This is a genomic window from Seonamhaeicola maritimus (assembly GCF_008056315.1).
Taxonomy (GTDB): domain Bacteria; phylum Bacteroidota; class Bacteroidia; order Flavobacteriales; family Flavobacteriaceae; genus Seonamhaeicola; species Seonamhaeicola maritimus.
Genome location: NZ_VRKQ01000010.1, coordinates 288,357 through 346,027, shown reverse-complemented (window position 1 = coordinate 346,027; position 57,671 = coordinate 288,357). Strand labels below are relative to the sequence as shown.

At 33.7% G+C, this 57,671-nt stretch carries 56 protein-coding genes (2 of these 56 cut by a window edge); 41 read left to right on the top strand and 15 right to left on the bottom strand.

Annotation, left to right across the window (positions count from 1 at the left end):
- The 10 genes from leuS to FUA22_RS09615 all read left to right on the top strand — a co-directional run.
- Window positions 1-2,754 carry the 3' portion of a leucine--tRNA ligase gene (leuS, locus tag FUA22_RS09660; RefSeq protein WP_147767759.1) on the top strand. It extends 60 nt beyond the left edge of the window, so 2,754 of the gene's 2,814 nt are visible here — the last part of the coding sequence; its start codon lies beyond the left edge, outside the window; the stop codon is at window positions 2,752-2,754.
- A 36-nt stretch (window positions 2,755-2,790) separates the two neighbouring features.
- Window positions 2,791-3,069 (top strand): SemiSWEET transporter, encoded by a 279-nt coding sequence (locus tag FUA22_RS09655; RefSeq protein ID WP_170309891.1) that lies wholly within the window; start codon window positions 2,791-2,793, stop codon window positions 3,067-3,069.
- A 217-nt stretch (window positions 3,070-3,286) separates the two neighbouring features.
- Window positions 3,287-4,387 carry an alanine dehydrogenase gene (gene ald, locus FUA22_RS09650; RefSeq protein WP_147767758.1) on the top strand — a complete coding sequence of 367 codons (1,101 nt, stop codon included), beginning with the start codon at window positions 3,287-3,289 and terminating at the stop codon, window positions 4,385-4,387.
- A gap of 139 nt (window positions 4,388-4,526) precedes the next feature.
- Window positions 4,527-5,219: a zinc metallopeptidase gene (locus tag FUA22_RS09645; RefSeq protein WP_147767757.1), complete on the top strand. Its 693-nt coding sequence runs from the start codon at window positions 4,527-4,529 to the stop codon at window positions 5,217-5,219.
- A gap of 77 nt (window positions 5,220-5,296) precedes the next feature.
- Window positions 5,297-7,066 (top strand): MutS-related protein, encoded by a 1,770-nt coding sequence (locus tag FUA22_RS09640; RefSeq protein WP_147767756.1) that lies wholly within the window; start codon window positions 5,297-5,299, stop codon window positions 7,064-7,066.
- A gap of 10 nt (window positions 7,067-7,076) precedes the next feature.
- Window positions 7,077-8,300 (top strand): L-2-hydroxyglutarate oxidase, encoded by a 1,224-nt coding sequence (lhgO, locus tag FUA22_RS09635; protein ID WP_147767755.1) that lies wholly within the window; start codon window positions 7,077-7,079, stop codon window positions 8,298-8,300.
- A 237-nt stretch (window positions 8,301-8,537) separates the two neighbouring features.
- Window positions 8,538-9,506 (top strand): sensor histidine kinase, encoded by a 969-nt coding sequence (locus FUA22_RS09630; RefSeq protein ID WP_241664803.1) that lies wholly within the window; start codon window positions 8,538-8,540, stop codon window positions 9,504-9,506.
- A 131-nt stretch (window positions 9,507-9,637) separates the two neighbouring features.
- Window positions 9,638-10,327 (top strand): LytR/AlgR family response regulator transcription factor, encoded by a 690-nt coding sequence (locus FUA22_RS09625; RefSeq protein ID WP_147767754.1) that lies wholly within the window; start codon window positions 9,638-9,640, stop codon window positions 10,325-10,327.
- Between the two features lie 30 nt (window positions 10,328-10,357).
- On the top strand, window positions 10,358-11,503 hold the full coding sequence (locus FUA22_RS09620; protein WP_147767753.1) for a methionine aminotransferase: 1,146 nt from the start codon (window positions 10,358-10,360) through the stop codon (window positions 11,501-11,503).
- A gap of 2 nt (window positions 11,504-11,505) precedes the next feature.
- Window positions 11,506-12,285 (top strand): amidohydrolase, encoded by a 780-nt coding sequence (locus tag FUA22_RS09615; RefSeq protein WP_147767752.1) that lies wholly within the window; start codon window positions 11,506-11,508, stop codon window positions 12,283-12,285.
- Here FUA22_RS09615 and FUA22_RS09610 read toward each other — a convergent pair.
- Window positions 12,272-13,891 carry an Ig-like domain-containing protein gene (locus FUA22_RS09610; RefSeq protein ID WP_147767751.1) on the bottom strand — a complete coding sequence of 540 codons (1,620 nt, stop codon included), beginning with the start codon at window positions 13,889-13,891 and terminating at the stop codon, window positions 12,272-12,274. The two genes, FUA22_RS09615 and FUA22_RS09610, sit on opposite strands and share 14 nt — an antisense overlap.
- A gap of 55 nt (window positions 13,892-13,946) precedes the next feature.
- Window positions 13,947-14,627 (bottom strand): ComF family protein, encoded by a 681-nt coding sequence (locus FUA22_RS09605; protein ID WP_147767750.1) that lies wholly within the window; start codon window positions 14,625-14,627, stop codon window positions 13,947-13,949.
- Between the two features lie 106 nt (window positions 14,628-14,733).
- Between FUA22_RS09605 and FUA22_RS09600 the strand changes: the two genes are divergently transcribed.
- Window positions 14,734-16,278 carry a glycine--tRNA ligase gene (locus FUA22_RS09600; protein ID WP_147767749.1) on the top strand — a complete coding sequence of 515 codons (1,545 nt, stop codon included), beginning with the start codon at window positions 14,734-14,736 and terminating at the stop codon, window positions 16,276-16,278.
- A gap of 96 nt (window positions 16,279-16,374) precedes the next feature.
- Here FUA22_RS09600 and FUA22_RS09595 read toward each other — a convergent pair whose 3' ends face one another.
- Window positions 16,375-17,100, bottom strand: a complete 726-nt coding sequence (locus tag FUA22_RS09595) for a 3-keto-disaccharide hydrolase (protein ID WP_147767748.1) — start codon at window positions 17,098-17,100, stop codon at window positions 16,375-16,377.
- A 23-nt stretch (window positions 17,101-17,123) separates the two neighbouring features.
- On the bottom strand, window positions 17,124-17,594 hold the full coding sequence (locus FUA22_RS09590; RefSeq protein ID WP_147767747.1) for an Lrp/AsnC family transcriptional regulator: 471 nt from the start codon (window positions 17,592-17,594) through the stop codon (window positions 17,124-17,126).
- Between the two features lie 178 nt (window positions 17,595-17,772).
- Between FUA22_RS09590 and FUA22_RS09585 the strand changes: the two genes are divergently transcribed.
- The 3 genes from FUA22_RS09585 (at window position 17,773) to FUA22_RS09575 (ending at window position 21,016) form a co-directional block, all read left to right on the top strand.
- Window positions 17,773-18,168, top strand: a complete 396-nt coding sequence (locus FUA22_RS09585; RefSeq protein ID WP_147767746.1) for a DUF423 domain-containing protein — start codon at window positions 17,773-17,775, stop codon at window positions 18,166-18,168.
- A gap of 63 nt (window positions 18,169-18,231) precedes the next feature.
- Window positions 18,232-19,848, top strand: coding sequence for a phosphoenolpyruvate carboxykinase (ATP) (gene pckA, locus FUA22_RS09580; protein ID WP_147767745.1), 1,617 nt, complete (start codon window positions 18,232-18,234; stop codon window positions 19,846-19,848).
- Window positions 19,849-19,936: 88 nt separating this feature from the next.
- Complete coding sequence (locus FUA22_RS09575) at window positions 19,937-21,016, top strand: L-rhamnose/proton symporter RhaT (protein WP_147767744.1); 1,080 nt, start codon at window positions 19,937-19,939, stop codon at window positions 21,014-21,016.
- A gap of 69 nt (window positions 21,017-21,085) precedes the next feature.
- Here FUA22_RS09575 and FUA22_RS09570 read toward each other — a convergent pair whose 3' ends face one another.
- Both FUA22_RS09570 and FUA22_RS09565 read right to left on the bottom strand, forming a co-directional pair.
- On the bottom strand, window positions 21,086-21,835 hold the full coding sequence (locus FUA22_RS09570; protein WP_147767743.1) for a uroporphyrinogen-III synthase: 750 nt from the start codon (window positions 21,833-21,835) through the stop codon (window positions 21,086-21,088).
- A gap of 25 nt (window positions 21,836-21,860) precedes the next feature.
- The gene (locus FUA22_RS09565; RefSeq protein ID WP_147767742.1) at window positions 21,861-22,505 is read right to left on the bottom strand and encodes a DUF4271 domain-containing protein; all 645 of its coding nucleotides are present in this window, start codon (window positions 22,503-22,505) and stop codon (window positions 21,861-21,863) included.
- Window positions 22,506-22,621: 116 nt separating this feature from the next.
- Here FUA22_RS09565 and FUA22_RS09560 point away from each other — a divergent pair, with 116 nt between their 5' ends.
- Genes FUA22_RS09560 through FUA22_RS09550 form a run of 3 tightly spaced genes read left to right on the top strand, consistent with a single transcriptional unit; the run spans window position 22,622 to window position 25,253 of the window.
- Entirely contained in the window at window positions 22,622-23,344 is a 723-nt protein-coding gene (locus tag FUA22_RS09560) for a polyprenol monophosphomannose synthase (protein WP_147767741.1), read from the top strand.
- A 35-nt stretch (window positions 23,345-23,379) separates the two neighbouring features.
- The gene (locus FUA22_RS09555) at window positions 23,380-24,720 is read left to right on the top strand and encodes a dihydroorotase (protein WP_147767740.1); all 1,341 of its coding nucleotides are present in this window, start codon (window positions 23,380-23,382) and stop codon (window positions 24,718-24,720) included.
- On the top strand, window positions 24,720-25,253 hold the full coding sequence (locus tag FUA22_RS09550) for a DUF4296 domain-containing protein (protein WP_147767739.1): 534 nt from the start codon (window positions 24,720-24,722) through the stop codon (window positions 25,251-25,253). Before FUA22_RS09555 ends, FUA22_RS09550 begins: the two co-directional genes overlap by 1 nt.
- On the opposite strand, the gene FUA22_RS09545 is transcribed toward FUA22_RS09550, so the two are convergent.
- A complete protein-coding gene (locus FUA22_RS09545; protein ID WP_147767738.1) occupies window positions 25,231-26,238 on the bottom strand; it encodes an NAD-dependent epimerase/dehydratase family protein in 1,008 nt (335 codons plus the stop codon). The two genes, FUA22_RS09550 and FUA22_RS09545, sit on opposite strands and share 23 nt — an antisense overlap.
- Before the next feature lie 87 nt (window positions 26,239-26,325).
- Here FUA22_RS09545 and tyrS point away from each other — a divergent pair, with 87 nt between their 5' ends.
- A complete protein-coding gene (gene tyrS / locus FUA22_RS09540; protein WP_147767737.1) occupies window positions 26,326-27,621 on the top strand; it encodes a tyrosine--tRNA ligase in 1,296 nt (431 codons plus the stop codon).
- Between the two features lie 151 nt (window positions 27,622-27,772).
- Here tyrS and FUA22_RS09535 read toward each other — a convergent pair whose 3' ends face one another.
- Window positions 27,773-28,753 (bottom strand): LuxE/PaaK family acyltransferase, encoded by a 981-nt coding sequence (locus FUA22_RS09535; RefSeq protein WP_147767736.1) that lies wholly within the window; start codon window positions 28,751-28,753, stop codon window positions 27,773-27,775.
- Between the two features lie 78 nt (window positions 28,754-28,831).
- A complete protein-coding gene (locus FUA22_RS09530) occupies window positions 28,832-29,176 on the bottom strand; it encodes a T9SS type A sorting domain-containing protein (protein WP_147767735.1) in 345 nt (114 codons plus the stop codon).
- 195 nt (window positions 29,177-29,371) lie between these two features.
- Between FUA22_RS09530 and FUA22_RS09525 the strand changes: the two genes are divergently transcribed.
- Both FUA22_RS09525 and FUA22_RS09520 read left to right on the top strand, forming a co-directional pair.
- A complete protein-coding gene (locus FUA22_RS09525) occupies window positions 29,372-30,052 on the top strand; it encodes a response regulator (RefSeq protein ID WP_147767734.1) in 681 nt (226 codons plus the stop codon).
- On the top strand, window positions 30,052-31,101 hold the full coding sequence (locus FUA22_RS09520) for a sensor histidine kinase (protein WP_147767733.1): 1,050 nt from the start codon (window positions 30,052-30,054) through the stop codon (window positions 31,099-31,101). The genes FUA22_RS09525 and FUA22_RS09520 overlap by 1 nt, the downstream gene beginning before the upstream one ends.
- On the opposite strand, the gene FUA22_RS09515 is transcribed toward FUA22_RS09520, so the two are convergent.
- The gene (locus tag FUA22_RS09515) at window positions 31,084-32,130 is read right to left on the bottom strand and encodes a glycosyltransferase (RefSeq protein ID WP_147767732.1); all 1,047 of its coding nucleotides are present in this window, start codon (window positions 32,128-32,130) and stop codon (window positions 31,084-31,086) included. The two genes, FUA22_RS09520 and FUA22_RS09515, sit on opposite strands and share 18 nt — an antisense overlap.
- Before the next feature lie 110 nt (window positions 32,131-32,240).
- Between FUA22_RS09515 and trmB the strand changes: the two genes are divergently transcribed.
- The 5 genes from trmB (at window position 32,241) to FUA22_RS09490 (ending at window position 35,375) form a co-directional block, all read left to right on the top strand.
- Window positions 32,241-32,915, top strand: coding sequence for a tRNA (guanosine(46)-N7)-methyltransferase TrmB (gene trmB, locus FUA22_RS09510; protein ID WP_147767731.1), 675 nt, complete (start codon window positions 32,241-32,243; stop codon window positions 32,913-32,915).
- A 3-nt stretch (window positions 32,916-32,918) separates the two neighbouring features.
- Window positions 32,919-33,548 (top strand): LysE family transporter, encoded by a 630-nt coding sequence (locus tag FUA22_RS09505; RefSeq protein ID WP_147767730.1) that lies wholly within the window; start codon window positions 32,919-32,921, stop codon window positions 33,546-33,548.
- A 3-nt stretch (window positions 33,549-33,551) separates the two neighbouring features.
- Window positions 33,552-33,881 (top strand): MGMT family protein, encoded by a 330-nt coding sequence (locus FUA22_RS09500; RefSeq protein WP_147767729.1) that lies wholly within the window; start codon window positions 33,552-33,554, stop codon window positions 33,879-33,881.
- Between the two features lie 109 nt (window positions 33,882-33,990).
- Window positions 33,991-35,127, top strand: a complete 1,137-nt coding sequence (locus FUA22_RS09495; protein WP_147767728.1) for an Mrp/NBP35 family ATP-binding protein — start codon at window positions 33,991-33,993, stop codon at window positions 35,125-35,127.
- 5 nt (window positions 35,128-35,132) lie between these two features.
- Entirely contained in the window at window positions 35,133-35,375 is a 243-nt protein-coding gene (locus tag FUA22_RS09490; protein ID WP_147767727.1) for a NifU family protein, read from the top strand.
- 27 nt (window positions 35,376-35,402) lie between these two features.
- Here the strand turns inward: FUA22_RS09490 and FUA22_RS09485 are convergent, their stop codons facing one another.
- From FUA22_RS09485 to FUA22_RS09475, 3 genes are all read right to left on the bottom strand, one after another.
- Window positions 35,403-35,777: a HEPN domain-containing protein gene (locus FUA22_RS09485; protein WP_147767726.1), complete on the bottom strand. Its 375-nt coding sequence runs from the start codon at window positions 35,775-35,777 to the stop codon at window positions 35,403-35,405.
- Between the two features lie 112 nt (window positions 35,778-35,889).
- Window positions 35,890-39,420, bottom strand: a complete 3,531-nt coding sequence (nifJ, locus tag FUA22_RS09480; protein WP_147767725.1) for a pyruvate:ferredoxin (flavodoxin) oxidoreductase — start codon at window positions 39,418-39,420, stop codon at window positions 35,890-35,892.
- A gap of 319 nt (window positions 39,421-39,739) precedes the next feature.
- A complete protein-coding gene (locus FUA22_RS09475; RefSeq protein ID WP_147767724.1) occupies window positions 39,740-40,090 on the bottom strand; it encodes a 4Fe-4S dicluster domain-containing protein in 351 nt (116 codons plus the stop codon).
- A 171-nt stretch (window positions 40,091-40,261) separates the two neighbouring features.
- Between FUA22_RS09475 and FUA22_RS09470 the strand changes: the two genes are divergently transcribed.
- The 16 genes from FUA22_RS09470 (at window position 40,262) to FUA22_RS09395 (ending at window position 54,359) form a co-directional block, all read left to right on the top strand.
- Window positions 40,262-42,118 (top strand): 2-oxoacid:acceptor oxidoreductase subunit alpha, encoded by a 1,857-nt coding sequence (locus FUA22_RS09470; RefSeq protein ID WP_147767723.1) that lies wholly within the window; start codon window positions 40,262-40,264, stop codon window positions 42,116-42,118.
- A gap of 1 nt (window position 42,119) precedes the next feature.
- Complete coding sequence (locus FUA22_RS09465) at window positions 42,120-43,133, top strand: 2-oxoacid:ferredoxin oxidoreductase subunit beta (RefSeq protein WP_147767722.1); 1,014 nt, start codon at window positions 42,120-42,122, stop codon at window positions 43,131-43,133.
- A gap of 12 nt (window positions 43,134-43,145) precedes the next feature.
- Window positions 43,146-43,496: an NADH-quinone oxidoreductase subunit A gene (locus tag FUA22_RS09460; RefSeq protein ID WP_147767721.1), complete on the top strand. Its 351-nt coding sequence runs from the start codon at window positions 43,146-43,148 to the stop codon at window positions 43,494-43,496.
- Complete coding sequence (locus FUA22_RS09455) at window positions 43,487-44,053, top strand: NADH-quinone oxidoreductase subunit B (RefSeq protein WP_241664802.1); 567 nt, start codon at window positions 43,487-43,489, stop codon at window positions 44,051-44,053. Before FUA22_RS09460 ends, FUA22_RS09455 begins: the two co-directional genes overlap by 10 nt.
- A gap of 97 nt (window positions 44,054-44,150) precedes the next feature.
- Window positions 44,151-44,699 (top strand): NADH-quinone oxidoreductase subunit C, encoded by a 549-nt coding sequence (locus FUA22_RS09450; RefSeq protein WP_147767719.1) that lies wholly within the window; start codon window positions 44,151-44,153, stop codon window positions 44,697-44,699.
- Between the two features lie 5 nt (window positions 44,700-44,704).
- Entirely contained in the window at window positions 44,705-45,829 is a 1,125-nt protein-coding gene (locus FUA22_RS09445; protein ID WP_147767718.1) for an NADH-quinone oxidoreductase subunit D, read from the top strand.
- 9 nt (window positions 45,830-45,838) lie between these two features.
- Window positions 45,839-46,903, top strand: a complete 1,065-nt coding sequence (gene nuoH / locus FUA22_RS09440) for an NADH-quinone oxidoreductase subunit NuoH (protein ID WP_147767717.1) — start codon at window positions 45,839-45,841, stop codon at window positions 46,901-46,903.
- Between the two features lie 5 nt (window positions 46,904-46,908).
- Window positions 46,909-47,385 carry a 4Fe-4S binding protein gene (locus FUA22_RS09435; RefSeq protein WP_147767716.1) on the top strand — a complete coding sequence of 159 codons (477 nt, stop codon included), beginning with the start codon at window positions 46,909-46,911 and terminating at the stop codon, window positions 47,383-47,385.
- Window positions 47,386-47,389: 4 nt separating this feature from the next.
- Complete coding sequence (locus tag FUA22_RS09430) at window positions 47,390-47,908, top strand: NADH-quinone oxidoreductase subunit J family protein (RefSeq protein WP_147767715.1); 519 nt, start codon at window positions 47,390-47,392, stop codon at window positions 47,906-47,908.
- Between the two features lie 2 nt (window positions 47,909-47,910).
- Window positions 47,911-48,228 (top strand): NADH-quinone oxidoreductase subunit NuoK, encoded by a 318-nt coding sequence (nuoK, locus tag FUA22_RS09425; protein ID WP_147767714.1) that lies wholly within the window; start codon window positions 47,911-47,913, stop codon window positions 48,226-48,228.
- 10 nt (window positions 48,229-48,238) lie between these two features.
- Window positions 48,239-50,158, top strand: coding sequence for an NADH-quinone oxidoreductase subunit L (nuoL, locus tag FUA22_RS09420; RefSeq protein WP_147767713.1), 1,920 nt, complete (start codon window positions 48,239-48,241; stop codon window positions 50,156-50,158).
- A 9-nt stretch (window positions 50,159-50,167) separates the two neighbouring features.
- Window positions 50,168-51,655, top strand: a complete 1,488-nt coding sequence (locus FUA22_RS09415) for a complex I subunit 4 family protein (RefSeq protein ID WP_147767712.1) — start codon at window positions 50,168-50,170, stop codon at window positions 51,653-51,655.
- Between the two features lie 19 nt (window positions 51,656-51,674).
- Entirely contained in the window at window positions 51,675-53,102 is a 1,428-nt protein-coding gene (locus FUA22_RS09410) for an NADH-quinone oxidoreductase subunit N (protein WP_147767711.1), read from the top strand.
- A gap of 6 nt (window positions 53,103-53,108) precedes the next feature.
- Entirely contained in the window at window positions 53,109-53,441 is a 333-nt protein-coding gene (locus tag FUA22_RS09405) for a hypothetical protein (protein WP_147767710.1), read from the top strand.
- 193 nt (window positions 53,442-53,634) lie between these two features.
- Window positions 53,635-53,964 carry a 2Fe-2S iron-sulfur cluster-binding family protein gene (locus FUA22_RS09400; protein WP_147767709.1) on the top strand — a complete coding sequence of 110 codons (330 nt, stop codon included), beginning with the start codon at window positions 53,635-53,637 and terminating at the stop codon, window positions 53,962-53,964.
- Between the two features lie 53 nt (window positions 53,965-54,017).
- Entirely contained in the window at window positions 54,018-54,359 is a 342-nt protein-coding gene (locus tag FUA22_RS09395) for a YegP family protein (RefSeq protein WP_147767708.1), read from the top strand.
- Window positions 54,360-54,650: 291 nt separating this feature from the next.
- Here FUA22_RS09395 and FUA22_RS09390 read toward each other — a convergent pair whose 3' ends face one another.
- Both FUA22_RS09390 and FUA22_RS09385 read right to left on the bottom strand, forming a co-directional pair.
- Window positions 54,651-56,726 (bottom strand): prolyl oligopeptidase family serine peptidase, encoded by a 2,076-nt coding sequence (locus FUA22_RS09390; RefSeq protein ID WP_147767707.1) that lies wholly within the window; start codon window positions 56,724-56,726, stop codon window positions 54,651-54,653.
- 184 nt (window positions 56,727-56,910) lie between these two features.
- Window positions 56,911-57,671 carry the 3' portion of a DUF1853 family protein gene (locus FUA22_RS09385; RefSeq protein WP_147767706.1) on the bottom strand. Its footprint extends 34 nt past the window's final position, so the window shows 761 of its 795 coding nt (coding positions 35-795); its start codon lies off the right edge, out of view; it ends in the stop codon at window positions 56,911-56,913.

Below are 57,671 nucleotides of genomic sequence, written 5' to 3'. Positions count from 1 at the left end.
ACGTTTAAAGCTGAAAATAACTCTGAGAAACCTAAATATTATGTTTTAGATATGTTTCCTTATCCAAGTGGTGCAGGACTGCATGTTGGACATCCATTAGGGTATATTGCTTCCGATATTTATGCACGTTACAAACGTCATAAAGGGTTTAATGTTTTACACCCACAAGGTTACGATTCTTTTGGTTTGCCTGCTGAACAATATGCTATTCAAACAGGACAACATCCTGCAATTACAACTAAGGAGAACATTGCAACATATCGTCGTCAGTTAGACCAAATTGGATTTTCTTTCGATTGGTCTCGTGAGGTTAGAACATCCGATCCGAAATATTACAAATGGACGCAATGGGTGTTTATTCAATTGTTTGAATCTTGGTTTAATTACGATACTACTAAAGCCGAAGCTATTTCGGAATTAGTAAAAGTTTTTGCTTCTGAAGGAAATGCGAATGTAAATGCCGCTTGCGATGATGATGTAGAAGCGTTTACTGCTGAAGCATGGAATGGTTTGTCTTTAGAAGAACAACAAGACATCCTATTACAATATAGATTAACATATTTAGCCGAAACCGAAGTTAACTGGTGTCCTGCTTTGGGAACGGTGTTGGCGAATGATGAAATAGTTAATGGTGTTTCTGAACGTGGAGGGCATCCGGTTATTAGAAAGAAAATGACACAATGGAGTATGCGTATTTCGGCTTATGCGGAAAGGTTACTTCAAGGTTTAGATACTATTGACTGGACAGATTCTTTAAAAGAAAGTCAACGAAACTGGATTGGAAAATCCGTTGGGGCGTCTGTTACATTTAATGTAAACAACCATGATACTGTTATTGACGTTTTTACAACCAGACCTGATACCATTTTTGGAGTAAGTTTTATGACTTTGGCTCCTGAACATGACTTAGTGTCTAAAATCACAACACCTGAACAAAAACCTGAAGTTGAAGCTTATATTCAAGCCACTGCAAAACGTAGTGAGCGTGATAGAATGGCAGATGTGAAAACCATTACTGGTGCATTTACAGGTGCCTATGCAGAACACCCTTTTACAAAAGAACCTATTCCAATCTGGATTGGTGATTATGTTTTGGCTGGTTACGGAACCGGTGCGGTAATGTCTGTGCCATGTGGAGACCAACGCGATTACGATTTTGCAAAACATTTTGGAATTGAAATTCCAAATATTTTTGATGGTGTTGATATTTCTGAAGAAGCATTTGCAGATAAAGATAAAACCATTATTGCCAATAGTGATTTCATTAATGGCATGAATTATAAAAAGGCCACCAAACGCGTTATTTACGAGTTGGAACAATTGGGTCAAGGCGAAGGAAAAACCAATTACCGTTTACGTGATGCAGTATTTAGTCGTCAACGTTATTGGGGAGAGCCATTTCCAGTGTATTATGTGAATGGTCTACCTCAAATGATTGACACGGAACATTTACCAATTGAATTACCAGAAGTTGAAAAATATTTACCAACCGAAACCGGAGAGCCACCATTGGGAAATGCAACGGTTTGGGCTTGGTGTACGGAAACTAATTCGGTAGTTGAGAATGAAAAGATAAATCACACTAGTGTATTCCCATTAGAGTTAAATACCATGCCTGGGTGGGCAGGAAGTTCGCAGTATTTTAATAGATACATGGACCCAAATAATGAAGATGCTATCTTCTCAAAAGAAGCTATTGATTATTGGCAGCAGGTAGATTTATACATAGGTGGTTCTGAACATGCAACAGGACACTTGTTGTACTCTCGTTTTTGGCAAAAGTTTATGTTTGATAAAGGCTATGTAAACCATGACGAGTATGCTAAAAAGCTGATAAATCAGGGAATGATTTTGGGGACGAGTGCTTTTGTTTATCGTGTTGAGGGTGAGAATAAATTCTTGTCTAAGGGATTGATTGGTGATTTAGAGGTGCAACCTATTCATGCTGATGTATCCTTCGTGAACTCTTCTGATGAACTAGATATTGAAGCCTTTAAAAACTGGCGTCCTGAATTTAAGGATGCCGAATTTATATTAGAGGATGGAGTTTATAAGGTTGGTAGAGACGTTGAAAAAATGTCCAAATCCAAATATAACGTAGTAAACCCAGACAATATTTGTGAACGATACGGAGCAGACAGTTTACGTCTTTACGAAATGTTCTTGGGGCCATTAGAGCAATACAAACCTTGGAATACAGCTGGTATTACAGGGGTTCATGGTTTCTTAAAGAAATTATGGAAATTGTATTTTGATGACAATGGACTTAAAGTAACTGATGCAGAACCAACAAAAGACAGCTTAAAAACGCTTCATAAAACCATCAAAAAGGTAGAAGAAGATATTGAGAATTTCTCATTCAATACTTCTGTGTCAACCTTCATGATTGCCGTTAATGAATTAACAGCACAAAAGTGTACATCAAAAGATATTCTAGAACCACTTTTAGTTTTAATATCACCTTATGCACCTCATGTTGCAGAAGAACTTTGGGATGCTTTAGGTAATGAAGGCTCAATTTCAACCGCATCATTTCCAGAGTTTGATGAAAGTCATTTGGTAGAAAGTACAAAGAATTACCCAATCTCATTTAATGGTAAAATGCGTTTTACTTTGGAGTTACCATTAGACATGAGTAAAGATGATATAGAGGCAGCAGTTTTAGATTTTGATAAAACAAAAGACCAACTTCAAGGACGCACACCTAAAAAGGTGATTGTTGTTCCCGGTAAGATTGTGAATATAGTGGGTTAACTAATTCCGTTATCAACGGGATTTTTATTTATTAACATGGAAGGTTTCAACATAGACTACATTGAAATCATTGGTTTAATAGCTGCTGTTTTGACTACATCGGCTTTTTTACCACAGGTGTTTAAAACCTGGAAAACTAAAGATGTGGAGTCATTTTCCTTACCCATGTTTCTTATCTTTTTTATTGGTATTCTATTCTGGCTTATTTACGGTATTTTGGTAAAAAGTATTGCCATGATTTTGGCAAATTCGGTTACTATCATTTCTTCTTTTTTATTGTTGTATTTCAAAGTAAAGTACAGTAAAAAATCATAAACTTTTCTTAAAAATTAGGGGTTTTATTTTGCACGAACGTCCTATTGAAGAATGCGTAAATAAACACTTGTAAATCGATATATTTTATATGATTCATAAATTAAAGTTAAATAAATTATGAATAAAATAAAAAAAATGGATTATATAAATAATATGTCAATCATTTATTTTAGTTTTGCGTGCATTTTTAATTAATAATTTTTAAAACATTTGCCTTATGAAAATTGGTGTTCCTATTGAAATTAAAAATAATGAGAACAGAGTTGGTATGACGCCTTCTGGAGTGTTCGAATTAACCAAAAGAAATCATACTGTTTTTGTGCAGAAAGATGCTGGTTTTGGTAGTGGTTTTTTTAATGAAGATTATGTGAAAGCAGGTGCTATTATTCTTGATACTATTGAGGATGTGTATGCTGCGGCAGAAATGATTGTAAAGGTTAAAGAACCTATTGAAAAAGAGTATGCTTTGATTAAATCTCATCATACGGTATTTACGTATTTCCACTTCGCATCAAGTGAAGCGCTTACAGATGCTATGATTGAAAGTAAAGCAGTTTGTATTGCTTATGAAACTGTTGAGGACGCTGATGGATCTTTACCATTGTTAATTCCAATGTCTGAAGTGGCAGGAAGAATGTCAATTCAACAAGGAGCCAAATATTTAGAAAAACCAATTAAAGGTCGTGGTATATTATTGGGTGGTATTCCTGGAGTGCCTCCTGCACATGTATTAGTTTTAGGCGGTGGTATTGTTGGTATTCAGGCAGCGAAAATGGCTGCAGGATTAGGTGCTAATGTTACAATCATGGATGTTAATATGAAGCAATTGCGTCATATTGCTAATATCATGCCTGAGAATGTACATACAGAGTTTTCAAGTGAATATAATATTAGAAGACATTTGCCACAAACAGATTTAATTATTGGCGGTGTATTACTTAAAGGAGCAAAAGCACCTAAGTTAATCACTAGAGACATGCTTAAAGAAATGCGGCCAGGAACAGTAATTGTTGATGTAGCTGTAGATCAAGGTGGTTGTTTTGAAACTACAAGACCAACCACACATGAAGAGCCTACCTATATTATTGATGACGTGGTACATTATTCGGTTGCTAATATGCCGGGGGCTGTACCTTATACATCAACAGTAGGTTTAACAAATGTTACATTGCCATACGTAATTAAGTTAGCAAACGAAGGATGGGAAAAAGCTTGTGAAAACAATGCGTCTTTGGCTAAAGGGTTAAACGTAGTACATGGTAAAATTGTATATAAAGAAATTGCTGAAGCCTTCGATTTAGAATTCGAAATGGCTTAGTGATAGTTAAGTTGTTAAAAGGTTAATTGACTCTAATAAACTATAATTAGTTTGTTAGAGTCTTTTTTATGACAAAGTTTCATGCCTTATAAAGTGGTGCAATTATTGTTATATTTACTATAAATTTAAAAAAGACATTATGTTTGGATATTATATATTAATAGGAGCTATTGCTTTAGTAAGTTGGGCAGTTAGTAATACTTTAAAACGAAAGTTTGATAAATATTCTAAAGTACAATTACGCAATGGTATGAGTGGTGCAGAAGTGGCTCAAAAAATGTTGGCAGACCATGGTATTTATGATGTTGAGGTTATTTCCACTCCAGGAAAATTGACAGATCATTATAATCCAAAAAATAAAACCGTTAATTTAAGTGAAGCTGTTTATCATCAACGTAATGCAGCTGCTGCGGCTGTTGCGGCTCATGAGTGTGGTCACGCTGTTCAGCATGCACAAGCTTATAGTTGGTTGCAAATGCGATCTACATTAGTGCCGGTGGTGAGTGTAAGTTCAGGAATGTCTCAATGGTTAGTCATTGGTGGACTTATTCTTGGTGGAGCTGCTGGTTTAGGATTAGGCTGGTGGGTTGCTGTGGCTGGATTGGTTATGATGGGATTCGCAACGGTGTTTAGTTTTATTACATTGCCTGTAGAGTATGATGCTAGTAACCGTGCATTAGCTTGGTTACAAAATAAGAACATTGTGTCACAAGAAGAATATAAAGGATCTGAAGATGCTCTTAAGTGGGCTGCAAGAACCTATTTAGTAGCAGCTATTGGAGCATTAGCTAACTTATTATATTGGGCACTACAAGTTTTTGGTAGAGACTAATATTTTCAAATTATAACTTATAAAAGGCTCTGATTTTTCAGGGCTTTTTTGTTTCTTTAATCCACAATTGAAACTTCATGAATAACCCAATAGAATATTATAAAGAACACCAAAAAAAATACCAAGCTAAAGCCAAGGCATGCCAAAAAAGAATGGTGACTTTAAGTTTATTACGCTTGTTAGTTTTTAGTTTGACTGTTTTTGGTATTTACATGGTATTCAATGTTTGGCAATTGGCTGTATCTATAGGTATAGTTGGTGCTATAGTGTTTGTAAAACTCCTTTCAAAATACACCGATGTAAAACAAGAAAAGGCTTTTAATGAAGCTTTGGTCGAAATTAATGAAGATGAAATAGAAATAGCTTCCGGAAATTTTCATGATAGGGATAGAGGATTACAGTTTCAAGACCCAACACACTTTTACAGTTTAGATATCGATTTATTTGGTCGTGGGTCGTTTTTTCAATTTATAAATAGAGCACATATAAATGAAGGAACCGAAACTTTAGCTTCTTTGTTAAAGGCGAATAATGTAAAAGAGATTCCTATAAGACAAGAAGCCATAAAGGAACTAAGTAGTCAACCAAAATGGCGTCAATATTATTCAGCAACATCTAGCTTGGTTACAGTTGAAACTCCCGCAAAAGAGATTATACATTGGCTAAAGCATTATAAGCCATTTCTTCCAAATATGATGAAGTGGTTGCCTATCGGTTTTAGTGTGGCTACGGTTGTTTTATTTGTATTTATTTTGCTCAATATAGTAGATGTTTCTCTGTTAGGATATTGGTTGTTTATAGGGCTTGGGATTACGGGACGTTATGTGAAGAAAACCAATGTTTTGTCTTTATACACAGATAAAGTTAAGGATACGTTTAGGCAATATTCCCAATTACTTAAACATATAGAGGAAGAAGAATTTACTTCGGTCCTTTTGAAACAAAAACAAGATAAAATTAAGTCCGAAGCTAAAAAAGCATCAGCTATTTTTAACGAGTTATCAAGAGGTTTAGATGCTTTAGATAATAGAAACAATCTTATTGGAGCTATTTTTGGTAACGGATTCTTTTTAACCGATATTAAAAATGCATTTCGTATTGAAGCATGGATTAAAAAGTATGCTCACAAAGTGGAAGATTGGTTCGAGGTGGTATCGTTTTTTGATGCGTATAATTCCTTAGGGAATTATGTTTATAATCACCCTGATTTCATTTTTCCTGAAATAGTTGAAAAAAGGGCGGTTATAAAAGCTGAAAATTTAGGGCATCCGTTATTAGATAAAACCAAAAGAGTTGATAGTGATTTAACTATTGATAATGAGCAATTCTTTATTGTTACAGGGGCAAATATGGCTGGGAAAAGCACCTTTTTAAGAACGGTGTCTTTACATATTGTTATGGCTAATATAGGCTTGCCTATTTGTGCTGAAACAAGTCAGTATTCTCCGGTAAAATTAATCACTAGTATGCGTACTACAGATTCGCTTACTGATGATAGTTCGTATTTCTTTTCAGAGTTGACAAGACTTAAATTTATTGTCGATACCATCGCTTATGAACCTTATTTCATTGTTTTAGACGAAATATTAAAAGGAACCAATAGCACAGATAAAGCTATTGGCTCAAAAAAGTTTGTGGAGAAATTAGTGGCTTCTAACGCTACTGGAATTATTGCTACCCATGATTTGAGTTTGTGCGAGATTGAAGAGGAATTGGAAGATGTTAAAAACTACTATTTTGATGCCGAAATTATTGATGATGAGTTGCATTTTGACTATAAATTAAAAAAGGGTGTATGTCAAAATATGAATGCATCTTTTCTGTTAAAGAAAATGGATATTGTGTAAAATCTAAGTTTTGAATACTCAAAAAACATATGATATTACTATTGTTGGTGGTGGCATTGTAGGAGCTGCAACAGCTTATAAATTACAGATTAGTTTTCCTTCTTTAAAAATTCTTCTTATTGAAAAAGAAAACAGTTTGGCAGCGCATCAAACTGGAAATAATTCAGGTGTTATACATTCAGGTTTGTACTATAAACCTGGTTCTGCTAAAGCAAAAAACTGTGTTGTTGGAAGAAAAGAATTGGTGGATTTTGCAAAAAAGCATAAGGTAAAACATGACGTTTGCGGAAAAGTGGTAGCCGCAGTTGATAAATGTGAATTACCTTTTTTAGACAAAATCTTCAATAACGGATTAGCTAATAATACTGAGGGTATTGAAAAAATTGATGCCCACCAATTAAAGGATATTGAGCCTCATGTAGAAAGCATTGGCGGTATTTGGGTGCCTTGTACAGGTATTATTGATTTTAAAGGGGCAACCGAAACCTTTGCAGATATTGTTGTATCAAAACAACCAAACAGTAAGATTGTTTTGGGAGAAAAAGTTATTGATTATTCACATGGGATGGATACCACTGAAGTAGTAACTTCAAAAAACAGGTATACTACTAAACACATGATTTTCTGTGGTGGTTTGCAGGCAGACCGATTGGCAAAAAAGGATAATGTAAGACTCAAGGAGCGGGTAGTTGGTTTCCGTGGGGACTATTATAACCTAACCGATGCAGCGAAAAATAAAGTGAGGAATTTAATTTACCCAGTGCCTAATCCTGCATTTCCTTTCTTAGGTGTGCATTTTACCAGAATGGTTAATGGAGATGTTGAGTGTGGACCCAATGCGGTTATAACCTTTAAACGAGAGGGTTACGGTAAGACAGATTTTAGCTTAAAGGATACGGTTGATGCATTAACTTATTCAGGGACATGGAACTTACTTAAAAATCATACCGGTTTCGCAATTAATGAATATAGAAGAGCCTTTTCAAAAAGAAAATTCTTAACAACTCTACAACGTTTAATTCCATCACTGACCATGGGGGATATTGAACCTGGTAGAGCTGGCGTAAGAGCTATGTTATTAAAAGAAGATGGTTCTATGCAAGACGATTTTAGAATTGAATATAAAGACAAAAGTATTCATGTGTTAAATGCACCATCACCTGCTGCTACCGCATGTTTAGCCATTGGGGATAGTATTTGTGAAATGGCTACAAAGCATTTTAATTTGGGTTAACCAATTAAGTTAACCCAATTAAATTGATGATTTGAAAACTGTTAGTTTAACAATTGATAATCAAATATATCATAGGATATTATTAAATTCTAACAATCTGGACAGATACCTTGTTTGACTATGTCAATGCAATAAATAGATTTACGAACGCCAAAAATTGACGTTGGTAACTGTAAAATGATATTTTGTACATAACTTTTGATGTTTATAGGTTTTCTGAGTATTTTCAATTTCGATATGCGAATCATCAATAAACATGTTTCCCAAGCTTTAGTGCACATTCTGTTTTGGATGCTATTTGTGTTTGTATCACTTTTTGTTTTTTCTGATTTCTATTGGAAAGAAAATCCATTTCTTCAATACTTATTCCTTTTGGTAATAATAGTTTATGCCAACAATTTATGGCTGCTACCTTTTTTTGTAAAGAAGAGAATGTATGTGATGTATATTTTTGTGTTCGCCATCATTTCATTTTTAGCCACACAATTATATTGTTACACATTTGCCCAATGCGGATGTACTGTTTTTAAATGCTTGAGCGACTATTTATGGCAGTCTTTAGTGCCATTAATTTTCTTCTCGTTTGTTTGGATGTTATACAGATTTTTAGATGAACAAGAAAAGGTTGAAGCCATTAAAAAAGAGCATGTAGAAATGGAATTAAAGTTTTTAAAATCTCAGATAAATCCGCATGTGCTATTCAATAATTTGAACACAATTTATTCGTATTCTTTTGAGAAGCCTAATGAAGTTCCTGATATGATTTTGATGCTTTCTGATAATTTAAAACATGTGTTATATGAGAGTAATTCAAAAAAGGTTTCCTTAGAAAAAGAGGTTCAGTTTATTGATAATTATATTAAGTTTCAGAAGATACGTGTTGAGGGTGTTAAAGAGATTTTATATAAGAAGGAGATAGATTCTTATGAGTATCAAATAGCGCCGTTACTATTGATTACTATTATTGAAAATGCATTTAAGCATAGTGCTTTAAATAATGATATTTCTATTCTTATTAAGGTTGAAGATGGTGTTTTAGTATGTGTGTGTGAAAATGGATTTAAAGATGTAAATGAAGTGGGTAGTTTTAAAATTGGACTACAAAATCTTGAAAAAAGATTGGAGTTGATTTATGAAGATGCCTATGAGTTTAATATTGAAAAGGGAGAGACTTTTAAAGTATATTTAAAAATAGAATTATTATAAATTGCTGTTTACATCAACCTGAACTTGCCTGTGCTGAATTTATTTCAGTATTTCAGGTTCTCATAATTTTAGGATGTGATTCTGAAATAAATTCAGAATGACGATAACAATTGAAATAAAGAAAATAATAGATGACCTGCATTATTATTGAAGACGAAATACCGGCTCAAAAAATATTACAAAACTTTATAGGTAAAATTCCAAGTTTAGAATTAGTGAATACTTTTAAGGCGGCTATAGAAGCTAATTCGTTTTTAAATTCACATACGGTTGATGTGGTTTTTCTTGATATAAATTTACCTGACATGTCTGGGTTAGATTTTATAAAAACCGTTAAAAATCCACCTGTAGTCATTATGACAACGGCTTATCCAGAGCATGCCGTGAGTAGTTTTGAATTAAGAACTATTGTTGACTATTTGGTGAAACCCTTTTCGTTTGACAGGTTTTTAAAAGCCATTAATAAGGCAAAGGATAGAATGGAAGTTCCGAAACTTTCAGAAGAAAGCAAAGGAGAAACTATCTTTTTAAATGTTGATAAGACAATGCATAAAATAGTGCTTAATGAGATTATTTTCATTGAGTCTGATAGAAACTACATTACTTTGGTTACACAAACTCAAAAGCTATCATTTATAGATTCATTAAAAAACTGGACTGAAAAACTTCAAGGTAAGCAGTTTGTACAAGTGCATAAATCTTTTATCATTAACAGTCAATGTGTAGATAAAATCACTGGAAATACAGTGTTTCTAAATGCAAATAAAATCCCAATAGGCAGAACTTACAAGCCGAATTTATTAAAGGCATTGGGTATTTAAGTTTTCTAGATAAGTCCTTATCTTTAACTCATGCAGCAATCTTCTAAACTTCCAAATGTAGGAACCACTATTTTCTCAGTTATGAGTGGTTTGGCCACAAAGCATAATGCGGTTAATTTATCTCAAGGATTTCCAGATTTTGATAGCGATAAAAAGTTAGTTGATTTGGTTAGTAAAGCCATGAATTCTGGGTATAATCATTATGCACCTATGGCTGGGAATTATGAGTTGCGTGAGGCCATTGCTAAAAAAATAGATGCGCTATATAGTGCTTATTACAATCCTGAAACTGAAATCACTATAACAGCGGGGGCAACTCAAGCTATTGCAACTATTATAACCACTTTTGTAAATAAGGGAGACGAAGTTGTTGTTTTTGAGCCGGCTTATGATAGTTATCAGCCCATGGTGGAACTCAATGGCGGTATAGTAGTGCCTATTCAAATGAGGGCTTCCGTTAATTTTAAAGTTGATTGGAAAGAGGTGAAAGGGAAGATTACTAATAAAACTAGAATGATTATTATTAATTCACCTCACAACCCTACAGGTTCGGTTTTTTCAAAAGAAGACATACTTAATCTGCAGGAAATCACAAGAGATTCTAACATCATAGTTTTGAGTGATGAGGTTTATGAACATATGATTTTTGATGAAGGAAAACATCAAAGTATATGTTTGTTTCCAGATTTAAAATCAAGAAGTTTTTTGGTGGCTTCGTTTTGTAAAACCTTTCATAATACTGGGTGGAGAATTGGCTATTGTTGTGCGCCTAAGGAATTGATGAAAGAGTTTATAAAAGTCCATCAGTTTAATGTTTTTTGCGTTCATCACCCTACTCAAAAAGGAATTGCAGATTATATGCAAAACCCCGAGCATTATATGATGTTATCTGAATTTTATCAAGAACGACGTGATTTCTTTTTGAATTTAATAAAAGAATCTAGGTTTAAGTTTTCACCAGCAAAAGGCACATATTTTCAGTTGTTAGATTATTCTGAAATCACTAATGAACATGATGTAGAGTTAGCAAAACGATGGACTATTGAAAAGAAAATAGCTTCCATTCCGTTATCAGTTTTTAATGCTAATGGATTGGATGATAAGGTGCTTCGTTTTTGTTTTGCTAAAAAGGATGAGACTTTAAAACGAGCTGCCGATATTTTAAACACAATTTAAGTATGCAAGAACAATTAAAAGTTGCCTTAATTCAGTCGGATTTAGTTTGGGAGAATCCAGTACAAAATCGCGATAATTTTTCAGTAAAAATAGATGCCATTTCTGAAAAAGTTGATTTAGTTGTACTTCCAGAAATGTTTACAACCGGCTTTACTATGAATGCAGAAAAGGTAGCTGAAACCATGCAAGGAGACACTGTGGAATGGATGAAGCAAATGGCATCTAAACATAAAACAGCACTTGTTGGGAGTATTGTGATTTCTGAAAATAAAAAATATTACAATCGCCTTTTGTTTGTTGAGGTCTCTGGAGATATTTCAATCTATGATAAAAAACATACCTTCACTTTGGCCGGTGAAGAGAAAACTTATGCTAGTGGTGATGAAAGAGTTATTGTGAATTATAAAGGCTGGAAAATTTGTACGCTTATATGTTATGATCTTCGCTTTCCAGTTTGGGCTAGAAACACCGAAGATTATGATGTATTGTTGTACGTAGCTAATTGGCCAAAACCACGTATTAATGCTTGGGATACTTTATTAAATGCTCGTGCAATTGAAAACATGAGTTATTGTATAGGTGTAAATAGAGTAGGGGTTGACGGTATTGATATTGAATATTGTGGGCATTCTGCGGCTTATGATGTTTTAGGAAATGAAATTACTTCAATTCAACCTAGTAAAGAACAAATAGAAATAGTGACCTTAGAAAAACAACATATTCAAAAATATCGAAACGCCTTAAAGTTCTTAAACGATAGAGATAATTTTAATCTGAGATAAAATTTAATGTTTGAATGAGGCCCCAGTTGGCGCGTACTTGTTCATCATTATCAAAAATAAAATGACTCACATGTTCAGGTTGTATCTTCTTCAAATAACTCCCAGTATCATACTTTCTGTTACCATTAGCGTCATGAATCACTCTTACATAATACTTTCCAGGTGTTAAATCTAAAAAGTCTACTTGCTCTGGTTCTGTTGAATATTTTTCAACTTTTACTTCACCCGAAGTATCGGTTAATTGGATAATAGCAGGGTATTTAGCTCCAATTAAAGTTAAACGGGCAAATCCATAATCAGATTCTTTTTTTGTGCCAACCGAGTACATTAATGTGTCAACATTGGTTCCTTCAAAAAGATCTTTAAATGCTTCAGGCATAATTGTCATTACATATCTATTCTCATAGCTCTTTTTAAAGTCGAAAACATAGGAATTATTTATGGTGTCAAATTTGGTTCTGAAATCAACATTTGCTGAATCTTTATCAATTAACTTAGCCTTTGCCACATCAAAAGAAACAAAAGGAGTGCTACCGCTAATTTTAAATAATTCATCAAGTCCTATAGTTCCAGTGGTAGATTCCTTAATTATTAATGAATCTCTTTCTTGTATACTGATTCTAGCGGTGTAGTCTTTTTCGTAATCAATACTAGTAATTTTAAAAATCAACGAATCAACCTCCATTCTTGGTGTGTACCAATAATATAAAGTGTCTGCTTTTTCATCCTTGGTAATGTGGTATTCGAATTCTTCTGGTACTTCAGAAAGGATATCAATTTTCATGTTTTTATAATCACCCTCATATCCGAAAGCAATTTTTTCGCCAGATTCCAATTTAGGTCTTACAGCCTTAAAATCTAATTCCTCATTAAATAACTTCATGGTATAAAGGGAATCTGTTGGCACAGTAATAAATTCTTTATGAAACGCTATTTGATCAGATTTTTGCTGGAATTTATTGTCACCATTATTGTCTTTTAAGGCCATCAACATGTATTTTCCTTCTTTGATGTTTTCAATAGAAAATGTTGTTAGGCTATCTAGTGTATTCGTTATATATTTTGGGACTTCTTTATAAATAATAGAATCTGTATAAGTAGAATCAACCTCATATAATGCAACGTTAACAAAGGTTTCTGGGTCTTTATTAAAAGCATCCATTATATTGCCTTTTACGGTAAGTGAGTCTATATAGTTCCCTGTGGAAAATACATATCTGTAATACGGGTAAGGGTTTCCTTCATTATTATCTGTGATACTATTTCCAAAGTTAAAGGCGTACGTTGTGTTGGGTTGAAGTGTGTCAAATATTTTAATGGTAATGTATTTGCTAGCACCACTTATAGGTTTAACCTCCGGCTGGGTTTTCATTGGAGGTGATATTATGAGTTGTTTTTGAAGGTCTTTAATTTTCACATATTCATCAAAATAAACCTTGATTTCAGTTCCTTCAAAATTGGTAGTATAATTTTCTGGAATTGATTTTAAAATTACTGGAGGAGTTTCGTCTTTTGGTCCTCCTTCAGGAGTTCCTCGGTTAGCACAGTTTATAAAAACGAGACTTAAAAAAATAATTAAAATAAAATTTGAAAGGGTTTTATTCATCACCAATTTTAAATTTTGCACAAACCTACATAAATTTAGAGATATAACGGACAACTTAAGGCACTATTGCCATGGTTGCAATACTTATTTTAACGTTTTTGGCATAGTTTAAAACAGAAGCACAGGCTTCTAAAGTTGCTCCAGTTGTAATAATGTCATCTACTAAAAGGATATGTTTATTTTCTATAGAATTTATGTTTTTTAAAGTGAAAAGTTCATCGCTGTTTTTCCATCTAGATAATCTGGTTTTCTTGGTTTGAGATTTTGTGTTAGTGATTTTAACTAAAGCATCTTCAGTATAAATGGCATCAAGCGATTCGGCTATTTGCTGTCCAAATTTAGCAACCTGATTATAACCTCGTTTCTTTATTTTCTTTTTATGTAGCGGAACCGGAACAACAATGTCTATGGATTTGTAAGAATCAATCGTTTTAAGTTCCCCACCTAACCAATTGCCTAAGACGTATCCTATGTTTTCATAACCTTTATACTTTAAACCGTGAATTAGATTTTGTACAAGTCCTTTTTTTTCAAATCTAAATAAGGCGGTGCCGTTTTCAATATTTGCACGTCCATACAGTACTTTTTTTACAGCTTCATTATTATCAAAATGAAAATTAGTAACTGGTAATTCGTGCCTACAATCTATACAAATGGTGTCTTCATTGTCATTAAGTAAATTAAGACAAGCATAACAGACTTTTGGGAAAAATAGATTTACTAAAGACTTAAACATTTAAAAAGACATGTTGTTGTAAACTTAATCAAAAAATATGTCAATTTTGGTTTAATTTTTAGGCCTGAAAGCTTTTAGTTTCAAGGGGTTTTTTATTTTTGCACCTATGGCAAATCAAGACGATAAATTTAAGAAGGTTATTTCGCATGCAAAGGAATACGGATATGTATTTCAAAGTAGTGAAATTTATGATGGTTTAAGTGCAGTTTATGACTATGCTCAGAACGGAGCAGAGTTAAAGAAAAACATAAGAGACTACTGGTGGAAAGCCATGGTGCAAATGAATGAAAATATTGTAGGTATTGATGCTGCAATTTTTATGCACCCAACTACTTGGAAAGCATCTGGGCACGTTGATGCTTTTAACGACCCATTAATTGATAATAAGGATTCTAAAAAACGCTATAGAGCAGATGTTTTAATTGAAGACTATTGCGCTAAAATTGAAACAAAGATTGATAAAGAAGTAAAAAAAGCAGCTAAACGTTTTGGCGATGCTTTTATTAAAGAAGAATTTGTGTCAACTAACGGACGCGTTTTAGGGTATCAAGAAAAGATAAATACCATTCTATCTAGAATGGCAAAATCTTTAGAAAATGAAGATTTGGCCGATGTTAAAGCCCTTATTGAAGAGTTGGGAATTGCCGACCCATTAACTGGTTCTAAAAACTGGACAGATGTTAAGCAATTCAACTTGATGTTTGGAACTAAACTAGGAGCTTCGGCTGATAGTGCTATGGACTTATATTTACGTCCGGAAACGGCTCAAGGTATTTTTGTGAACTTTTTAAATGTTCAAAAAACGAGTCGTTTAAAAATTCCTTTCGGAATTGCACAAACAGGTAAGGCGTTTAGAAATGAAATTGTAGCAAGACAATTCATTTTTAGAATGCGTGAGTTTGAACAAATGGAAATGCAATTCTTTATTAAACCAGGTACTCAAAAAGAATGGTATGAGCATTGGAAGGAAACCCGTTTAAAATGGCATTTGTCATTAGGAATGGGAGAAGATAATTATCGATTCCATGACCATGAGAAATTAGCGCATTATGCTGATGCCGCTGCAGATATTGAATTTAAGTTTCCTTTTGGGTTTAAAGAGTTAGAGGGTATTCATTCTAGAACAGATTTCGATCTAAAGGCGCATGAGGAATATTCAGGAAAGAAGTTACAATATTTTGATCATGAAGATAATGCAAGTTATACACCTTACGTATTAGAAACTTCTATTGGTTTAGATAGAATGTTTTTAGCAGTTTTCTCAAACTCTTTACAAGATGAGGAATTAGAAAATGGAACAAGTAGAACGGTTTTAAAATTGCCTAGTGTTTTAGCTCCGGTAAAGGCTGCTATTTTACCTTTGGTTAAAAAAGATGGACTACCTGATATAGCGCGTAAAATTGTTGATGAATTGAAATGGGATTTCAATGTTGTTTATGATGAAAAAGATGCGGTTGGTAGACGTTATAGACGTCAGGATGCAAACGGGACACCATTCTGTATTACCGTAGATCATGACACTTTAGAAGATAACACAGTAACAATTCGTCATAGAGATACCATGGAGCAACAACGTGTTAAGATCGACGAATTGAGAAGCATAATTAAGAATGAAGTAGATGTGCGTTCTTGGTTAATGAAGATGAAGTAGTTGTTATGTAGAACTTGTTTTAGCATCTCATATAATATCAACAAAAAGCCCAAGGAATACTTGGGCTTTTTGTTTTCTTTTGATAGTTTAGTTATACTAAATTTCTTGAATTTTGATATTTCTATAAGTTAACTCTGCTCCCTCGGCTTGAATACCAATAAAACCACTGTTCAAAGGATTACCATTCGAATCAAGAAAATTAACAATTTCATTAACTAATTTTCCGTTAACATAAAATTTTGCAGATTTGTTAGATCTAACTTCCAAACGGACCTTATTCCATCCCTTATTTTCATTATTAGCAAATTTAACACCTCTCATATATTCTTTTTCTCCACTTGAGTCTACTAATGTTTCCGAATTGTCGGGGTTTATAACACTTACTTTAGGACCCTTAATTACCCATAAATCACCAGTATCATTTTCTTGTATTTGACACTCTAGACTAGAAGGCCAAATAACAATGTCTCCATTAATGTGGAATAAAATACCAGCATCTCTTTTCTGTTCTGATCTAGGGGCAAATTTACGCTCACCCCACTTGTATTCCAACTCTAAATTAAAACTGCTGTATTTCTTTGTTGTACTTAATAAGGCAAAAGGAGCTTTGTCACCTTTCCAGTCAAATAAAACATTTATTTTATTTTTTTTTATTTCAAATACATAGTTGTTTTCACCGCTTGAATCAGTTTTGTAGGTTGTTGTATAAATGGAATTCAATTCGTTTTGCGGAAATGGATTATGCCATTCAATTTTTTGAGCAATAACAGTAAAACCTATAAGACCAATGAAAAGGCTTAAAACAAAGTTAGTTTTTGTCATATAAGAATATAGTTGGGCGGTTTTTAAATCTTCATCTGTCTATCAATTTGCTGGTCTAGAGAAATAAATGTTTCTGTTCTTGAAACACCAGCAATGGTCTGAATTTCATCATTAAGTAAATGCATTAAATGTGCATTATTTTTACAAATAATTTTAATTAAAACATTCCAATTTCCAGTGGTGTAATGGCATTCTAAAACTTCCGGGACTTTTTTAAGTTGCTTAATAGCTTCGGGGTTGTGAATAGCTTTGTCTAAATAGACTCCAATAAAAGCAACCGTAGTATAACCTAAAACCCTTGGATTAATTACAAATTTAGAACCTGTTATTAATCCAGATTTTTCAAGTTTTCGAAGACGCTGATGAATAGCAGCTCCTGAAATACCAACATTACGAGCAATTTCAAGAATAGGTGTTCTAGCATCAACCATTAACGCACGTAATATTTTTTTATCTATACCGTCAATAGTAAGGGCTTTCTCTTTTGATTTCATTGAGTTTGTTGTTTCTGTTTAGAACGCAAATGTAATCATTTGGTTTCAAATTAAAACTAAAATATTATAATTGATTGTTCAGGTAAATCGAATAACATTCCTAATCAATCCTTTAAATGTTATATTTAATAAAATTAGTTGAGTAATTTTACAATCATAATTATGAAAGCACCTTATCATGAATAAAACAATTTTAATTACGGCCTCTATCTTAGGGCTTATAGCTGTTATTTTGGGAGCTTTTGGAGCACATGGATTAAAAGAATTAATTACTCCTGAAGCTCAAAAATCTTTTGAAACCGGGGTTCGCTATCAAATGTATCATGCCATTCTATTGTTGTTTGTTGGAAGTAGCTCTTTAATAGCTAAAAAATTCAAAACAGTGATTTATTATTTTGTTGTTTTTGGAACCTTATTTTTTTCAGGATCAATTTATGGTTTAGCTACAAATTCCTTATCTGCTTTTGATTTTAAAGCAATTGGATTCATTACTCCAATTGGAGGGTTTTTATTTATTCTCGCTTGGAGCTTGTTAATTGTGAATTTTTCAAAAAAAGAAGTTAAATCGAGTTAAAAATCACGAATAATTCAAAATAATTATTTTATTTTTGCGTATTAAATGATTTATAAGCAAATTATGAATAGCTATAATCAAGTTTCGAAAACTATTTCTTTGGATCAATATGGTATTAAGAACGCTAAAATAAATTATCAGTTGTCTCCAGAACAACTTCATGATATTTCAGTTGAAAAGGGACTTGGAGTAGAAGTTTCCTCAGGTTCTTTAGCCATAAGTACTGGGGAGTTTACGGGACGCTCTCCAAAGGATAGGTTTATTGTAAAAGATGATATTACCAAAGACCGTGTTTGGTGGGGTGATATTAACATTCCTTTTGACCCCGATAAGTTTGGGAGATTGTATAGTAAAATGGTAAGCTATCTTTCTAATAAAGAAGTATATGTTAGAGATTGTTATGCTTGTGCCGATGATAATTATAAATTAAGTATTAGAGTATTTAATGAGTATCCTTGGAGTAATCAGTTTGCTCATAATATGTTCATCAGACCAACGGAGGATGAACTTAATAATTTTAATCCAGAATGGACTGTTATGAATGCCCCAGGTTTTATGGCAGACCCAGAAGAAGATGGTACACGCCAGCATAATTTTGCAATTTTAGATTTTTCAAAAAAAATTGCTATTGTTGGAGGTACAGGGTATACCGGTGAAATTAAAAAGGGTATTTTTTCAGCATTAAATTTTGTTCTTCCCGTGTTTAAAAACACATTGCCTATGCACTGTAGTGCAAATGTTGGTAAAGACGGAGATACAGCAATTTTCTTTGGACTTTCTGGAACAGGTAAAACCACCTTGTCAACAGATCCTAATAGAAGCTTGATTGGAGATGATGAGCATGGTTGGACTAATGAAAATACAGTCTTTAATTTTGAAGGAGGTTGTTACGCCAAGGTTATAAATCTTTCAAGAGATAAGGAACCTGAGATTTATGATGCTATTAAAAAAGGAGCCATTTTAGAAAATGTAGTTTTAGATGGTAATGGTGTTGTGGATTTTGGAGATACTTCAATTACGCAAAACACAAGAGTGAGTTACCCAATTCATCATATAGAGAATATTCAGATTCCATCTATTGGTAAGAACCCTAAGAATATATTCTTTTTAACTGCCGATGCTTTTGGAGTAATACCTCCAATTTCTAAGTTAACACCTAGTCAAGCTGCATATCATTTTATTTCTGGTTACACAGCTAAGGTAGCTGGTACCGAAGCTGGAGTGGTTGAGCCAATGCCATCTTTTTCTGCATGTTTCGGAGCACCATTTATGCCATTGCACCCTGCTAAATATGCGGAAATGCTAAGTAAGAAAATGATAGAAGCAGGCGTAAATGTATGGCTCGTAAATACTGGGTGGACAGGTGGTCCTTACGGCGTTGGTAAACGTATGGAGTTAAAATATACCAGAGCTATGATAAATGCGGTGTTAAATGGTGATTTGGGGTTGTATAATTATGATGATTATCACATTCACTCCGTTTTTGGAGTGGCACAACCAAGAACCTGCCCAGGAGTTCCAACTAGTGTTTTGAGTCCCAGACAAACTTGGAATGATGATAAGGCATATTATACTACGGCATTTAAATTAACCAATGCTTTCCGAGAAAACTTTAAAAAGTTTGAAGCACATTGTAGTGAGGAGATTAGACGTGGTGGACCACAGCGTTATACGTTTTAATGTAACTATATAAATATTCTATAGACAATAAAAAAAACACCTTTTTACAGGTGTTTTTTTTATATTCGGAGAATTTAAATCTCAAATTATGATTACAGGTGTTTTATTAGCTTTTTTATCGGCTGTTTTATTAGGTGTTTATGCGCTTCCTTCTAAATATACTAAGGGATTTGCTTGGGAAAACACTTGGGCAGGTTTCTTCTTTTTTGGTATGTTCGTTATTCCATTAATTGTAACATTTTCACTTGTAAATGATTTGTGGGGGATTTATTCTCAAATACCGTCATGGGTCTTTTTCACCATGTTTGGTTTAAGTTTTTGTTGGGGTATTGGTAATATGCTGTGGGGCTATAGTATTAATTCCATTGGAATGGCACTGGCTTTTAGTTTGTTTTTAGGAGTTATAACTTCTATAGATACTGTGTTGCCATTAATATTAGTGCCTGAGGGTCAGGATAGTGTTATTGGCACTTCCATTGGTAACATTATGTTAGTTGGAATTGCGGTTATAGTTTCTGGTATTACATTAAACGGTTACGCCGGAATTTTAAGAGATAGGAGTAAAGGAGGTGGCAATGAGAAAAAAGACACGAAAACAATAAGGCAAGGAATATTATTTTGTGTTTTAGGAGCTATTTGTGCTGCAGGATTTAATTTGTCTTATCATACAGGGAATAATCTTGGAGGTATTGGAGAAGTTGCTGAGGTACAATTTGGAAATGAACCATGGATTGCTCGTTTAGCAGTTTTACTGCCTATTTTTATGGGAGCTACAATTTCTACTACACTGTTTTTTGCTTTCAGACTTAGTAAAAACAAGACTTGGGGTAACTTTACTAAAGCCGGTGCATTAACTGCTATTATTTTGGTTATTGTTATGGCAGTATTTCATGATGCTGCTTTAGTTATTTACGGCTTAGCGGCTTACCATTTAGGTGAATTAGGTACCTCTGTTGGGTTTGCTATTCTTGAAACGGGAGCTATTATGGTAGCAACATTTAATGGTATTCTAACAAATGAATGGCGTGGGTCATCTAAAAAGAGTAGAAGGATACTTGGAGTAAGTTTAGCAATTCTTATAATTGGCGTATTAATTATAGCCAAAGGAAATTATATGAAAATACAAGAAAGTGAACAGGTTACTTTTGTGCAACCCGTGGAACCTTAGTATAATAGCACGAAATAAAAAAGGCTGATTTTTAAAATCAGCCTTTTTTATTATTATATAAAGTAATTATTATTTTCGCTTGTTAACCTGTTCAATGTACTTTTCTAAAGCCATAGTCATAGAAGGTGTTTCTGGAGTTGGTGCTGAAATATCAACACGTAACCCTTTTTCTTTTACAGCTTTAATTGTTGTATTACCAAAAACAGCTATACGCGTATCGTTTTGCTGAAAGTCAGGGAAATTTTGGAATAATGATTCAATTCCTGACGGGCTAAAGAAAACTAAAACATCATAGTAAACATCAGCTAAATCAGATAAATCACTAACTACAGTTTTGAAAAATGTAGCCTGTTTCCAGTCAACACCTAAGGCGTTTAATGTTTCCGGAACCAAAGGTTTTACTTTATCGGTATTCGGTAACAAGAATTTTTCGTCTTTGTACTTTTTAATTAACGGAGATAATTCAGCAAACGTACGTTTTCCAACATAAATTTTACGTTTTCTGTAAACCACATATTTTTGTAGATAATAGGCAACAGCTTCAGACTGACAGAAATACTTCATGGAGTCTGGAACTTTAAAACGCATTTCTTCTGCTACTCTAAAAAAGTGATCTACGGCATTCCTACTTGTTAAAATAATGGCCGTATAATTATTTAAGTCAACTTTTTGTTGTCTAATATCTTTGGCAGAAACTCCTTCAACATGAATAAAGGGTCTAAAATCTATTTTAACTTTCTGTTTTTCTTGTAAATCGAAGTAAGGTGAGTTCTCTATTTTAGGTTCTGGTTGAGATACTAAAATTGTTTTCACTTTCATAAGCTCAAGTAGTTTGTTCGTTGTTCTATGTCAAAAACACCTTATATAATATTACATAGGGTGCGATTTCGAGAGCGCAAAGATACAAAATAAAATAGAAAAAGTGACTTTTAATTAAACTTTGATGCGTTTTAAAAGATGTAATAAGCCCAATAATATTAACAATTAACAAAATGATAAGCATAATATAAATTATGGGTAATGTTAACTCCAAACTATATAACAAAAAAGCATTAATAGGGAGTAATAAAACACCTAAAAAGTTTTTATAACTTATTTTTTGAAAAAGATAAGTATCCATTAAACTATCCAATTCAAAAAGGCTTCCTATAAGCCTTTCAATAAGCACTTTTATTAAAATGAACGCAGCAATCCCAACCCCTAATTTAAAAAGAGTGTTAATAGAGATTTCTTTTGATTCGGTAAAAAACTGTAGAAGAATGTAGGCAAATATTGAAGAGGTTATTATTAAATTTCCAAACAATAAAGCATCAAACTTATCAAGGAATTTTTGGTCTCTAGAATATATTTTCAGGTACTTAGAATTTCCTATAACAAAGATAAAATCATCAAAACGTTTGGGAGCAGTCAATTTTACAATGGCTAAAATAGCGAGCCCAATTATCAATAAAACCGTAAATATTTCATTTGATGCAATTTCCCTAAGCATGGCATAAAATTATCACAAATAATTAACAAGAGGCTCAAATAATTAAGGAATATTTAAAAAAAATAAACGCTTATTAATGTACATTTGCTAAAATTAAAAAGCGCAACTGAATAAGAATGACAGGAGCCATTGTTATAATTCCAACTTACAATGAAATTGAGAATATTGAAGCTATAATTAAGGCTGTATTCTCTCAGTCTGAGGCAATTCATATTCTTATTGTTGATGATAATTCACCAGATTTGACCAGTTTAAAGGTTAAAGAACTTCAAAAAGATTATTCAGATAGACTGTTTTTAGAGGTTAGACAAGAAAAATCGGGCTTAGGTACTGCTTACATTCACGGATTTAAATGGTGTTTAAAAAAAGAGTACCGATACATCTTTGAAATGGACGCGGATTTTTCACATGACCCTAAGGATTTACAAAGGTTATATGATGCTTGTGCCATTAATGGTGCTGATTTATCAATCGGATCCCGTTATATTACAGGGGTGAATGTGGTAAACTGGCCAATGGGTAGAGTGCTAATGTCTTACTGTGCATCAAAGTATGTGCGGTTTATCACGGGAATGAATATTAATGATACTACTGCTGGTTTTGTCTGTTATAAACGGGAGGTTTTAGAGACTATAGATTTAAATGCTATTAAATTTATTGGATATGCATTTCAGATTGAGATGAAATTTAAAACCTATTTAAAGAAGTTTAAAATAACTGAAGTTCCTGTAATTTTTACAGATAGAACCAAAGGCGAATCTAAATTAAGTTCAGGAATTATTTCCGAAGCTATTTTTGGAGTTATATCAATGAAATTAAAAAGTCTTTTTAAAAGATAATGTCCATTTAGGATTTAAAATTTTGACAGATAAAAATGAAAAAAACACTTATAAAAAATGCCAACATAGTAAATGAAGGTGTTGTTTTTAATGGCGATATATTAATTGAGGGCGAATACATAAAAAAGATAGGAGAATCTCTAACTCCAAAATCAGCCGATGTTTTGGTTTTTGATGCCGAAGGGAAATATTTATTACCTGGAGCTATTGATGATCAGGTGCATTTTAGAGAGCCAGGACTAACACATAAGGCTAATATTGAAACAGAGTCTAAAGCTGCTATTGCAGGTGGAATCACCTCTTTTGTAGAGATGCCTAATACAAATCCGCAAACTACAACCATTGAAAAGTTAGAAGAAAAATTTGCCATAGCTGCAAAAACATCTTCAGCAAATTATTCGTTTATGTTCGGTGGAACTAATGATAATTTAGAAGAAATTTTAAAGTTAGATGTTAATCAAGTAGCTGGATTAAAATTGTTTTTGGGGTCTTCTACAGGGAATATGCTAGTTGATGATCCTGAAGTTTTGAAAAAGATTTTTGAAAGTACAAACCTAAGAATCTCTGTGCATTGTGAAGACGAAGGTACTATCAAAAAAAACATGCAAGAGCATATTGATAAATATGGAGATGATATTCCAATTAAGCAGCATCCAATAATCAGAAGTGAAGAAGCTTGTTACTTGTCGTCTTCAAAAGCTATTGAATTAGCTAAAGAAACGGGTGCAAGATTACATGTTTTTCATTTGTCAACAGGAAAGGAAACTGAATTGTTCAACAATGATATCCCCTTAAAAGATAAAAAGATAACGTCAGAAGTATGTATTCATCATTTGTGGTTTTCAGATGAAGATTATGAAAAGAAAGGAACGTTCATAAAATGGAATCCAGCAGTAAAAACAGCTCAAGATAGAGAGCAATTATGGGAGGCCTTGCTTGATGATAGAATAGATGTTATTGCCACAGATCATGCACCACATACTTTAGAGGAGAAAAATAACGTTTATACTAAAGCGCCTTCTGGCGGACCTTTGGTTCAGCATGCTTTACCAGCTATTTTGGAAATGTACCATAAAGGTAAAATTTCAATAGAAAAAATAGTTGAAAAAATGTGCCATAATCCCGCAATACTATTTGAAGTTGATAGACGTGGTTATGTTAAAGAAGGTTATTTTGCAGATTTGGTATTGGTAGATTTAAATAATCCTTGGACGGTTACAAAGGATAATACCCTTTATAAATGTGGATGGTCTCCGTTTGAAGGGGCAACGTTTAAATCTAGAATAACTCATACATTTATAAATGGTAATTTAGCATATCAGAACTCGAAATTTAGTGATGTTAAATATGCAAAACGATTAACTTTTAATAGATAATGTTAAAGCAGTTTTTTATAGTTTTTATTTGCACGTTATTCTTGACTGCCTGTGGCGGTCCAGAAAAGCCAAAGAATTTAATTTCTAAGAAGCAAATGGTTAACATTTTAATTGATGCAAAAATAGTAGCATCGGCTAATGCGGTTAACAAAAAAACTATGGAAGAAAATGGCGTTTTTCCTGACACTTATGTATATAATAAATACAATATTGACAGTTTACAGTTTGCCGAAAGTAATGCTTATTATACCTATTATGTAAAAGATTATGAAGAAATTTATGAAATGGTTAAAGATAGTTTAGAAGAGCTTAAAGCAAAATATAAAGAACTGCAGGAAACTGAAAGAAAGGAAAAAGAGAAGAAGCACAAGGATTCTTTAGATGCTATTTTGAAAAAAAGAGATTCTATAAAGTTTTCAAGAGTAAGTGATTCGTTAGTTCTTACAAAAATAAATGATACGCTGCCAGAGGGTGTAATTCCAGAATTAATTGAAAGTGAAGGTAAGTTAATTACGCCTGTTTCTGAAAAATAGCGCCTATTTGAGTTATGCTGCTATCTATTGGTTCAAAAGAGTGTTTTAAAGCTTCTTTTACTTTATTACTATCATAGTTTTTTTCTGTCGATAAAGACTTAACGATATGCTTTGTTAAAACACGTCTTTTTCCGGTAAGTTTTGTTTTTAACCAATCTAATTTCCATCCTGTTTTTAGTAATAAAGCACTTGCTAACTTTTTAGGTGGTTTTGCTCCAACTGATTTTGACAGGGTTTGTAAAAATTGCTTGTAGGTCCAATTTTCGGCAACTAAAACAAAACGTTGGTTAACAATGTTGCTTTTCATCAGTTTGGTCATAATCTCAACTACATCATTAACGGTAACAAGTCCAACAGTTCCACAAGAGAAATATTTTAATCCTTTAGCAGCTTTTTTAAATAAACTTCCGCTACCATAACGCCATATTCCAGCACCTAAAATAACACCAGGATTAACAATAACAGCATTAAGACCTTCTTGAGTGGCACGCCATACCTCCATTTCGGCTCCGTATTTTGTAATACCGTAAACACTATTGTCTTCTTCGGGGTTCCAAACAGTGTCTTCATCAATAGGTTTGTTATTAATACTATGACCTAAAGCTGCAGTAGAACTGACATAGCAAAGCTTTTTTATGTTGTGTGAGCAGCAAAGGTTTACCACATTTGCAGTGCCTTCAATATTGGTTTTTCTTAAAAGATGGTACTTGTTGGGTTCAAAAGAAACAAAAGCGGCACAGTGATACACATAATCTACAGATGTTAGCGCTTCCGTTAAAGAAGGAACATCTAATATATCTGCCTTTACCCAATCAATTTTATCATATATGCTTTCATAATCACGGCTATAACAAGAAAATACATTTTTTACATTATCTAATTTGGGTTCATTTCTATAAATAGCTCTAACTTTTTCATCATTGCTAGCTAGCTTATAAAGCAAATGTGCTCCCACCAACCCAGTACCTCCTGTAACTAAAATCATGCAACTAAAGTAAAGAATTATTCAGAATACCTAAGTAATTCTACATTGATTTTTATCTTTGCACTGTTTTATTAAATGAGATTTAAAATGATAAAGAATTTTGTTGAAGAATTAACTTGGAGAGGTATGATTCATACAGTTATGCCTGGGGCTGAAGAACACTTAATGGAAGGTATGAAGAGTGCCTATATTGGGTTTGATCCAACGGCAGATTCTTTACATATTGGTAATTTGGTACCTATCATGATTTTGGCACATTATCAACGTTGTGGGCATAAGCCAGTTGCCTTAGTAGGTGGTGCAACGGGAATGATTGGAGACCCATCAGGAAAATCTAATGAGCGTAATTTACTTGATGAAAAAACGCTTCGCCATAATCAAGAATCCATTAAAGGGCAGTTAGCACATTTTTTAGATTTTGAAAGTGATACTGATAATGCAGCTGTTCTTGTTAATAATTATGATTGGATGAAGGAGTTTTCATTTCTAGAATTTATTCGAGATGTGGGTAAACATATTACCGTAAACTATATGATGGCTAAAGATTCTGTGAAGAATAGAATTTCTTCTGATTCATCAGAAGGCATGAGTTTTACCGAGTTTACTTATCAATTAGTTCAAGGTTATGATTTTCTTCATTTATATAGAGAAAATAAATGCACTTTACAAATGGGTGGAAGTGATCAGTGGGGAAATATTACTACCGGAACTGAATTAATAAGACGTATTTCTGGTGGAAAAGGTTTCGCCATTACATGTCCGTTAATCACGAAATCAGATGGTTCTAAATTCGGAAAATCTGAAGGAGGAAACGTTTGGTTAGATGCTAAGAGAACATCACCATATAAGTTTTACCAATACTGGTTAAACTCTTCAGATGAGGATGCTGAAAAGTATATTAAAATTTTTACCTTTTTAAAAGAAGAAGAAATTAATGCTTTAGTTGAAGAGCATAAACAGGCACCTCATGTTAGGGTGTTACAAAAAAGATTAGCAGAGGAAATAACCAAAATGGTTCATTCTGAAAGCGATTTAGATAATGCCATTAAAGCAAGTAATATTCTTTTTGGTAAATCTACTGATGAGGATTTAAAACAATTAGATGAGCAAACATTTTTAGATGTTTTTGATGGTGTTCCTCAAACAGAAGTTCCTGCATCCGATGTTGAAAATGGGTTGGAAATGATAGCAGCATTAGCAGAAAAAGGTGGGTTTTTAAAATCTAACGGAGAAGCAAGACGCGCCTTAAAAGAAAACTCAATTTCTGTTAATAAAGTAAAAGTTAAGGAAGATTATAAAATCACAAATTCAGATTTAATTAACGATAAATTTGTGCTACTTCAACGCGGAAAAAAGAATTACTTCTTATTAAGAATTGTATAAAATGTATAAAGCCTGATTTTTAAGAAAATCAGGCTTTATAGCTAACCAACCAATTAAAAACTAATCTTTCTTTTTCTTAGCTTTAAGGTTTTGTCGTTATATACATCAAAAGCTTACAAAATATTTTTATTTTTTTTGGGAAAAGTGATTTTTATAAAACCATTAGGTTACAACCACGTATATCTGAATTGTCAAAACGCCCTATTACTTCAAAAGTACCATCACTATTTACGTGTCCTAAATCTTGAGTGGCTATAAAAGAACAAGAGTTAATATTTGCTAAATCTATAATGTTTAACCCACCTGTTTTACCAATTTTCTGAATAGAAAGTGGGTCTTCGGTATCCCTTGTTAAAACCCGCATCCAGTTGGGGCAATTAAATACACCATCACCTTTGGAATAAGCTTGACTTAATAATTCTGTCATACCGTATTCACTATGAATTATGTCAACTCCAAAACCTTTTTCTAGTTGTTTGTGTAATGCTTCTCTAATCAATTCTTTTCTTCTGCCCTTCATACCACCAGTTTCCATGATAATGGTGTTTTTTAAATGGAATTGATAGGTTTCAACCAAATCCAAAAGTGCAAAAGACACACCAATCAATAATACTTTCTTTCCTTCAGAATCAACTTTTATTAGAGTTTCTGTTAGTGCTTTTAGATTATTGAAATAAAACCCACTTTCTGGATGATTAGATAGATTAATAAACGCATCTACCATGTAAATTAATGAAGATCCTTTGCGTTCTAAATACGAAGGTAACAACCCTAAAATGACATAATCTTCAATATTTCCATAGAATTGATTAAAACTTGAATTAAAACTCCTTCCGTAAATTTTTAAATCGGTTACATGGTGTTTACTGGTTATAGATCCTGTTGTTCCAGAGCTAGTAAACGTAGTTTTAATTTTTTCATTTGAACTTAAAACCTCATGAGATTTAAAAAACTGAATGGGCAAAAAAGGAATGTCCTTTATAGAACTTACATCACTTGGAGTTTTATACAATAAATCACAAAAGGACCTATAAACCCTATTGTTTTCAAATTGATATTTAAAAACTTCAAGAGCCTTCTGGTTAAATTCTTGTTTAGTTTTAATATTAAAAATAGTATTTGGGTCTATCATAGCGTTGTCTAAAGCAAAAGTATATAAAATAAAAAAGCGTTGCTGTACGCAACGCTTTTAAAATAAATTTATTTACAGTTACTTAATCACCAATTTTCTGGTTTCACTAACATCACCTTCAGTAATTTTCAAGATATAAACACCGGTGCTTAAATTAGTAATACTTAACTCTTTGCCAACAAGTTTGGTAGCATGTATTTGTTTTCCTAATACATTAAAAACCTCTATTCTTTTAGTTAAGTTTCTTTTTGAGGTAATATAGATAAAGGTTCTACTACTACTAACAGGATTAGGATATATAGTCAACCCTTCTATATTTTCCTGAATAGGAGTATCTCTAGTAAAATTTTGTGCCTCTACTACCTGTGAGGTTGCAAATAATACTAAAGTAAAAAATAAAGTTAAAAAGTAGCTTTTCTTCATGCGTTTTGTTCAGTTGCATTAAAGTTAGTAATTATCTGCAAAAGTTGTACCAAAAAAGTGTTAAAGATTTACGTTTTTTTGTAGAAAGGTTAATTTAGGGTAAGTTGTTTGTTATCTTAATGTTATTAAATTTGTTAAGCATATTAAATTGTGCATTAAGTTTTATCTTTACTTTTTAGAAACTATGAATTGATAATGGAAAAAAGGGATATTAAGATACTATTAGTTGATGATGAGCCAGATATTTTAGAGATTGTAGGTTATAATTTATCAAGCGAAGGGTATCAAGTTATTACAGCTGAAAATGGTTTTGAAGGAGTTAAGAAAGCAAAAAAAGAATTGCCTCAACTTATTATTTTAGATGTTATGATGCCTGAAATGGATGGTATTGAAGCATGTGAATTAATGCGAAAAAATCCAGATTTAAAAAATTCAATTATAACTTTTTTAACGGCGAGAGGTGAAGATTATTCCCAGGTAGCTGGTTTTGATGCGGGAGCAGATGATTATATAACAAAACCTATTAAGCCTAAGGTTTTAGTAAGTAAAGTTAAAGCGCTTCTTAGAAGATTCAAGGAAGAAGATGCTGCAGATTCCATGAAAATTGGCGGTTTGGTGATAAATAGAGATGAATATAAAGTGATGTCTGAAGGAAGGGAAATCATTTTACCAAGAAAAGAATTTGAATTATTATCTTTATTGGCATCAAAGCCAGGGAAAGTTTTTAAGCGCGATGAAATTCTTGATGCCGTTTGGGGTAATGAGGTTGTTGTAGGAGGAAGAACTATAGATGTGCATATTCGTAAATTAAGAGAAAAATTAGGAGACGATAGCTTTAAAACAGTCAAGGGCGTTGGGTACAAGTTTGTAGATTAATGCCAGATTCAACAAAATTTAAAAAATCATTCAGGTTTGCGATATATACATCGCTTTATATAACTTTTTATATAACGCTCTTAACGAGTGTTTTTTTATACTTTTTCTACGAGTTAAAATGGTATTATGTGCTAATTTTGGCTGTTGTTACATACCTGTTTTCTTTTGGAGTTATTCAATTTAGAGTAGAACGCTTTATCTATAAACGTGTTAAAAAAATCTATGACGATTTAACTCTTTTAGAGTCTGCCAGTTTAACCAAAGGGGCAATTACTACGGATATGAGAACGCTTACTCAAGAGATTGATAAGTTTGCCAGAGATAAAAAAATAGAAATTGAAGCCCTTAAAGTAAGAGAACAATATAGAAAAGAGTTTTTGGGGAATGTATCTCATGAATTAAAAACCCCATTGTTTACCGTTCAGGGTTATATTTTAACTTTGCTAGACGGAGCAATGAATGATGAAAATATTAGAACAAAATATTTAGAAAGAGCAAGCAAAGGTATTGAAAGACTTGGGTATATTGTTAATGATTTAGATATGATTACCAAGTTAGAAGTTGGTGATTTGCAACTTAATATTGAAATATTTGACATTGTTGAGCTTGTTAAGAGTGTTTTTGATATGTTCGAAATGAAGGCTAGCAAGAAAAAAATATCTTTAATGTTTGATACTGGCTATAACAGACCCGTAATGGTTAAAGCAGATAAAGAACGTATACAACAGGTGGTTGCTAACTTAATAGTTAACTCCTTAAAGTATGGCAGGGAAAAAGGAACCACCGAGGTAAGTATAGAAAATCTTATTAAAAACAAGGTCATAGTTCGGGTAACAGATAATGGTGAAGGTATTGAGAAAGTACATTTGCCGCGTTTATTTGAGCGTTTTTATAGAGTAGATAAAAGCGGTTCTAGAAAAGAAGGTGGTTCTGGTTTAGGCCTCTCAATTGTAAAACACATAATAGAGGCTCATGATGAAAAGATATATGTGGAAAGTGAATTTGGTGTTGGTAGTGAATTTTCATTCACTCTAGAAAAGGCCAAATAACTCCTGAAAGTTTACTTCATATTCAAATGCTTTTAGCCCTGAAAATTGATCTGCCTCTTTAATTTTTTCAGATGTAAAATCATTTTGATTACAACTTAGTACAAGGTTTAACTTGGTTAATCTTTTAGCTAAATATTCTTGTTCAAATTGACCCGGAGTTGGGATAAATAATGCTTTTTTATTCAATTTGGCCAAGTCCATAATTGTAGTATAGCCAGATCTTGAAATTACCAATTCGCTTTCGTTTATAGTTTTTTCTAACAATTCCGTAGTCATAAAATTGTAAACCATCATATTTCCAGATGCTTCAATAGTTTGCTCTTTTTCCATGACACCTTTCACAAAAACTACTTTTCCAGGGTGTTTTTTTAGTTCTGAAAAAAGTCTTTCTTCTAGTTGAGTTCGTTGAGGTTCAGGACCAGAAATAAGCACCAGAATTTGGTTATGTGTTTTAGTAGACTTTCTTTTAAATCTGCTTAACGGACCAATATATTTAGTTGGCATTTTGATGGAATCAGTATGCCCTAATTTTCCACTTAAATTAATATCATCTTCTACATCGGGAACCCAACATACATCAAATTTCTTTGTTATTTTTTGATGTATTTTCGTGCTCAACCAGGTGGTGTTACCACTTAAAACATTAAGTTGATGTGTTATAAAAACCGATGGTGCTTTTTCACTGTAAACACCATATCTATTGTCTGAAATAATTCCAGAAATACAGTGTGTTTTCACAATATTTTTTATGGCTTTTCTTTCAGCTTTTATGGCTTTCAAAAGTTTAGGAGCATCCTTAATCAACTTTAATTTAAAATTCTTTTTGTTTTTTGCATAAGTAACATGGTATGCAGGTAATTCTATGAATGAAAGGGTTGGGAATTCTTTTTGTAAAAGTGTTAAGGCTGCACCGTCGCTAGCAATAATAGGTAATAACCCTTCGTTTATAAGAGCTCTTATAATAGGAATACACCGGGTGGCATGACCTAATCCCCAATTTAATGGTGCTACTAAAATGCGTTTCTTCATTTAAAATCTCACTTAGTGAGTAAAAACAAATATAAGCATATAAACCCTGTTGTATATTTCCTTAATTTTACCAAAAATTCAAGAGTAATAAGTAATAGTTAAAATACGGCGTGGGAAGTAAAAACAAGCTAAAAAGGTTTAAAGAAAATGAAACATTTTCTAACGTTTATCAACCAAATAGAGACGATATAGTAAATACAGACTATGAGCTAAAAGGTAAATGGAGAGCCACGGTTTTTAATAACAATAATCCTATAGTTTTAGAATTGGGTTGTGGTAAAGGTGAATATTCTGTCGCTTTAGCTAAAAAATATCCAAACAAAAATTTTATTGGTATTGATATAAAAGGTGCGCGTTTTTGGCGTGGAGCCAAAACAGCATTAGAAGATGATGTTTCAAATGTTGCTTTTTTAAGAACTCAAATAGAGTTGATAACCTACGCTTTTGCAGAAAATGAAGTTGATGAAATTTGGATAACGTTTCCAGACCCTCAAATAAAATATAAGCGTACTAAGCACAGGATGACCAATATTGAATTTTTAAATAAATATAAGCAAGTACTTAAACCAGATGGTGTTGTTAATTTAAAAACTGATAGTGAATTTATGCATGGTTATACCTTGGGCTTACTGCATGGATCAGGGCATGAGGTGCTCTATGCTAATCACAATGTTTATAAGCAAGAAGGAAGTCCAGAAGATGTTACGGCTATTCAAACTTTTTATGAGTCGCAGTATCTAGAGCAAAACAAACCAATTACGTATATTAGATTTAAAATTAAGTAGGATTTGAACATTACTTTTATATTCTTTTTAGGTTTATTTATTGCTTTATTGGGTGTTATTCCTCCTGGGTTGTTAAATATGACTGCTGCCAAAATTAGCCTAAAAGACGGTCATAGTAGAGGCATTGTTTTTTCAATTGGTGTCTGTGTTATAGTTATGGTTCAAACGGCTATTGCTTCCGTATTTGCTAGATATTTAAGTAATCATCCAGAGGTTATAGATGTTCTACAAAGAGTTGCCTTGGTAATTTTTATACTTATTACTGTTTACTTTTTGTTCATTGCAAAAACAAAACCTAAACAACAAATTGAACCGCAGATTAGGAGTAAATACAGTAGGTTTTTTCAAGGTATGTTATTGTCTTCTATTAATGTATTTCCAATTCCGTATCAAGCTTATATGACCATTACTTTGGCTTCCTTTGGATGGTTAGATTTTGAACAAATAAGTATTATATCATATGTAGCTGGGGCTGCCAGCGGAACCTTTGTAATGCTGTATATGTACATTTTCTTTTTTGATAAGATAAAAAGTAAAACATTGACCTCTCAAAAGAATATGAATTATATAATTGGAGGTATTACAGGAATTATTTCTATAGTAACGTTGATAAATATTCTTAAAGAAATGTAAGTAATGAAACCTGAAACTTTAAGTTTTTTTGATAAGGTTTATGAGGTTGCCCGTTTAATACCTTACGGAAGGGTAACTAGTTATGGTGCTATTGCAAAATATTTAGGAGCTGCTAGAAGTGCACGTATGGTAGGTTATGCCATGAATGGTTCTGGAGGTAAAGATGTTCCAGCACACCGTGTTGTAAATAGAAAAGGTTTGCTTACTGGAAAGCATCATTTTGATGGCACTAATTTGATGGAACAACTTTTAGAAAGTGAAGGCATAAAGGTCATTGATAGTCAGATTCAAGATTTTGATGTAGTTTTTTGGGAACCTTCTGAAGAGTTGTAATCTCATAGATTTTGAGAATGTAACCATTAATAAAACTTCTTATAAGCAGCTTCCGTCTTCTAGCTTTAATGACTATATTTGCATCTTAGAATGATTCTTAATAATAGAAATGAAACTTAAAAAGCAAGATATATTAAAGGCACTGGAGAGCATTACGGTTCCAGGTGAAGGTCAAAACATGGTTGAAAGTGGAGCGGTTACTAATGTGGTGACTTTTGCAGATGAGGTGATAGTTGATATAACTATTAAAAACCCAAGTTTACAAGCTAAAAAACGAACGGAGGTTGATATTTTAAAAACCATTCATGAGCAGGTTTATGAAAAAGCTAAAATTAAAGTTAACGTAAAAGTTGATGCACCTGCAACGCCAAAAGCAAATGTGATTAAAGGAAATCCAATTCCTGGAATTAAAAATATTGTTGCTGTAGCTTCTGGTAAAGGTGGTGTAGGTAAATCTACAGTAACAGCAAATTTAGCTGTGTCTTTATCTAAAATGGGTTTTAAAGTTGGTGTCTTAGATGCAGATATTTATGGGCCGTCAATCCCAATTATGTTTGATGTAGAGGCTGAAAAACCTTTAGCCGTAAACATTGATGGTAAATCAAAAATGAAGCCCATTGAAAATTATGGTGTTAAAGTGCTTTCTATAGGCTTTTTTACTCAGCCTAATCAAGCTGTTGTTTGGAGAGGTCCTATGGCGGCAAAGGCATTAAATCAAATGATTTTTGATGCGCATTGGGGAGAATTAGACTTTTTGTTATTAGACTTGCCTCCAGGAACTGGAGATATTCATTTAAGCATTATGCAGTCATTGCCAATTACAGGAGCTGTAGTTGTAAGTACGCCTCAGAATGTGGCGTTGGCTGATGCTAAGAAAGGAGTTGCTATGTTTCAGCAAGATAGTATTAGTGTTCCTGTTTTAGGTATTATTGAAAATATGGCGTACTTTACTCCTGAGGAATTACCAGATAATAAGTACTATATCTTCGGGAAAGAAGGTGCTAAGAATTTGGCTGAGGATTTAAAAGTACCGTTTTTAGGTGAAATTCCATTGGTACAAAGTATAAGAGAAGCAGGAGACGTTGGAAGACCAGCTGCGTTACAGACAGCAACACCTTTAGAACAGTCGTTTGAAAAACTAACTCAAAATGTAGTACAGGAGGTGGTTAGAAGAAATGATGATTTACCTCCAACCGAAGCGATAAAAATTACTACCATGGCGGGGTGTGCGGCCGTTAAAAAGTAAGAAATATGAGTTCAGAAGAATTAAAATTAAATGTTGAAAAGGCTTTAGAAGAGATTCGCCCGTTTCTACAAAGTGATGGAGGAGACATTTCCTTATTGTCTATTGAGAATGATAAGCTTGTGCGCGTGCAACTGCAGGGAGCCTGTGTTGGATGTAGTGTTAATCAAATGACATTAAAATCTGGTGTGGAAATGACTATTAAAAAGTATGCTCCACAGATAGAGGAAGTTGTTAATATTGAGGTTTAATTTTCTATTTTAGTAAGTTTAGACCAATTATATGATTTTTTCCTTCCTAAGGAAAGTATCCAAATCATCAGCAGAAGCAAAGCAACTGTTTACTTTACCATATTCATTGCAATATCTTGAATCTATTTTATGAGATAAGCATTGAAAATCTGATAAATCAACTTTTTCAAAATTGATATTTATTTTTTTGCATGCCTCATAAAGTTGCGCTATTGTTTCTAAACTACTAGTGTCAACTCCTTTTTTTATTAAATATCCTTTTAGAAAATTTTCAATGGCATATTGTGAATTTTTACAAACAGAATATGCTACAACATCTTCTTCGGGTTTATATAGCTCTTTATTGGCTTTATTGAGCTTATCAATGGCAGTCAAAAAAAGTTTATCTGCATTTGGTTCCATAATTAATAATGTGTTTAGTTAACAGTCTTTCTTTTTAACATTCTAACTAGCACTGAATGGCACTAGTTAGAATGTTTCTGATCTAATTATAAAGTAAACACAATTATGTGTTTTACATGTCTCTGTAAAGTTCTAAACGCTCCCAATTGGTGTTAACTTCATCTTGAGCACGCTCTAATAATTGAGCGCCAAGTTCCGCGTTTTGTCTAACAACTGTTGTAAAACGTGTTTCGTTATACATAAAGTCTTTAAGCGGAATAGAAGGTGCTTTAGAATCTAATTTAAACTTCTTGCCTTTTGGTTTAGATGGGTCGAATCTAAATAATGGCCAGTAACCACTTTGTACTGCTTTTTCTTGCTGTAAGGCTCCATCACGAAGGTTATAACCGTGATCACCACAATGCGAATAAGCAATAATTAATGATGGTCCATCATAAGCTTCAGCTTCTTCAATAGCTTTCAAAGATTGAAGATCTTTAGCTCCCATGGCAATTTGAGCTACATAAACATTACTATAAGAAACAGCTTGTAACGCTAAACTTTTCTTGCTTGTACGTTTACCAGAAACAGAGAATTTAGCACTGGCGCCTAAAGGTGTAGCTTTTGAGGTTTGTCCACCGGTATTTGAATAAATTTCTGTATCTAACACCATAATATTGATGTTCTCTCCAGAGGCTAATACATGGTCAACACCACCATAACCAATATCATAAGCCCAACCATCACCACCAAGTATCCAAACAGATTTTCTGCGTAGGTACTCCGTTAATTGTGCTAGTTTTTTAGCATTAGGATTATCAATGGTTTCTAATTTAACTCTCAACTTATCTAGGTTGGCAAAGTTCTCAGCTTTTTCGGCTTCTGTCTTTTCAGGATTGTTCAAAATGGCCTCAACCAATTCGGTTCCAACTTCATTTTCTAATCCTTTTAATAAACTAATAGAATATTCTTGTTTTTTAGATAAAGCTAACTTCATTCCCATACCAAATTCAGCATTGTCTTCAAATAAAGAATTAGCCCATGCAGGACCTCTACCAAATTTATTGGTTTTATAAGGCGTTGTTGGAAGGTTTCCTCCATAAATAGAAGAACAACCCGTGGCATTAGCTATTAAAATACTATCTCCATATAATTGTGTCAATAATTTTATGTATGGTGTTTCACCACAACCTGAACATGCGCCTGAGAATTCAAATAATGGCTCTAAGAACTGCGATCCTTTAACATTTGTAATCTGTAACTCTGACCTGTTGTAATCTGGTAAATTCACAAAATAATCCCAATTAGCATCTTCTTCAACTTCAACTTTAAGCTTACTATGCATATTGATAGACTTAAAGTCAGGGTCTTCCTTACTTACCGCAGGACATACGGCTACACATAGATCACAACCAGTACAATCTTGAGCAGACACCTGAAGCACATAAGATTCTTCGTCTTTAGAAAATGGTCTACCTTTAGCCGGAACAGCCTTTAATGAAGCAGGAGCGCCCTCTAATTCACTATTACTTACAACTTTTGCTCTAATGGCTGCATGCGGACAAATAGCAACACATTTATTACATTGTGTACAAATATTTTCATCATCCCAAACTGGAACAAAATCTGCAATACCTCTTTTCTCAAACTGTGTAGTTCCTGTTGGGAACGTTCCATCTACAGGGAAAGCACTAACAGGTAATTCGTCACCTTTTCCTGCTAGAATTTTACCTAAAATTTCCCGTACAAACGGATCAGCATCACCTGTCATTATAGGTTTGAGCTCATTGTTATTAGTAATTTGTTTCGGGTAATCTACCTTTTGAAGATTTTCAAGCGATTTATCTACCGCATTAAAGTTCATTTGAACTACAGATTCACCTTTTTTAGAGTAAGATTTTACAATGGCTTCTTTAATTTTATCTATTGCTTCGTCTTTAGGTAAAACTCCAGAAATGGCAAAGAAACACGTTTGTAAAACCGTATTAGTACGCTTACCTAATTTAGCTTCTTGAGCAACTTTTGATGCGTTAATTACGTAAAACTCTAATTCGTTTTTAATAATTTCATCTTGCATTAATTTTGGAAGTTCATCCCAAATCTCATCTTTATCATAAGGTGAGTTTAATAAGAATGTGCCGCCTTTTTTAGCGTGATTTAATATATCATACTTTTGAATAAAGTTAAATTGATGACAAGCTACAAAGTTAGCCTTATGAATTAAATAGGTTGAATAGATTGGATCTGGTCCAAAGCGTAAATGCGATATGGTTTGGGCACCCGCTTTTTTCGAGTCATAAACAAAATACCCTTGAACATAATTATCAGTGGTTTCACCAATAATCTTAATGGAGTTTTTGTTGGCACCAACTGTACCATCTGAACCTAATCCGAAGAACATACAGTTAAATGTGTTTTTCGCAGTTTTAAATCTGTCTCCAATTTCTAAACTGGTATGTGTAACATCATCATTAATACCTATAGTGAAGTGATTTTTAGGTTGAGGTTTGCTTAATTCATCAAATACAGCCTTAACCATGGCAGGGTCAAATTCTTTTGAACTTAATCCGTACCGCCCACCAATAATTTCAGGCATACCTCTTTCACTTTCATTGAATGCAGTTATAACATCTTGATAAAGAGGTTCTCCTAAACTACCTGGTTCTTTTGTTCTGTCTAATACAGCAACATTCTTAACAGTATCTGGAATAGCATCAACAAAATGACTTATAGAGAATGGTCTAAATAAACGAACTATAACAGCTCCAACTTTTTCGCCATTTTTCACCATGGCGTCAACAGTTTCCATGACAGGGCCTTGGCCAGAACCCATAATTACGATAATCCTTTCGGCTTCAGGGTGTCCAACATAATAGAACAAGCTATAACGTCTTCCTGTGTGCTCATAGAATTCATCCATAGTCCTATCTACTATACCAGGTACTTTTTCGTAAAAAGAATTGGCAGCTTCTCTTGCTTGGAAGAACACATCTGGATTCTGAGATGTTCCTCTAATAACAGGATTGTCTGGGTCTAATGATCTTTTTTTATGAGCCATTATTTCATCTTCTGGCATCATGTCTTTAATGATATCATCAGTTACACCATCAATTTTAGAAATCTCATGAGACGTTCTAAAACCATCAAATATATTTAAGAAAGGTATTCTAGATTTTAATGAAGCAACTTGAGATATTAATGCAAAGTCATGCGCTTCTTGAACTGAACCTCCAAACAACATGGAGAACCCAGTTTGTCTAGTTGCCATAACATCGGAGTGATCACCAAATATTGATAAAGCATGAGTTGCAACAGTTCTTGCGGCTACATGAATAACAGAAGGTAATAGCTCTCCTGCAATTTTATACATGTTTGGAATCATTAATAATAACCCCTGGGAAGCGGTAAACGTAGTTGTTAAGGCTCCTGCCTGTAATGATCCATGAACAGCACCTGCGGCACCGCCTTCACTTTGCATTTCAACTATTCTAGGGACATTATCCCAAATGTTTTTTTGCCCTTTCGAGCTATAAACATCAACATGTTCACCCATAGGTGATGCCGGTGTTATGGGGTAAATAGCGCACACTTCGTTTGTTTTATGTGCAACTCTTGCCACGGCCTCATTAGCATCACAAATTAATTTTGGAAATTCTTTCTTCATAATAAAGGTATATTATTAAACAATATGAAATTTACTAAGCAAGAGCATTTGCTTATTGTTAAATTTCTGATTATAACTAGACCTATTAAGATTAAAACAAAGACAAAATCTCCTAGGTCTTTCTAACTAAATTTGTCTAAAGTTATAAGGATTAAGACTCGCAGACTATGATAATTGTCATGTCATCAGGGAGTAAGCTTTGTAGAAGAATAAAAAAAGAGGGCTTCTCATAACGAGAAACCCTCAAGTGTATTCATAAGTTTATAGTTTGAAGTAAGCCCTCAAACTTGTAATTCAGCCTTAGTTAAGGTTGAAAATACTATTCGGCGTGTAACCAAGCCTTTTTCTCTAGTAATTCATCTTCTGACTCAACACGGTCTTCATCAGGAATACAACAATCTACCGGACATACAGAAGCACACTGAGGTTCTTCATGGAATCCTTTACATTCGGTACACTTATCTGGTACAATAAAATAGAACTCATCAGAAACAGGTTCGTTCATTTCATCTGCATCAACTTCTTCTCCATTAGGAAGTGTAACAGTGCCGCTTAAAGCAGTCTCATCGGAAAAGGCCCATTCTTGATCGGGCTCATAAATTGCATTATTAGGACACTCTGCAACACAAGCATCACAATTAATGCATTCATCGGTTATTATAATCGCCATAATTTATTTATTTTTAAGACATGATTTGTAAAAATATATTTCTTTCAGTAATGATTATATGATAAATTTCATGTTTCTTACTGAAAAGTAAAATTATATTTGAAACTTACATATCGATAAAATTAGAGATTTTTAATAAATTTAATTAGATTTTTTAACTTTTTTTAATGCATGGCGACAACTAAAACTAATCACCAACAAGAAACGCTTGAAGCGGTAATAATTAGATTTGTTGGTGACTCCGGTGACGGAATGCAATTAACCGGGACGCAGTTTTCTGATACCTCAGCAATGTTTGGTAATGATATTGCTACTTTTCCTAATTATCCGGCAGAAATTAGAGCACCTCAAGGCAGTTTGTATGGTGTGTCTGGTTTTCAAGTACACATTGGTAGTGTAGAGATTAGTACTCCTGGTGACGAAGTAGATTTATTGGTAGCCATGAATCCGGCTGGTTTAAAAACAAATCTGCATGCTGTTAAACCTGGGCATACAATTATTGTTGATACCGATGCTTTTACTAAAAAGAACTTGGAAAAAGCACAGTATGAGAGTAATCCTTTAGAAGATGGTAGTTTAGAAAATTATCAAGTTATTGAAGTTACCATGACATCATTAACCAAAGAGACTTTAAAGGATGTTGAAGGACTAGATAATAAAAGTATCACCCGAAGTAAAAATATGTTTGCATTGGGTATGGTTTATTGGATGTATGATAGATCTACAGACCATACCATAGATTTCTTTAAGAAGAAGTTTAGCTCTAAACCTCATTTAATTGAAGCCAATACAAAGGTTTTGAATACAGGTTATTATTTTGCTGAAACTCTGGAGTTAATTCCAAATTCTTATACAGTTGCTCCTGCGAAAATGGCCTCTGGGACTTACAGGATAATCATGGGGAATACAGCTACAGCCTGGGGGTTTTTAGCTGCATCAGAGAAATGTGGGTTAGATTTGTTTTTGGGGTCATATCCTATTACACCAGCTTCAGACATTCTTCATGAATTAGCAAAACATCAACATTTTGGCGTTAAAACATTTCAGGCTGAAGATGAAATAGCAGGAATTACCTCTGCAATTGGAGCTTCCTTTGCTGGGAGTTTGGCGCTTACTACCACATCTGGACCAGGGTTAGCATTAAAAGGAGAGGCATTAGGATTAGCGATGATGATTGAAATGCCTTTAGTTGTGGTAAATGTACAGAGAGGTGGTCCATCAACCGGATTGCCAACAAAAACTGAGCAATCAGACTTACTACAAACATTATATGGAAGAAACGGTGAAAGTCCTATTATTGTTATAGCTGCTAGTACGCCGTCAAATTGCTTTGACTTTGCTTATGAAGCCTCAAAGCTAACGCTAGAGTATATGACTCCAGTGGTGTTGTTAACAGATGGATATATTGCCAACGGGTCTGCACCATGGAAGATTAAGTCTGTAAAAGATATGCCTGAGATTAACAATAATATAATTCAAGTGGCAAAAGAAAATTGGCATCCTTATGATAGAGATGAAAAGACTTTGGCACGTTCTTGGGCATTACCCGGGACACCAGGTTTAGAACATAGGGTCGGTGGTTTAGAAAAAGATCGTGTGAGCGGAAATGTGTCTTATGTGCCAGATAATCATGAATACATGGTTAATATTAGAGCTGAGAAAATAAAGCGTGCTCAAAATTCAATACCAGAACTAGTTCCTGAGTTTGCTGATGAAGGTGATTTACTTGTAATTGGTTGGGGAGGCACTTATGGATCATTGTATTCATCAATAAAACATTTAAGAGAAGAAGGGATTAAAACCATAGGGTTTGCTCATTTTAATTATATAAATCCGCTGCCTAAAAATACGGTTGAGGTATTAAAACGATTTAAGAAAATTGTAGTTTGTGAATTGAATAGTGGTCAATTTGCAAAAGTGTTGAAATTGAATTTTAATGACTTCGATATTTTGCAGTTCAATAAGATTCAAGGATTACCATTTGGTAATGAAGAGTTAGTTCAAAAATTTAAACAATTGCTGAAATAATATGGATACTACAGTTGAAAAGAAATACACTTTCAAAGATTTTTCCAGCGATCAAGAAGTTAGATGGTGCCCAGGATGTGATGACTACGTTATTTTGCGCGCAATGCAAAAAGCGCTTCCTGAAATGGGCGTTAAAAAAGAAGATGTTGTTTTTATATCAGGAATAGGATGTTCCTCTCGTTTTCCATATTATATGGATACCTATGGTATGCATAGTATTCATGGTAGAGCTCCTGCAATTGCAACCGGAACCAAATTAGCTAACCCAGATTTGAGCGTTTGGGTAATTACTGGTGATGGCGATTCTATGGCAATTGGAGGCAATCATTTTATACATGCTTTAAGACGTAATGTAGATTTAAACATTATTCTTTTTAATAATGAAATATATGGTTTAACAAAAGGTCAGTTTTCTCCAACGTCTGTGGTGGGACAAAAAACAAAATCATCTCCTTACGGAAACACACAACCACCCTTTTCTGCTGGAGAATTAGCTATTGGAGCCCAAGCGCGTTTCTTTGCAAGAATTGGTGGGAATACGCCAAAAGAAATGACTCAGTTGTTTATTGAAGCAGAAAAGTTTAAGGGAACTTCTTTAATTGAAGTGATGCAAAATTGCCCTATTTTCAATGATGGTTGTTATGATGAATTTACAGATAAAGCAGTTAGGGCAGATAAGCAGTTATTTGTTGAACATGGTAAACCCATGGTTTTTGGTAAAGAAAGAGATAAAGGACTTGTTTTAAAAGGACTAAAACTAGAAGTGGTAACCATTGGAGAGAATGGTGTCACCGAAGATGATATTTTGGTGCATGATGCTAAAGAACCAGATCCAACTTTACATCAAATGTTGGTAAGAATGTATTATCCAAAGGTTACGGGAATTATTAGAAGTTTTGATGATGTGACATTGGAGGAAAGAAAGAATGACCAGATAGGAGCAGTTAAAGCAAATTCAAAATTTAGTGTGACCGATGATTTGTTCTTTTCAGGAGATACTTACGAAGTTGAATAAATAATATAATTTATGGGTTCAGAAGCCATTATTGTTTTTTTTCTTGCCGGTGTTGTTTTAGTTGCAGGCGCAAACTTTTTATCAAATTTAGTTTCGCATAAATCTGATAACCCGCAGAAAAGAGAGCCCTATGAAAGTGGTATGAAAACCATCGGACCAACTTGGGTTCAGTTTAAAGTTGGGTATTATCTTTTTGCCATTTTATTTTTGATTTTTGATGTAGAAGTAGCCTTTTTAGTTCCTTGGGCGGTTGTCTTTGGTGATATTGGAGGAATAGCATTTATTGAGATATTAATTTTCCTTGTTATTCTTGGTTTAGGGTTACTTTATGCATGGAAAAAAGGCGCATTAAAATGGGAGTAGATAACACGTATAAAATACCAGATGATTTTCCAGGGAAAGTAATTCCTGCTGGAAATGGCGCCAATATTGTGGTGACTTCTTTAGATAAAATTATTAATTGGGGACGTTCAAATTCCTTATGGTCTTTGTACTTCGGAACAAGCTGTTGTGCTATAGAAATGATGCAAACCGGAGCAGCTAGACATGATTATTCTAGATTCGGGTTTGAAGTTGCACGCCCTTCCCCTCGTCAAGCAGATTTAATAATTATTGCAGGTACCATTGTAAATAAAATGGCACCAGTTTTACGTCGATTATATGATCAAATGGCTGAACCAAGATATGTTATAGCCATGGGTGCTTGTGCAATATCTGGAGGTCCTTTTTTCTATAATACATATTCAGTGGTAAAAGGAGCAGATCATGTGATTCCAGTTGATGTTTATGTGCCTGGGTGCCCTCCAAGACCTGAGGCTTTGTTAGAAGGAATGCTGATGTTGCAAGATAAGATTAGAACCGAAAACATGAAACATAAAAAGAATCCTATTGACGGGTTTGATGAAGGTTTTTATAAGTAAACCACCTTGTAGTAAACTCACAAGGTAGTTGAAAAGAAAAAGAATAAAAATTTCGAGGCAAGCTTCGGAATACTTAATCTCGATTATCGAGTAAATTATGACTAACGAAACATTACAAGAATTATTAGGCAGTTGGTTTCCAAATCCAGAAGCTAGTGTTGCTTCAGAACCAGTTGAGGTTACTGAAGGAGAAGACGCTATTGAAGCTAAAGAGCCTATAAATCCGAGTCTTTTAGAATTTACTGAAGAAGGGTCTCAGTTTTTAAACGTTTTAGTTAAGCCAGAAAATTTACATCAATTAATGAGCAAATTAAAAACAACTGCGGAAACAAGTTTCGATTATTTGTTTTGTTTAAGTGGCGTTGATTGGGGTACTGACTTGGGTATTGTATATCATTTAGAATCAACAAAACATCGTCATAGCATTGTGGTAAAAGTAAAGACTGAGGACAGAGAAAACCCAACATTCGATTCGGTTTGTGACATCTGGAGAACCGCCGATTTTCACGAACGCGAAGTGTTTGATTTTTTCGGTATAAAGTTTAATAATCACCCCAATTTAAAACGTCTGTTTTTAACCGATGAATGGGATGGTTTTCCACTTCGGAAGGATTATGTAGATGAAATAAATATGGTTGTTAAATAATATATATGCAAGAAACAACTACCATAAATAATAATTTTAAGTCTGAGGAATATTTCATTAACATGGGGCCTCAGCATCCTGCAACGCATGGGGTTTTACGACTTTTATTAACCATTGATGGTGAAATTATAAAAAAAGTAGAACCAGATTTAGGGTACATACATCGTTCCATAGAAAAAATGTGTGAACGCGACAGCTACCAACAAATAGTTCATTTAACAGATAGAATGGATTATTTGTCTTCACATATTAATAATGAAGCCGTTTGCTTAACAGTTGAAAATGCTTTGCAACTGGAAATTCCAGAACGCGTTCAGGTTATTAGAACTATAATTGGAGAACTTACTAGAATAGCATCGCATTGCTTATGGTGGGGCGTTATGGGAATGGATGTTGGTGCACTTACCACATATTTTTATGGGTTTAGAGACCGTGAAATGATTAATGATATTTTTGAAGAAACCTGTGGTGCTAGATTAACCATGAACTACAATGTCCCTGGTGGATTGATGTGGGATATTCATGAAAATTTTGTAAAACGTGTAAAAGATTTTGTTGCTCATTTCAAAACAAAAATACCTGAATATGACCGCTTATTAACTGGGAATGTCATATTCCAGAAACGAACTAAAGGCGTTGGAATCTTAACAAAAGAAGATGCTATTTCATTTGGTGTTTCGGGTCCTGTAGGACGTGGTTCTGGCTTTTCTTGTGATGTTAGAAAATACCATCCGTACAGTGCTCTAGACAAGGTTACGTTCAACGAAGCTTTACGAACAGAAGGAGATACCTTCGCAAGGTATAGTGTGAGAATTCAGGAAATGTGGGAATCTTTATCCATCATTGAGCAATTAATAGATAATATTCCAGAGGGAGAATTTAGAGTAAAAACAAATGCCGTAATAAAATTACCAAAGGGCGAATTCTATCAAAAAGTAGAAACCGCCAGAGGAGAATTAGGTGTTTATGTTATAAGTACAGGAACAAAAAATCCATATAGATTAAAATTCAGATCACCAGGTTTTTCAAATTTATCAGCCTTAAGTCATATGGCTACGGGAGGAAAAATTGGGGATTTAGTAGCCACTATGGCCACTTTAGATTTAGTGATTCCAGATATAGATAGATAAAATATAGTAATGAGAATACCTTTAAGTATAACCGATAACATTCAAGAATGGCTTGTAAGCATGATGTCAGAGTCTGCTGCTAGTTATGTTGCCATGATAATTGTTGCTCTGATTTATTTAGGGATATTTGCTATAGCAGGGTTGTTTCTCGTTTTAATAGAGAGAAGGGTAGCGGCTTGGTTTCAATTACGAATTGGCCCAAATAGAGTAGGGTTTCAAGGCTTACTTCAAACTATGGCCGATGCTTTAAAGTTAGTATCTAAGGAATTAACAGGGACGGATAGAGCTGATAAATTTCTATACAATTTAGCACCTTATTTTGTTATTATTTCCGCTTTAATGGCTCTTGGAGTCATGCCTTTCACAAAAGAATTTCAAGCTTTTGATATCAATATTGGCATCTTCTTTTTAATAGCCATTTCATCAATAGGTGTTATTGGTATTTTATTAGGAGGTTGGGCAAGTAACAATAAATTCGCTTTAATTGGGGCTATGCGTAGTGGTGTTCAAACCATTAGTTATGAGCTGTCTGTTGGATTGTCTCTTTTAACCATGATTCTGTTAACAGGGTCATTACAACTTTCAGAAATTGTTGAGGTGCAAAAAGGCGGTTGGTTAATAGTTCAAGGGCATATTCCAGCTATTATTGCATTTATGATTTACATGATTGCAGGAACTGCAGAAACTAATAGAGCACCTTTTGATATGGTTGAAGCTGAATCTGAACTTGGAGCCGGTTTCCATACAGAGTATTCAGGGATGAAGTTTGCTTATTTCTTTTTGGCAGAATTTATAAATATGTTCTTAATAGCAGCCATTGCTGCAACCGTATTTTTTGGAGCGTGGTTATCACCTTTTGGAATTACAGAGTCTATTCCATGGTTGGGTGTTTTCTGGTTCTTAGCTAAAACCTTGGTTTTGGTCTTTTTAATGATGTGGTTTAGATGGACGTTCCCAAGGTTAAGAGTAGATCAATTATTAACACTTGAGTGGAAATATTTACTGCCAATTAATTTAGTAAACATAGTTATTATGGCATTTATTGTTTGGCAAAAATTAATTATTCAGATATAAGGAGTATGGGCTATTTTTCTAACATATTCAATGGAATTAAAACACTTCTCACAGGAATGAGTATTACTGGGAAGTACTTTTTGAATTCCAGAAAAGGAGCTATTACGCAACAATATCCTGATAATAGAGAAACCTTAAAAATGTTCGATCGTTTTCGTGGTGAAGTGATTATGCCACATGATGAAAATAATGAGCATGCTTGTACAGGTTGCCAGAAATGTGAAATTGCATGCCCTAATGGAACAATAGAAATTATTTGGGATAGAGGTATAGATGAAGAAACGGGCAAGAAGAAAAAGAAAATAGACCAATTTGTTTACCATTTAAGTATGTGTACCATGTGTGGTTTATGTATTGATGTTTGCCCAACAGATGCCATTGAATGGGGTCAGAATTTTGAGAACTCAGTATACGATAGAACAGCATTAACCAGAGTTTTAAATGAACCAGAATCTAAAGTAAGAGCTGGGATAGAAGATTAAATCTATGGAAAGAATAATATTTTACATAATTGCACTTATAATGATTGTATTTGCAATTGCGGCGGTCCGAAATCGAAAGATGCTTCGGTCTGTTATTTACTTACTATTTGTTTTGGTTGGAATTGCTGGCATTTTCTTTTTAATAGATTATAATTTCTTGGCAGCTGTTCAGCTTACCGTTTATGCCGGAGGTATTATTGTTTTAATGATTTTTTCCGTGCTTTTAGTGCATCATATTGAACTAGAATTGGAAGTTGCTAAACCCTTAAAACAAATAATTACGGCCATTACATGTTTGGTAGGGACTGGAATTGTTTTAACAAATATATACGCACATGAATTTAATGTTGTTGAGAATAATATAAGCACTACCACAGCAGATATTGGTTCAAGAATGTTGAGCTACGAAGCGGGTGGATTTATTCTTCCTTTTGAAGTTATAAGTGTGGTTTTATTGGCAGCAATGATTGGAGCTATTGTTATTGCTAAAGGAAAGAAACTGACTAACAAAAATGAAGATTGATTATGATAGAAGGCATTACTATATATGAAATACTAACTGTAACCACCATCATATTTTTTATTGGTGTGTACGGATTTTTAACTCGAAAAAATCTGATTTCTATTTTGATTTCTGTAGAGTTGATTTTAAATGCATCCGTAGTGAATTTTGTAGTTATAAATAAATATCTGTACCCAGATATGTTACAAGGGGTGTTTTTCTCAATTTTTATAATAGCGGTAGCGGCAGCAGAAACTGCCTTGGCTATTTCAATAATAATAAATCTATACAGACAAATTAGTTCCGTTGAAGTTGAAGATACTGAAATGATGAAACATTAATATTTACAACATGAGCATTGATTACATCATATTAATCCCGATTATTCCTTTTCTAGTGTTCTTGCTATTAGGAATTTTTCACAAGAGAATCAAACCTGCTGTTTCTGGTTATGTTGGGGTTTTTGGGTTATTAGCTTCTGCAATGCTTTCTTTTTATGCTGCGTATCAGTACTTTTTTGTTAGTGGGAAAGTATATGGCGTATATCAAACATTTACAGAAAAGTCTGTTTGGATGAATTTCACAGATACGCTACATATAGATATGGGAATCTTAATCGACCCAATTTCAGTTATGATGTTAGTGGTGGTTTCTGTAGTATCTCTAATGGTACATATTTACAGTAGAGGCTATATGAAAGGCGATGAAGGCTATACCAAATTCTTTGCATTCCTAGGGCTTTTCACCTTTTCAATGTATGGTTTGGTTTTAGCAACTAACCTATTCCAGATTTATATTTTCTGGGAATTGGTAGGGGTGTCTTCTTATTTACTTATCGGATATTATTATACAAAAACATCGGCTATTGCAGCTGCCAAAAAAGCTTTTATAGTAACCCGATTTGCAGATTTTGGTTTCTTAATTGGAATCATGATTATAGGCTACTATACAGGAACGTTCGATTTTGAAACCTTGAACAATCCAGAAGGTAGTGCTATAATGAATTGGGCAGCAACTTCGTTTATGGGGCTTTCAGTAATTACATGGGCGTTGATATTCATTTTTATTGGCGGCGCTGGAAAGTCAGCCATGTTTCCTTTACATATTTGGTTACCGGACGCTATGGAAGGTCCAACACCAGTTTCAGCATTAATTCATGCGGCAACCATGGTAGTGGCAGGTGTATTTTTAGTAGCTCGATTATTCCCAATGTTTTATTTCGTTGAGGATGGTTTCGCTCTAAATATTGTAGCTTATGTTGGTGCATTTTCAGCATTATTTGCTGCTATTATAGCCATAACTCAAACCGATATAAAACGTGTTTTAGCCTTTTCAACCATGTCTCAATTAGGGTATATGATGTTAGCTTTAGGTGTTTCTGGTTATGAAGGACATGATGGTGTTGGTTATATGGCATCCATGTTCCATTTGTTTACACACGCCATGTTTAAGGCACTTCTATTTCTAGGAGCAGGATCCGTTATTCATGCTGTTCACAGTAATTATTTAAAAGATATGGGTGGTTTACGTAAGTATATGCCTATTACAAATATTACCTTTTTAATTGCTGCTTTAGCAATTGCCGGTGTACCACCTTTGGCTGGATTCTGGAGTAAGGATGAAATTTTGGTGGCCGCTTTTGAACATAATAAACTCATCTATTATGTTGGGGTATTTGTTGCTGGATTAACGGCGTTCTATATGTTTAGGCTTTACTTCGGTATTTTCTGGGGGAAAGACACAGCCTATGAACATAAGCCTAAAGAATCTCCATTATCCATGACCTTTCCTTTATTGGTGTTAGCGGTATTGAGTATTGTGGGCGGATTAATCCCATTTAGTGAGTTTGTAACAGCCGATAAAGCAGGTTTTGAAGCTCATTTAAATTATCCGTTAGCTGCTATAGCAACAGGCGTTGGAATCATTGGAATTGTGTTGGCTTGGGTATTCTATAAAAAGGAAAATAGTTTATCAGATAAGTATGCAAATGCTTTCGGACCACTTTATAAATGGGCTTGTGATAAATTTTATTTCGATGAGATTTACATGTTCGTCACTAAAAAAATCATTTTTAAAAGGGTATCTGCACCCATAGCTAAGTTCGATAAACAAATTGTTGATGGCACTATGGAAGGCATCGGAAATAAAACAGTTGTCATTTCTAAAAAGATAAAGGGCATACAATCTGGTAAAGTACAAGATTATGCTTTTGCCTTTGTAGCAGGTGTGGTTGTAGTAGCACTAGTGTTTATTTATTTATGGACAAACTAAACAAGTAATATGGATATTTTATCACTTTTTATAATTGTTCCTATAATTACCATTCTAGTTTTAGTTTTTACTAAAAACTTAAAACAAGCACGTGTGGTTTCTATGATAGGAAGTGCGGTTCAGCTTGTGATGGCTGTCAATCTTGTGTTTGCCTATTTTAAAGAACGTGCTGTTAACGATAGCATCATGGTTTTTACCAAAGATGTGGTTTGGTTTGAACAGTTTAATATTCATTATAACATTGGGGTAGACGGTATATCAGTAGCATTATTGCTTTTAACGACTATAGTTGTGCTTGCCGGGGTTTTCATCTCTTGGAAGATGTACCACTTACCTAAAGAATTTTTTATATCGCTCATTGTATTGTCCGTTGGTGTATATGGTTTTTTTATCTCTATCGATTTATTTACCATGTTCGTATTCTTCGAAATAGCGGTAATTCCTATGTATTTATTAATAGGAATTTGGGGATCTGGACCAAAGGAATATTCAGCAATGAAATTGACTTTGATGCTTATGGGAGCATCAGCAGTTTTGTTAGTTGGAATATTAGGAATCTACTTTAACTCTGATGCCGATGGAGGCGCATTAACCTTTAATATTTTAGAAATTGCACAGGTTAATATCCCGTTTGAAGCTCAAAAATTATTCTTCCCATTAACCTTTATTGGGTTTGCAGTTATTGGGGCTTTATTCCCATTCCATACTTGGTCACCAGATGGTCATGCATCAGCACCAACTGCGGTTTCTATGTTACATGCTGGTGTACTTATGAAATTAGGTGGATACGGCGTGTTTAGAGTAGCTATGTATCTGTTACCACTTGGAGCTATTGATTGGTCTTGGGTATTTATCATTCTATCCGTTATAGGTGTTGTTTATGGGGCATTAAGTGCCATTAGGCAAACAGATTTAAAATATATTAACGCCTACTCATCAGTGAGTCATTTAGGGCTGGTGTTATTTGCGCTATTAATGTTGAATAAAACAGCATGGAACGGTGCCATTTTACAGTCGCTTTCTCATGGATTTATGACAGCCCTTTTCTTTGCATTAATTGGGATGATTTATGGCAGAACCCACACCAGAGATATTGGAAAATTAGGAGGCTTGTTAAAGGTGATTCCGTTTATATCGGTGATATATGTTATAGCAGGTTTAGCATCTTTAGGTTTGCCCGGATTTAGCGGATTTGTAGCAGAAATGAACATTTTTGTTGGGGCATTTCAACAAGAGGATACGTTTATGAGAGTAGCAACCATTCTGTCTATATCAGTCATTGTAATTACAGCAGTTTATATATTAAGAGTAGTTGGTATCATGCTCATGGGCCCAATTAAAAATGATGCTTATTTGAAGTTGGAGAAAGTAACGTGGTATGAGAGATTTGGTATTCTTTTATTATTAATTCCAATAGTAGGTATTGGTGTTGCACCACTTTGGTTGAGTGATATGATATTAGAGAGTTTAGATCCTTTTATTAAAGGATTATTATAAAAGTTAAAAAGAACTGATAATGGATTTTAGTAGTTTTTTATTGATGAGACATGAAATAATACTTTTAGCAGTAATCTTATTGTTAGTGGTTGCCGAAGTGTCTATATCCAATGCTAAAAAGAGTAGTGTAGTTCATTTGGCTATTTTCTTATTTGGTATACATACCATTGTTGGGTTCTTTAAAATCGATTATGGAAGTCTTTTCGGAGGGATGTTTCAAACAAACGAACTCATTCATTTTTTTAAGAATGTATTGAACATTGGTGTTTTAATATTGCTTTTACAATCTGGTGACTGGTTAGAAGAAAAGATTATTCAACAGCAACGAGGAACAGAATTTTTCATTCTCCTTTTTTCATCGTTGTTAGGAATGTATTTCATGATTTCTGCAGGTGATTTCCTTATGTTTTATTTAGGGCTTGAATTATCTACATTACCGGTTGCGGCTTTGGCAGCCTTTGAGGTCACCAAAAGAATATCTAGTGAATCAGGTATCAAATTAATACTTTCTGCAGCATTGGCTTCGGGAGTATCATTATTTGGTATCTCCATGCTTTATGCAACAACCGGATCTATTTATTTTGCAGAAATTTCAGAGGCAATAACCGCAAGCAATCTTACCATTTTAGGTTTTGTGTTGTTCTTTGCAGGATTAGGATTTAAAATATCTCTAGTGCCTTTCCATTTCTGGACAGCCGATGTTTATGAAGGCGCGCCAATAAGTATAGCGTCATACCTATCAGTAATTTCTAAAGGAGCTGCGGTATTCATATTAATGATTTTACTGTTTACGGTTCTAAAACCATTAATGCATATTTGGGAAAACATACTCTATGGCGTTGCCATAATTACAATGTTTATTGGTAACCTGTTTGCTTTAAGGCAGCAAAACATGAAACGCTTTTTGGCATTTTCATCTATTGCGCAAGCAGGTTTTATTCTCTTAGGTTTAATAACAGGCAATCAATTAGGTACTACAACCGTGGTTTATTTTGTGTTGATTTATATATTCTCAAATTTAGCAGCATTTGGTGTGGTACAAGCTATTTCGCTTAAAACGGGGAAAGAAAATATGAGTGACTATGAAGGTTTGTATAGAACCAACCCCAACTTAAGTTTGGTAATGATGCTGGCTTTATTCTCTTTGGCAGGTATTCCACCAGTAGCAGGTTTTTTCGGAAAGTTCTTCTTATTTACCGCCGCTGCAAGTAAAGGGTATTATCTATTAGTGTTTTTGGCAGTAGTAAATGTAACCATCTCATTATACTATTATTTACTAGTTATAAGGGCTATGTTTTTAAGAAAAAGTGACAACGCCATTCCCTATTTTAAAAGTAAAATATATATGAAATTAGGATTACTAATTACCGCTGTTGGTATTTTAGTAATTGGTTTGTATAGTCCGTTATACGATTATATTCATGAATTAAGTAAAAGTGTTTTTTAAGAGATTATGGCATTAGCAGGAAAACATATGTTCGGGAGTATTGAAGATACCAGAGTAACCTTTGTTGAAAAGGGGGTAAGCGCTGATAGAAGAGACTTTCTAAAAAAGCTTTTGGAATTCAATGGGTTTGAAGTACTTGTTCAAGAAGACCGAAGAAAAAAAGAAGAAGACCAGCAATTGTATACTATCGGGGTTACAGATATGGTGTTTAATCCAACCATTTGGATTTTTCAACGCAAGCTAGAAACGTTCAATGGGCAAAAGGTAACCCAAGGTTATTGGAACCAAGAAACCGAAGACACCAAACCTCAGTATTGGAATAACGGAAGCAATTTCTAAAGGGTAAAATTCACCCAGATTTTTCACATTTTTTTTGTTTTGTAAACTACCCTGTTTTAGGTAGTTATGCTATGTTATAGTTAAATCCTATTAAATCGATAGAAATAATTGATTAAAGATTTGAAATTTTAGTGTAAATAGGTTTATTTTTGGCGGCTCAATCTATTTAAACACTAAAAATTCAGGTATTGTCATGGTTGACGTAACATTAAAAATAACAGATAGAGAAGGTACAAAACATGAAATTCAAGCCCCAACAGATATGGCTATGAATTTAATGGAAGTGGTTCGTTCATACGAATTAGCTCCCGAAGGCACCATTGGTGTATGCGGTGGTATGGCTATGTGCGCCTCCTGCCAATGTTATATAAACAGTGATAATGAGTTGCCCCCAATGAGTGATGACGAAGAAGCTATGTTATCAGAAGCTTTTGATGTTCAAGTTAATTCGCGTTTGGGTTGCCAAATTCAAGTCACTCCAGAAATGGAAGGTCTAGAATTAGAGTTGGCTCCAGAGAGTTAATTTAGTGACTTTTTTGGACAGTTAGGGTCAAATTATTAAACGTAAAAGTTTAAATGGCTCGGTTCAAAATTTATAAGGATAAATCTGGATATTATAGGTTTTTATTTAAACCAAATAATCAGCTAATTACACTTACTAGTGAGCCGTACACATCTATGATGGGTTGTTTAAAAAAGCTTCACTTTTTTAAAAAGCATGCTTTCAATGATCGGTATTTTGTAAGACAAAAAGCGGAGTGTGGTAGTCCGTACTTTACTTTTGAAAAATTATCTGATGGTGAATTATTGGCTACAAGTGAAACCTATTTAACCTTTGCTTCTATGGAAAAAGCCCTTAATCTAGTTAAGAAAACAGCTAAACGTGCCATAATTGACGATTTAGTTTATGCTTTATAAATTTAGTTTAAATAGCCTCAATAAACCTGTACTGATCGTAGTCGAAGTATCCTCAATTCCTAACGCACATATCCGCTAGCTTTGTTTTAACCAGAAAGTGATTTTGTTTTTGCTGAGGTTCGTTTAACAGTTAGTGTATGAAAAGTAGGCGATTATGAAACTCTAAACTTTCAGTTAACCACAAACTTTGATTAGTATCAAAACCCTTCAATTTATTACTATTTCGCCTATTTTTTATATACATTGTTAGTAGTAGTTAATATTGTTTTAAGTGAGGCATTCTTATTTATTTTACTTCAACTTCATCAATAAATATGAAAAAGTTAATGCTCCCGATTTAGCACTTTGCTCATTTGTTGAAGAACCTGCATGACCTCCTTCAGTATTTTCATAATAATAAGTTTTATAACCCATATCATTCATTTTAGCAACCATTTTTCTAGCATGTCCTGGATGCACTCTATCATCACGAGTAGAAGTCCCAAAATATACTTCTGGATATTCTATCCCTTTTTTAAGATTGTGATAAGGGGAATATTTTTTAATGTACTCCCACTCTTCTGGAATATCAGGATTACCGAATTCTCCCATCCAACTAGCACCCGCCAAAAGTTTATTATAACGTTGCATGTCTAACAATGGTACTTGAGAAACTACAGCATTGTATAAATCTGGTCGTTGTGTAAAAGCTACCCCTACTAACAGTCCTCCATTACTTCCACCCATAACACCTAAGTGTCTTGGAGTAGTTATTTTTTTATTGATTAAATCTTCTGATACTGCATATAAATCGTCAAAAACATTTTGTCGTTTTTCTTTTATCCCATCTTGATGCCATTTAGGACCATACTCACCACCACCACGGATATTAGCCAAGACAAAAACGCCTCCCTTATCTAGCCATGAAACTCCAAATGTTGCAGCGTAAAAAGGTGCATAAGAAATTTCAAAGCCCCCATAGGCATATACTAAGGTTGGGTTTGTACCGTCATATTTCATGTCTTTAGCAGCTACCATAAAATAAGGAATCTTCGTGCTATCTTTTGATTTCGCTTTATATTGGGTCACTTCATATTTACTGGCATCAAAAAAAGCAGGTAATGATTTATAGACCTTAAGCGTGTTTTTGTTTGCATCTGCCGAATACAAGGTGGATGGTGTAATAAAGTTCATAAAATTAAAGAAATATTGATCAGAATTATCATCAATTCCAACAATGGAAATTCTTCCAAAATCGGGTGCCTTCACTTTTTCATTAGTCCACTTCCCGTTAGTGAAAGAATAGATATATAATTGACCTGTAACATCTGTCAATAAGTTAAGAAGCATTTTGTTTTTGGTAGTCGAAACGTCTGAGATACTCGAAAATTCATCAGGTTCAATAATGACTTGAATTTCTTTATTACCTTTTAACAACTCCTTAAAATCAAGGCTCAAAAGAACTCCAGTTTTATAGGTTTTGGAATTGACATCCCAATCCGATTTTAATTGAATAATCAATTGATTAATTAAAATACCTTTGATACTAACATCTTCAGGAATATCTAGTTTTATCATTTTATTATTTATCCAAACCATATATTGACCAGAAAAAGTTGTCAAGCTTCGTCTAATTAATGTGTATGCCTGATTACCATCACGTAAAACATAACCAGAGGTCATAAACGCATCTGTAGATTCTCCATCGTAGATAAGTTGGGCATCTTTCAACGAAGTGCCACGTTTCCATAGTTTTACTTGTTTTGGATAACCGGAATTTGTCATGGTGCCTGCTCCAAAATCTGTCGCAACAATCAATGTGTTTTTATCTAAATATCTAGCAGATCCTTTTGATTCATCGATTGAAAATCCGTTTTCTATGAATTGCTTTTTATTTGCATCAAACTCTTTAACAACTACTGCATCACCACCACCTTTGGACAGACTAACTAAAAACCGGTTATAATAAGGATATAGACCATTACTTCCTTTATAAACCCATTTTATATTATCTTTTTCTGAAAGTTCATCTATATCAATCAGTGTTTCCCAAAGTGGATTACCACTGTTATAATTTTCAAGTGAAGATCTTCTCCAGATACCCCTAACATGGTCTTTATCTTTCCAAAAATTATAAACATAGTTCCCTCGAATAGATGGATATGCAATTCTATCAGTAGAATTAGATATTGCTAAACTTTTATCATAAATATCTTGATAATCTTTTTCGGCACTCAATTCTTCAACAGTGGTTTTGTTTTGTGCATTCACAAACTCCAATGCTTTTTGTCCATCAACTTCTTCCAACCATAGGTATTTGTCTTCTTGTGCTTGAGTAATCAGGACTATTCCGAATAATGCTAAGAGCAATAAAGTGTATTTTTTCATATTTTTTTTTTATTAGTCAACCTATTTTAGGGCGAGACGTTTTTTGTATTACTGCTAACTTAGGGATATGCGTCGTTTTAATACTGAAATAAGTTCAGCACAAGTGACTTATGTCCAACGTTAAACGAATTTAGCCAATTTTTCGCACAAAATCAAGATTTAAGCTATCATAAAATGTGGCAATTTACCACCACACCAAAAATGCTTTTTTAATCAAACCATTATTCTGTTTAATCCAAATTAATGTGGCATATTTTTGTTCAAAATAGTCTTGCGCTATAGGGGCAAATAATTTAAATGGTAGCCAATTTACATGGGCATGTGGCGTAATTAACCAATCTTTTTTATTAGGTATGTAAAACTTGCAATCCTCAAGTTGAGACAATGCGTCTTTTGTAATATAAAACCCAACTACACAATCATTATTTAATGTTTTAAGCTGAATATTTTGGTTGGCATAAGGCAAGAATAATTGTGCTTTAAAATACACTTGTTGAGAAATGTCTTCAGCTTTTAATTCAAACTTATCTAAATACATTTTGCAAGTATTAGCATAGAGCAGCGGTAATTGTTTTTCTTTAAGTTTGGTTAATTTCTCAATTAAAGAATCTTTTCTGTTGGAGCCAATAAAATGCTCAATTTCTGACGTGCCTACGGTACCATCATAAACATAGAATTTGTAAATAATTTCTAAATGAATGGGTGTGTTGTTTTTTGTAATTAAACAATCTAATTCACCTAAAGTAACTTTGTCTTGCTGAATCTGAATATTTTCAGCTATAATAGAAATGTCATCTTTTTTATCCAGTTCAAAAGACACAAAACGTTCTATGTATTTACCTAAACGTAAAGTCTCATCAATTTGAATATCAATTCTAGAAGATGATGACTCAATTTCAAATTGTTTTAAATAAAAAACCACATCACCTTTCCATAAACAAGGTG

Excerpts from the sequence above, each read along its gene's own strand:
- FUA22_RS09655 (WP_170309891.1), top strand. The coding sequence starts at position 2,791 with ATGGAAGGTTTCAACATAGACTACATTGAAATCATTGGTTTAATAGCT.
- ald (WP_147767758.1), top strand. The coding sequence starts at position 3,287 with ATGAAAATTGGTGTTCCTATTGAAATTAAAAATAATGAGAACAGAGTT.
- FUA22_RS09645 (WP_147767757.1), top strand. The coding sequence starts at position 4,527 with ATGTTTGGATATTATATATTAATAGGAGCTATTGCTTTAGTAAGTTGG.
- FUA22_RS09640 (WP_147767756.1), top strand. The coding sequence starts at position 5,297 with ATGAATAACCCAATAGAATATTATAAAGAACACCAAAAAAAATACCAA.
- FUA22_RS09630 (WP_241664803.1), top strand. The coding sequence starts at position 8,538 with ATGCGAATCATCAATAAACATGTTTCCCAAGCTTTAGTGCACATTCTG.
- FUA22_RS09625 (WP_147767754.1), top strand. The coding sequence starts at position 9,638 with ATGACCTGCATTATTATTGAAGACGAAATACCGGCTCAAAAAATATTA.
- FUA22_RS09620 (WP_147767753.1), top strand. The coding sequence starts at position 10,358 with ATGCAGCAATCTTCTAAACTTCCAAATGTAGGAACCACTATTTTCTCA.
- FUA22_RS09615 (WP_147767752.1), top strand. The coding sequence starts at position 11,506 with ATGCAAGAACAATTAAAAGTTGCCTTAATTCAGTCGGATTTAGTTTGG.
- FUA22_RS09610 (WP_147767751.1), bottom strand. The coding sequence starts at position 13,891 with ATGAATAAAACCCTTTCAAATTTTATTTTAATTATTTTTTTAAGTCTC.
- FUA22_RS09605 (WP_147767750.1), bottom strand. The coding sequence starts at position 14,627 with ATGTTTAAGTCTTTAGTAAATCTATTTTTCCCAAAAGTCTGTTATGCT.
- FUA22_RS09600 (WP_147767749.1), top strand. The coding sequence starts at position 14,734 with ATGGCAAATCAAGACGATAAATTTAAGAAGGTTATTTCGCATGCAAAG.
- FUA22_RS09595 (WP_147767748.1), bottom strand. The coding sequence starts at position 17,100 with ATGACAAAAACTAACTTTGTTTTAAGCCTTTTCATTGGTCTTATAGGT.
- FUA22_RS09590 (WP_147767747.1), bottom strand. The coding sequence starts at position 17,594 with ATGAAATCAAAAGAGAAAGCCCTTACTATTGACGGTATAGATAAAAAA.
- FUA22_RS09585 (WP_147767746.1), top strand. The coding sequence starts at position 17,773 with ATGAATAAAACAATTTTAATTACGGCCTCTATCTTAGGGCTTATAGCT.
- pckA (WP_147767745.1), top strand. The coding sequence starts at position 18,232 with ATGAATAGCTATAATCAAGTTTCGAAAACTATTTCTTTGGATCAATAT.
- FUA22_RS09575 (WP_147767744.1), top strand. The coding sequence starts at position 19,937 with ATGATTACAGGTGTTTTATTAGCTTTTTTATCGGCTGTTTTATTAGGT.
- FUA22_RS09570 (WP_147767743.1), bottom strand. The coding sequence starts at position 21,835 with ATGAAAGTGAAAACAATTTTAGTATCTCAACCAGAACCTAAAATAGAG.
- FUA22_RS09565 (WP_147767742.1), bottom strand. The coding sequence starts at position 22,505 with ATGCTTAGGGAAATTGCATCAAATGAAATATTTACGGTTTTATTGATA.
- FUA22_RS09560 (WP_147767741.1), top strand. The coding sequence starts at position 22,622 with ATGACAGGAGCCATTGTTATAATTCCAACTTACAATGAAATTGAGAAT.
- FUA22_RS09555 (WP_147767740.1), top strand. The coding sequence starts at position 23,380 with ATGAAAAAAACACTTATAAAAAATGCCAACATAGTAAATGAAGGTGTT.
- FUA22_RS09550 (WP_147767739.1), top strand. The coding sequence starts at position 24,720 with ATGTTAAAGCAGTTTTTTATAGTTTTTATTTGCACGTTATTCTTGACT.
- FUA22_RS09545 (WP_147767738.1), bottom strand. The coding sequence starts at position 26,238 with ATGATTTTAGTTACAGGAGGTACTGGGTTGGTGGGAGCACATTTGCTT.
- tyrS (WP_147767737.1), top strand. The coding sequence starts at position 26,326 with ATGATAAAGAATTTTGTTGAAGAATTAACTTGGAGAGGTATGATTCAT.
- FUA22_RS09535 (WP_147767736.1), bottom strand. The coding sequence starts at position 28,753 with ATGATAGACCCAAATACTATTTTTAATATTAAAACTAAACAAGAATTT.
- FUA22_RS09530 (WP_147767735.1), bottom strand. The coding sequence starts at position 29,176 with ATGAAGAAAAGCTACTTTTTAACTTTATTTTTTACTTTAGTATTATTT.
- FUA22_RS09525 (WP_147767734.1), top strand. The coding sequence starts at position 29,372 with ATGGAAAAAAGGGATATTAAGATACTATTAGTTGATGATGAGCCAGAT.
- FUA22_RS09520 (WP_147767733.1), top strand. The coding sequence starts at position 30,052 with ATGCCAGATTCAACAAAATTTAAAAAATCATTCAGGTTTGCGATATAT.
- FUA22_RS09515 (WP_147767732.1), bottom strand. The coding sequence starts at position 32,130 with ATGAAGAAACGCATTTTAGTAGCACCATTAAATTGGGGATTAGGTCAT.
- FUA22_RS09500 (WP_147767729.1), top strand. The coding sequence starts at position 33,552 with ATGAAACCTGAAACTTTAAGTTTTTTTGATAAGGTTTATGAGGTTGCC.
- FUA22_RS09495 (WP_147767728.1), top strand. The coding sequence starts at position 33,991 with ATGAAACTTAAAAAGCAAGATATATTAAAGGCACTGGAGAGCATTACG.
- FUA22_RS09490 (WP_147767727.1), top strand. The coding sequence starts at position 35,133 with ATGAGTTCAGAAGAATTAAAATTAAATGTTGAAAAGGCTTTAGAAGAG.
- FUA22_RS09485 (WP_147767726.1), bottom strand. The coding sequence starts at position 35,777 with ATGGAACCAAATGCAGATAAACTTTTTTTGACTGCCATTGATAAGCTC.
- nifJ (WP_147767725.1), bottom strand. The coding sequence starts at position 39,420 with ATGAAGAAAGAATTTCCAAAATTAATTTGTGATGCTAATGAGGCCGTG.
- FUA22_RS09475 (WP_147767724.1), bottom strand. The coding sequence starts at position 40,090 with ATGGCGATTATAATAACCGATGAATGCATTAATTGTGATGCTTGTGTT.
- FUA22_RS09470 (WP_147767723.1), top strand. The coding sequence starts at position 40,262 with ATGGCGACAACTAAAACTAATCACCAACAAGAAACGCTTGAAGCGGTA.
- FUA22_RS09465 (WP_147767722.1), top strand. The coding sequence starts at position 42,120 with ATGGATACTACAGTTGAAAAGAAATACACTTTCAAAGATTTTTCCAGC.
- FUA22_RS09460 (WP_147767721.1), top strand. The coding sequence starts at position 43,146 with ATGGGTTCAGAAGCCATTATTGTTTTTTTTCTTGCCGGTGTTGTTTTA.
- FUA22_RS09455 (WP_241664802.1), top strand. The coding sequence starts at position 43,487 with ATGGGAGTAGATAACACGTATAAAATACCAGATGATTTTCCAGGGAAA.
- FUA22_RS09450 (WP_147767719.1), top strand. The coding sequence starts at position 44,151 with ATGACTAACGAAACATTACAAGAATTATTAGGCAGTTGGTTTCCAAAT.
- FUA22_RS09445 (WP_147767718.1), top strand. The coding sequence starts at position 44,705 with ATGCAAGAAACAACTACCATAAATAATAATTTTAAGTCTGAGGAATAT.
- nuoH (WP_147767717.1), top strand. The coding sequence starts at position 45,839 with ATGAGAATACCTTTAAGTATAACCGATAACATTCAAGAATGGCTTGTA.
- FUA22_RS09435 (WP_147767716.1), top strand. The coding sequence starts at position 46,909 with ATGGGCTATTTTTCTAACATATTCAATGGAATTAAAACACTTCTCACA.
- FUA22_RS09430 (WP_147767715.1), top strand. The coding sequence starts at position 47,390 with ATGGAAAGAATAATATTTTACATAATTGCACTTATAATGATTGTATTT.
- nuoK (WP_147767714.1), top strand. The coding sequence starts at position 47,911 with ATGATAGAAGGCATTACTATATATGAAATACTAACTGTAACCACCATC.
- nuoL (WP_147767713.1), top strand. The coding sequence starts at position 48,239 with ATGAGCATTGATTACATCATATTAATCCCGATTATTCCTTTTCTAGTG.
- FUA22_RS09415 (WP_147767712.1), top strand. The coding sequence starts at position 50,168 with ATGGATATTTTATCACTTTTTATAATTGTTCCTATAATTACCATTCTA.
- FUA22_RS09410 (WP_147767711.1), top strand. The coding sequence starts at position 51,675 with ATGGATTTTAGTAGTTTTTTATTGATGAGACATGAAATAATACTTTTA.
- FUA22_RS09405 (WP_147767710.1), top strand. The coding sequence starts at position 53,109 with ATGGCATTAGCAGGAAAACATATGTTCGGGAGTATTGAAGATACCAGA.
- FUA22_RS09400 (WP_147767709.1), top strand. The coding sequence starts at position 53,635 with ATGGTTGACGTAACATTAAAAATAACAGATAGAGAAGGTACAAAACAT.
- FUA22_RS09395 (WP_147767708.1), top strand. The coding sequence starts at position 54,018 with ATGGCTCGGTTCAAAATTTATAAGGATAAATCTGGATATTATAGGTTT.
- FUA22_RS09390 (WP_147767707.1), bottom strand. The coding sequence starts at position 56,726 with ATGAAAAAATACACTTTATTGCTCTTAGCATTATTCGGAATAGTCCTG.